Source organism: Vibrio sp. T20 (assembly GCF_007858795.1).
GTDB classification, from domain to species: domain Bacteria; phylum Pseudomonadota; class Gammaproteobacteria; order Enterobacterales; family Vibrionaceae; genus Vibrio; species Vibrio satsumensis.
On record NZ_VFEB01000176.1, the window covers coordinates 115,344 to 173,014 of the forward strand.

The following is a 57,671-nucleotide window of genomic DNA, read 5'->3' on the forward strand; positions in this document are numbered from 1 at the left end:
GGTATATTCCCAATTATTGCTAAGTGGTTGATGGGGAAGTTTCGCTCAACACCAGTGGCTGAATAACGTATATAGCTAAATAACGCATATAGCCAGATAAGGTTCTATTTCAATGAAGATCTTCAGTGCATCGAATCCGACAGAAGCCCACATCATCTGTGGATTACTAGAAAGTGAGAATATTGCGTGTGAAGTCCGTGGGGAGGGTTTGTTTGGTTTGAAAGGTGAAATCCCATTTACAGAAGAAACTGACCCTTACGTATGGTTATATGAGCCAGAATTGGCCAGTAAAGCCCGCACGATTGTTAATGACTACCAAAAACAGCAAGATTCTATTATCTATGAAGAGTGGCGTTGTAGTAAATGTCATGAAGTTAACGAAGCTCAATTTGGTTCATGCTGGCAGTGCGGCGCTGCTTCACCTGAATAGCAGAGTTTCCATTATTACAGAAAATGATTCTGTAAAAGACAACCTCCAAATAAAAACGGGAAGCTAAAATTAGCTTCCCGTTTTTATTTTAATTCTATTCAAACATCGGTTCTGATAAAGAACCTAGATAATCACTGAATTTGCTTTTGAATAAAAGCGATAGATTGTTGATTGAATTCTTCAGGGTTTTCGACATTACATACATGCCCACAGTTAGCGATTTCTACCAACTCACTCGACTCATGCGCTTCCACCATTTCTTTAACAGGCTTGATGAACATATAATCGCGTTCACCCATCAAATACAAAGTTGGAATCGGCAACTCTCTGTCTTTGAAGTACTTCATCAATGGATTTACGTCAGCTGTGAGGATAAACCAACGTTTAAACTCTTTTTGGCACAGCTTTTTAGCTTCGCGGATAAACAAGTGACGTGACTCTTTCTGACTTTTTTGCGGCATCACAACATAAGCAAATAAGCTGTATAACCACATATAAGGAATAATGTGCTTACTCAGGTTTCCTAATTTGATTAAGACTTGAGAGCGAGTGTTAAGTTTAGTAACCGCACCACCAAGCACCATAGAGCGCACTCTGCTCGCAGCCAATTCAGCCACGTTGCGAACGATAATCGTGCCCAAAGACATACCCACGAAGTGCGCAGAGCGGATTTTGAGATGGTCTAACACTTTAAGAATATCAAGCGTCACCGATTTGAACGTATAACGATTCGAAATCAGTTCTTTAAGTATGTTGTCTGATTTACCATGCCCTCTGAGGTCGATGAGAAGCAAATTGAAGTGCTGCTTATACGCTTTGATCTGCTTGAACCAAATGGAGGAACTGCCTCCTGCGCCATGCACAAATACAACCCACTCATCACTCGTAGGGTGAGTAAATGTTTTATGAAATAGTAAACTCTCAGACATACCTATCGCTTTAATTATTGGAGTGGAGCTCTGCCTCATCACGAGGCGATGACCAAGGATATCACGCTATTAAGAACTTTAAGTGATAATAGTGTCAAACCTAACATTAGTCATGTGAATACCTACCCTGCCTTTTCTACATGACTAAAATGAGTTTGCAAGCTTTGTCTTCGCAAACGAGATGTGCTCTGACCAGAAAACAAGAAGGCACTCTGCTATCAGAGTGCCTTCTTCTATTAAGAACTGCAATTGTTCATAAACCAACTTTTTAAGCTAAGTCAGCAAGTTAAAATGCAGAGTGGTACATCACAAGGTATTCTTTTGCCGCATCTTCCCAACTAAAATCTTGCTGCATTGCATAAAGCTGAACACGCTTAATTTCAGATGAATTTTGAGCATAAAGCAGCAATGAACGATGCAATACTGCCAGTAGCGCTTGCGGTGTTGGCTCTTCAAAAGCAAACCCTGTCGCTACCTCAGGATCCTGATCGTAATCATTCACACTGTCTTTTAAGCCGCCTACAGAGCGAACAATAGGCAAAGTACCATAAGCCATACTATAGATTTGATTTAAACCACAAGGTTCAAATTCAGAAGGCATCAAAAAGAAATCAGAGCCAGCTTCAACCAAGTGCGCTAGTTCATTATTGTAGGCCTCTACGAATGAGAACTTGTCTGAGTGAAGTGCTGATAGCTCTTTCAACTGACTCGCCAAAACCGGATCACCTGTACCGACAATCACAATCTGAAGGTCGTTTTTCAAGAACTGATCGATGATAGGCAGTAAGTAGTGAACGCCTTTTTGATTCGTCAGGCGACAAACCATGCCATAAACCGCGCAATCGGCAACGGGTAAACCCACGTCTTGTTGCAGCTTTTGCTTACAAGCTGATTTTCCGCGAGCCATGCTGTGCTTAGTCGCTTTGTATTTACGAGGAAGGAAAGCGTCTGTTTCCGGGTTCCAAGCTCCGTAATCGCAACCATTCAAAATGCCGAACAGATCAGCTGATCTGTGTTGGAATTCTGCAGCCATACCGTGGCTACCTAATTCCGTTTTCAACTCTTCTGCATAGGTAGGACTTACAGCGTTCACTTTATCAGCGCACATCACGCCAGCTCTTAGCATAGTGACATGAGTGTCACTCACTGAAGCTTCTGGCACATGATAACTGTGCATCTCTGGCAGGAATTGTAATTCATCGTATGCGAACACACCTTTGAATACCGCATTGTGAATCGAGATAACACTGCGTGTATTTTCAAAGAAATCGTGTTGTTGGTAACGCGATTTAAGCAAGAAAGGAACGAAACCTGTATGCCAGTCATTTGCATGAATGATATCCGGTTGAAAACCAAGTTTAGGAAGCATATCAAGACAGGCTGCACTAAAGAACGAGAAGCGCTCTCCGTTATCAGCATAAGCTTGATTGTTTTCTGCGTACATTTCCGGGCGGTCGAAATACTTGGCACATTCAATACCAAAAACTGGAACGCCTTCTACGCTCAGTTTTTTCACTTGGTAAGCCGTATGAGGCCAATGATCGAGTTCAGTCGATAAAACAACTTCTGCTGAATCAATGTTTGGAATATTTCTATAGGCGGGGATAGTCACTCGAACGTCCTGTTCGAGTGTTTGCAACGCTTTCGGTAGTGCCTTGGCTACATCAGCCAAGCCACCACTTTTAATCAAGCCTTCAACTTCAGACGCTACAAAAAGTACCGAGAGAGTCTTAGTAACCAACTCGTGCTCCTTTAGAAATCACTACGACACCATCGTCAGATACGTGGTAATGCTTTTTGTCTTCTGTCAGATTTACACCAATCTGTGTACCCGGTGCGATATCTGCATCTTTATCAATGATAACGCGGCGCAGGATACAACCCTCACCCACTTTTACATCACCGAGTAAGATACTTTCGCTAATATCACACGCTGATGCGATATTGCTGCGGAAACCCAGTACACTCTTTTCAATACGCGAACCACGTACGTAACTACCGCTACAAACAAGACTATCAATTATCTGAATTCGACCATTTGCCGAATCAGTAAACGTAGCAGGTGGTAGTGGCGGGTAATAAGTGTGTAGAGGCCATTTACGGTTGTATAGCGAGAATGGCGCATCTTTCTTAAGAAGGTCCATATGCGCTTGCCAGTACGCGTCAATCGTACCTACATCGCGCCAGTAAACTTCTTCTTTCTCACCAGTAATACGATTGGTGCTGAAATCATAAACAAACACATCACCACGTGGGAACATGTTTGGAATAATGTCTTTGCCGAAATCGTGTGTCGAACCTTCTCTATCAGCATCTTCCGTTAGTTCAGCAAAAAGCTCTTTCGCTTCGAACACGTAATTGCCCATTGAAACGAGCGCTGATTCTGGATCGCCCGGGATCGACTTCGGATTTGCAGGTTTCTCTTCAAAGCCAATCATACGGCCATCAGCATCAACCTCAATAACACCGAATTCTGATGCTTCAGCAAGCGGCATGCGCAATGCTGATACTGTTAGAGCCGCTTTCTTCTCTTTATGGAAATCAAGCATCTGTTTGATGTCCATCTTATAGATATGGTCTGAACCAAAAATACAGACTTGATCAGGTTCTTCCAACTCCATAAAGCCCATGTTTTGGTAGATAGCATCTGCTGTGCCTTCATACCAACGCTTTCCTTTACGCATTTGTGCAGGAATTGGGTCGATGAAACGGTCTGTTATACCACTGATATTCCAGCCTTTTTTCATATGGTGGAACAGTGACTGTGACTTAAATTGTGTTAATACGTAGATCTTCATTAGATCAGCATTAACGAAGTTGTTCAAAGCGAAATCAATTAAGCGGTAACTACCACCGAAAGGAACCGAGGGTTTGCTGCGAGATTCAGTTAAAGGTCTTAAGCGAGAGCCTTCACCACCAGCAAGAATCATTCCCAATACACCAGCCATTTTATTCTCCATATATCTATAGCTTGTCGATGTTAGTACTCGTAGAGGTATCTTCCTCTGGGGGATGAGCACCAACACTTATTTCGGTATTTAGCGAATATCCATTCACATACAGTGACAATATCCTAAGCCAAACGTTGTTATGTGTGCACTATTCTTTGCACTTGGTTTTATATACGTTATCGACTTTTCGGCCGAATTCAATTTTTAATACGCCATTCTGTGGTACGTAAGCTGATTGCTTTCCTAAGACTTAAAGCAGCTCACACTACATCGTCCAGACGAAACATTACATTAACACCCGACACACATCAGGTATACAACTAAACGCTGATCTGTGAGTTACAATATTTTAATTAAGTTACATTCTCGTTAAAGTTGCATAAGAAGATGTGATTAATTTCTGTTATTTATTTTTCAGTGTGAATTTAATAAATTCTCGCAGACGAAACACCAAATCAATAAGTTGCATATTTAGTCATATTGAGATCAAAAAAAGCAGCCTAATGGCTGCTTTTTCATCAATAACGTTCAGTTACTTCTCTTTAGGCTTTTTACGCTTATCCGTAACTTCCCACTTACCGTCGATGTACAACGCAGTCCAACCGGACGGTTTTCCATCTACTTCAGTACGAACGTAGTTTTCTTTGGTCTTACGACTAAAACGAACCACTGTCGGCTTACCATCAGGGTCAGCAACTGGCGCTGATGCTAGGTATTGGAACTTAGGTGAGATACGGTCTTTAAAACGAACCAGCTCTTCCACTAATGGTGCACGCGTTTCACGTGATTTAGGGAAGTTGCTCGCAGCCATAAATAGACCAGAAGCACCATCACGAAGAACAAAGTACGCGTCTGAATTTTCACATGGAAGTTCAGGGAAATGCACCGGGTCTTCTTTCGGTGGCGCAACTTCGCCATTTTTCAGAATCTTACGAGTGTTCTTACAGTCTTCACTCGTACAGTCCATGTATTTACCAAAACGACCGTTCTTCAGAACCATGTCAGAACCACACTTGTCACACTCAACAAGTGGACCATCGTAGCCTTTCACTTTAAATTCGCCGTGCTCAACCACATAACCTTCACAGTTCGGGTTGTTACCACATACGTGCATCTTACGCTTATCATCGATTAGATAAGCATCCATTGCCGTTTCACAAATAGGACAACGCTTTTTAGCTCGAAGTGCTGCTGTTTCAACGTCTTCTTCAAGCACGTTGATAATGCCCTCTTCATCACCAAGGTTAATTGTTGTCTTACAACGCTCTTTTGGTGGAAGTGCATAGCCAGAACAACCAAGGAATACGCCTGTCGAAGCAGTACGAATGCCCATTTTACGGCTACAAGTCGGACACTCAATATCGGTTTCCACGATATGATTTGGCTTCATACCACCAGCGTCTTCGTCTAAGTCTGCTTTTTCCAAATCGCCAGTAAAGTCTTCGAAGAAGTTATCTAACACGCCTTTCCAGCTTGCTTCGCCTTCTGCGATTTGGTCCAACTTCTGCTCCATACGAGCAGTGAAGTCGTAGTTCATTAGGTCATTGAAGCTGCCGTCTAGACGGTCAGTAACAATTTCACCCATCTTCTCAGCATAGAAACGACGTTGTTCAACTTTTACATAACCACGATCTTGAATCGTCGAGATGATTGATGCGTATGTTGAAGGACGACCAATACCACGCTTCTCAAGCTCTTTAACTAGCGCCGCTTCAGTGAAACGAGCAGGTGGCTTAGTGAAGTGCTGTTTAGGGTCCAGAGCGATCAAATCAAGCTTATCGCCGATCTGAACTGCTGGAAGGATCGTATCTTCGTTCTTACCCATTGGACGCTGAACACGAGTCCAACCATCAAATTTAAGAATACGCCCTTTCGCTTTTAACGTGTACTCATCTGCTTTAACGCTTACTGTCGTTGAATCGTATTGAGCTGGTGTCATTTGACACGCAACGAACTGATTCCAAATCAGTGAATAAAGCTTGTGTGCGTCTGCGTCTACGCCGTTTAGATCTTCCGACTTAACATCTACACTTGAAGGACGAATCGCTTCGTGTGCCTCTTGAGCGCCCTCTTTGCTGCCGTATACAAGTGCTTTAGGTGGAAGGTATTGCGCGCCGTACTCAGAACCAATGTATTCACGAGCGGCTTCTACAGCTTCTGAACTCAAGTTGGTTGAGTCAGTACGCATATAAGTGATGTAACCCGCTTCATACAGGCGTTGAGCCAACATCATGGTTTTCTTTACGCCATAACCAAGACGCGTACTCGCCGCTTGCTGCAGCGTCGACGTGATGTAAGGTGCAGACGGCTTACTCTTTGTTGGGCGGTCTTCACGTTTACATACTTCATATTGCGCTTTTTCTAAAACGCTAACAGCAGCTTGTGTTTGCGCTTCATTTTCAGGTTTAAACGCAACACCGTCTTTCTGCGCTACTTGCAGTCTAAAGTCGGTTTTCTCTGCTGTTTTAGTATCAGCATGCACATCCCAGAACTCTTCAGGGATAAAGGCGTTGATCTCGCGCTCACGCTCTACCAGTAGTTTTACCGCTACTGATTGAACACGGCCAGCGGACAGGCCTCGTGCTACTTTTTTCCAAAGCAGAGGTGACACCATAAAGCCAACAACACGGTCCATAAAACGTCGTGCTTGTTGTGCGTTTACGCCATCAATGTTTAACTCACCTGGAGTTTCGAAAGCTTGTTGAATAGCATTCTTGGTGATTTCGTTAAAAACCACTCGCTTGTATCGCGTTTCATCGCCACCGATGATCTCACGAAGGTGCCATGCGATAGCTTCTCCTTCGCGGTCCAAATCGGTTGCGAGATAAACATGGTCTGCGTTCTCAGCCAGTTTTTGCAATTCAGCGACGACTTTCTCTTTACCAGGTAGGATTTGGTAGTTCGCTTCCCACTCTTTATACGGGTTGATACCCATCTTTTTGATAAGAGCTTTGCGATCTTTTTCTTTCTTGATACGAGCTTTATCTTCTGGGCTCATACCCTTGGTTGAAACTGCAGCAGCCTTTTGACCAGTACTTTGACCCGCCGTTGGTAAATCACGTACGTGACCTACACTCGACTTAACGACAAAGTCTTTGCCAAGATATTTATTGATAGTTTTAGCCTTGGCTGGCGACTCCACTATAACGAGCGATTTACCCATATTGACTCTAACGTCCTTAATCACGATGCTTCAGCACCAACAATTTAGCTTGTGGGCTTTTACGCATGATATTCTAAATTCATTGCTTCTTTTTTTACTATTGTGCGAGATTACTAGAAGATCAACCGCTTTTTTCAAAATTGGATCTGATCGCTCGACAATTCGACGACTCACAGATAAAAGGGTCACAATATAAAGAAGCTATAAAGTACTCACGAAGAATACTTGCAAGAGCCTATTCATCAGGCATTACGTCTAAACGGGCTCATACTAAGCTTGTCCACGAATCTAACGCGAGCCCCATTCAATTATTTTTGCCGTAAATCACAAAATAAATTGTGGATGTTTGAAAAGACTCTCTTAATCGGTTGTGAAATCATTGAATTTCTAGTTCGACACCATAAACTCAACGTTATATTCAGTTATCAGAGATAAACTCATGACAAAGAAAGTAATAGCAGAATTTGATTTACTGCTTATCGCAAACCAAATTATCCAATCACATGATGACTACATTGAAGGCATGCGCGCAAACAGCGTAGTAGAAAAAGACGATGTACTCGTCTTCAAAGGTGAATACTTCTTAGACAGCAATGGAATGCCGACCGAGAATACAACCGCGGTATTTAACATGTTTAAATACTTAGCGCACCACCTTTCGAAAGAATTTACAATTCAGCAATAATTAAAAAGCTTGCCATTTAGGCAAGCTTTTTCAGTTCCTGAACCTTTACTGGCTCAGCATTTTCAACTTATCGAAGTAATCAGGGAATGTCTTTGACGTACAACCTGGATCGTTAATCGTCACAGGCGTATCGCTCAAAGCAACCAGTGAGAAACACATCGCCATACGGTGATCATCGTAAGTATCAATCGCCGCGTGAGTCAGTTCTGCTACAGGGTTAACAATGATGTAATCTTCGCCCTCTTCCACTTCAGCACCAACTTTGCGTAGCTCTGTAGCCATTGCAGCCAAGCGGTCTGTCTCTTTCACACGCCAGTTGTAGACATTACGGATTGCCGTTGTACCTTTAGCAAACAACGCGGTCGTCGCGATAGTCATCGCAGCATCTGGAATATGGTTATAGTCCATATCAATGCCTTTCAGCTCACCACAACGAGAAATAACATAGTCGTCACCCCATTCGATTTCGGCACCCATTTTCTCAAGCGCATCAGCGAATTGGATATCACCTTGGATACTGTTTTTACCAATACCAGTAACCTTAATCTCACCACCTTTAATCGCAGCCGCAGCAAGGAAATATGACGCAGATGATGCATCACCTTCAACCAAGAAATCACCCGGTGCCGAGTAAGATTGCCCAGTGGGAATAACAAACTCTTGGTAATCATTATTGATCACGTCCACACCAAATTGCTTCATGATGTGCAGCGTAATATCGATGTAAGGTTTAGAAACTAATTCACCTTCAATTTTAATGGTCACTTCACCTTCAGCTAAGGGCGCAGCCATCAAAAATGCCGTCAAAAACTGGCTAGAGATAGAACCGTCGATAGAAACCGTACCGCTCTTCAAACCTGTACCTGTGATCTTCAATGGTGGGTAGTTTTCGTTTTCTAAGTATTCAACGTCGGCACCAGCAGCTCGCAGTGCAGTTACTAAATGGCCAATTGGGCGCTCTTTCATGCGCGGCTCACCAGTAAGAACGTATTCACCGCGACCTAAACATAGTGCAGCCGCCAGAGGACGCATCGCCGTACCCGCGTTACCTAAAAAAAGCTCTAGGGCTTTATCACTTGAGAATACACCACCAACACCCGTTACTTCACAAACAGTTTTGTCTGCAGACAGCTGATAATTAACACCTAGTTGAGTCAAGGCATTCAACATATGGCGAATGTCATCACTGTCTAGCAAGTTTGTTAGGCGAGTGGTTCCCGTTGAAAGTGCAGCCAAAAGAAGTGCACGGTTGGAAACGCTTTTTGAACCAGGTAGGTTAACTTCCCCGTTCACTTTTTGAATTGGTTGTAACGTAAGGCTTTCCATTAAATCTTATAGTCCTTGTACCACCCGAAGTCACTGGCGCGTATTTATTTTCGGGTGATGAATAATTCTTCGTACTTGCAGACTAACGAACTTTTCCAACGAACTCCAGAGCTAATCCCACTCAATCAGGTGATTAATTAGCCAATCAATCGTATTTATATACTAGTACACTAGATCAACTCGAACACCATCTGAAAAATAGAGAATTCGTACATCATCGCCTCGGTTAAACAGCATCGAGTTATCGACATCTTGGATGATGTTGACCAACTTATCGTCTTTAGTTTTGACCAATAACTCGACCAGTTTGTACTCTACTTTATATTGTGTGTTACCGCGGTTACGAGCAATACCCGCACCTGCTACTGCACCGACAGCTGTCGCTACTTCTTTACCGGTGCCGCCGCCAAACTGGTTACCAATCAAGCCACCAATCGCCGCACCTAACAAGGTTTCCCAACCATTCGCTTTCGATTCAACGATCTCTTGCTGAGTGATGTATCTAACCGTATCAATCTCACCATAAACCACCTCGTTTACTGGTCGAGCTTGGTTTCTGTTGTAAGCTGCATTTGCCAACATGGGCAAAACAAGTAAAATCCAAAGCAACTTCTTCATGGTAAAACTCCTAAAGACCTCTTGGTCAGTGATTAATCTGTAATGCGGTACTTATGACTATATACCTAACCGAACTTGATACTACTAGTATAGAGTTTCCTTCGCCTTTCGACGCGCTTGATGAACCCAACGGTCTGCTCGCCTTCGGTGGTGATTTATCACCAATGCGAATTTTAAACGCTTATAGCCAAGGTATATTTCCATGGTATGGCCCAGGTGAGCCTATACTTTGGTGGAGCCCTGCACCGCGAGCGGTATTTAATCCTAAGACATTCGAATCGTCAAAAAGTCTTAAAAAGTTTCAAAGAAAGCACAATTACCGTGTCAGCATCAACCAAGCGACGGACAGAGTAATTGGGTATTGCTCTTCACTAAGACCCGAAGAAGAAACCTGGCTAAACAGTGACATGCAGTCAGCCTACCGCAAACTCGCTTCATTAGGTTTCTGCCACTCGGTTGAGGTTTGGCAAGATGATGAGCTAATCGGCGGACTTTATGGCTTACAAAGAGGCCAAGTCTTTTGCGGTGAATCGATGTTCAGCCTAAAGAGCAATGCCTCTAAAATTGCGCTGTGGTACTTTTGTGAACACTTTACACAATTCGGCGGACAAATGATTGATTGCCAAGTCATGAACCCTCACTTGGAATCCTTAGGCGCTATCGAGGTTGATAGGGATGAATTCCTAGGTTCCCTGCAATTACTCAAAGAATTCTCCGTTAACGATGCATGCTTTAAAACCCAATGGCTAAAGGAAATGCCTTAATGAATCCAGATTTACAACAAATCAGAATTGGATTAACAGACAATCACGCTTGCAGCTACTTATCTCACCTCGAAGAGAGAGTGGCGGTCACGCTTGATGAACACATGCACACCTCAGATAACTATGAAGTTCTGCTTGCGAATGGATTTCGCCGCAGTGGAGCAACCATTTATAAGCCACATTGCGATAATTGCTCAGCATGCCAAGCGATTCGGCTTTCTATTCCTGAGGTAAAGCTTTCCAAAAGCCAACGACGAATCCTTAACAAGGGAAAATCACTGCGTTGGGAACTGAAAGATGAGATGGATGACAACTGGTTTGATTTATACAGTCGGTATATCACCGCTCGTCACCGTTCGGGAACCATGTATCCACCAAAGAAAGAAGAGTTTCTACAGTTCTCTAAAAATGAGTGGCTTACTACAAAGTTCATGCATATCTATGATGAGAACAAGTTGGTTGCTATCGCCGTAACCGACATCATGACTCACTGTACAAGCGCATTTTATACCTTCTTCGATCCTGATATCGACATTTCGATGGGAACACTTGGCGTTCTATTTCAGATCCAGCATGCCCAGAAAGAACAAAAACAATGGTTATATTTGGGTTATCAAATCGATGAATGCCCTGCGATGAACTATAAAGTACGATTTCAACGTCATCAAAGGCTAGTAAATCAGCGGTGGCAAGGGTAGAATACGCGACAACTTTACATATTTTGATTTTAACGGCACAATCAAGCCGTTGAAAACCGCCAAATTTCGAAAGAGGATTAGATGGCTAAAGAAGACGTAATCGAGATGCAAGGCACTGTCCTTGATACTCTACCAAACACAATGTTCCGTGTTGAGCTTGAAAACGGTCACGTAGTGACAGCACACATCTCTGGTAAAATGCGTAAGAACTACATCCGTATTCTTACTGGTGATAAAGTAACTGTTGAGATGACTCCATACGACCTTTCTAAAGGCCGCATCGTCTTCCGTGCTCGTTAATTTTTAATTATCGACTACGATAAGAAGCGGAGCTTAATGCTCCGTTTTTTATCGCCTAAATTTTTTACCACTCCAACATCTCTCGCATCTCTCGCATCTCTCGCATCTCTCGCAAGCATAAAAAAACGCACAACCGGAGTCATGCGTTCTATATTTAAACTTTTGAGTTATCAATCACTTCGTTAGTGCATAACCTCTTCTTTAGCACCGACATAAACAAAGTCTAGGTCGTCTTTCTTCAGGGATACCTTCACAGTACCTCCGTCGACTAAACTACCAAACAATAACTCATTTGCCAGTGGCTTCTTAAGCTTGTCTTGAATAACACGTCCCATCGGACGAGCACCCATGGTCTTATCGTAACCTTTGTCTGCTAACCAATGGCGAGCATCTTCAGAAACCTCTAAAGATACGCCACGAGCATCCAGTTGAACCTGAAGCTCGACAATAAACTTATCAACAACTTGGCTAATCACAGTTGGATCAAGGCTGTTGAACCAAATGATATTATCGAGACGGTTACGGAACTCAGGAGTAAATACCTTCTTGATTTCGCCCATCGCATCTGGCGCATGATCTTGTTGGATCAGGCCAATCGATTTCTTCTCCGTTTCAGCTACACCAGCGTTAGTCGTCATCACTAAGATCACGTTACGGAAATCCGCTTTACGACCATTGTTATCAGTTAGCGTGCCGTTATCCATAACCTGTAGCAACAAGTTAAAGATATCTGGGTGAGCTTTTTCGATCTCATCAAGTAACACAACAGAGTGCGGGTTCTTGATTACGGCGTCAGTTAGCAGACCACCTTGATCGTAACCAACATAACCAGGAGGAGCACCAATCAAGCGGCTCACAGAGTGGCGCTCACCGTACTCAGACATATCAAAGCGTAGAAGCTCAATGCCCATCAATTTAGACAGTTGAACTGTCACCTCGGTTTTACCTACACCAGTAGGACCAGCAAACAAGAATGAACCAACTGGTTTATTGTCTGCGCCCAATCCGGCACGGGTCAGCTTAATCGCTTCACTCAACACATCGATTGCAGGATCTTGTCCGAATACCAACATTTTCATGCGGTCATCCAGTTTCTGTAGCGTATCTTTGTCTGAAGACGATACTGACTTCTCTGGAATACGAGCCATTTTCGCAACCATTGACTCAATGTCCGCCACGCTAACCGTCTTCTTACGACGGCTTGCTGGTGCCAAACGGCTACGAGCGCCCGCTTCATCGATTACGTCAATGGCCTTATCAGGAAGGTGACGTTCATTAATGTATTTAGCTGACAGTTCGACCGCTGCACGCAACGCTTTGTTGGTATAGCGCACTTCGTGGTGAGCTTCGTATTTTGGCTTCAAGCCAATCAGAATCTTGGTAGTGTCGTCTAGCGATGGTTCAATAATATCGATTTTCTGGAAGCGACGAGCTAGCGCACGCTCTTTCTCAAAAATACTGCTGTACTCTTGGTACGTTGTTGAGCCGATGCAACGTAATTTACCACTGCTTAGTAGTGGTTTAATTAAGTTTGCCGCATCAACCTGACCACCAGAGGCAGCGCCAGCACCAATAATGGTGTGGATCTCATCGATGAACAGAATCGCATCTTCTTCTTTCTCTAGTTGCTTAAGAATCGCTTTAAAACGTTTCTCAAAATCACCACGATACTTCGTTCCTGCTAGCAGCGAACCAATATCCAGAGAATAAATCACGCTGCTCTGAATGATTTCAGGCACTTGCCCTTCAACGATACGCCATGCTAAGCCTTCCGCGATGGCAGTTTTACCTACACCCGCTTCACCCACTAACAGAGGGTTGTTCTTACGACGACGACACAGAACTTGGATAGTACGTTCTAGCTCTTTGTCACGACCGATTAGTGGGTCAATATTGCCCTGCTTCGCTACTTCGTTAAGGTTAGTAGCAAAGTTTTCTAAACGGTCTTCGGAATTCGCTTCTTCAGCATTTTCTGCACCACCAAATGAATCAGATGATGAAGGACTGTCTCCTTCGTTGCTGGCTTTGGTAATACCGTGTGAGATGAAGTTAACAATATCTAAGCGGCTAATGTCATTTTTCTTAAGAAGATATGCCGCGTGAGATTCTTGCTCACTAAAAATAGCCACAAGTACGTTAGCACCTGTTACTTCGCTGCGACCTGAAGATTGAACATGAAAAACAGCACGCTGAAGTACTCGTTGAAAACTCAGCGTAGGCTGGGTTTCGCGAGTCTCGTCGCTTTCAGGGATAAGTGGAGTCGTTTGATCGATAAAAATATCGAGCTCATTGCGAAGAGCATCGAGATCAGCCTGACAAGCTTGGAGCGCTTCCTTGGCCGCATCATTTTCTAATAATGCTAGTAGGAGGTGTTCGACAGTCATGAATTCATGTCGCTTGTCTCGCGCACGAGCAAATGCGCCATTTAAACTCGTCTCTAATTCTTTATTTAGCATAAGTACCTCCTAAGGGAACAACAGTGTTGTTCGAGCAATTTATACTTGCTCCATTGTACATAGTAGCGGATGCTCATTTTCCTTTGAGTACATCGTAACCTGCGCTACCTTTGTTTCCGCTATTTCAGCACTGTACGTACCGCATATAGCTTTACCTTCATAATGAACCTTGAGCATCACTTCCGTTGCTTTTTCGATATCTAGTGAGAAGAATCGCTCTAGGATCTCGATTACAAAGTCCATGGGCGTGTAATCATCGTTATTTAATACAACGTTATACATTGCCGGTGGCTTTACTTTTGTCGCTTCTTTCTCCAGTAAATCTGAGCCTGGAGATGCCCATTCAAAGTTTCTGCTCATATCGCTTTGCTAAGGGTTATTTTTCGGAAGTCGTGAGTGTTTACCTAACTTAAATTTACCACATTCACGCTTTACGGTGTACTAAGAAACTGCACCGAGAAACAGTACCAAAAAATATTCCTCTATACTGAGCCTAATCCACCATTTCCATCGCTGCAAATAAAAGATCTCGATTAACAGGATTAACATATGTGATTGATTAAAAAGACACCATAACTATTGATACTGACGATAAGATCACCGCTAAGTTACTATTTAGTTAATAGTTTGCAGTTAATCTCGAATGTGATTTGTTATTAAAATTGATCAATTTTATACCAATTTGCTATTGACTGTGCTCAATCATTAGCTACATTGGAGCTAAAAGGTTTTTTAATACATTTTTGCAACATGATTTAAAACCAGTAACACGCTTTAAAAATTAACAATAAGGAATAATTACGCAGGGTAGCGTTAATTTCCGTAAGCAATGTATGAGATTCAAGCTATCAGCTGAAATTCTTTAGCTGGTAAGAATGATATCAATTGAACTTACAACTATTGATATAACAACGTTAGTAACAAAATGCATGAGGGATGTATAGCATGGCTACAGGTACAGTAAAATGGTTTAACAATGCCAAAGGGTTTGGCTTTATTTGTCCAGAAGGTGAAGACGGCGATATTTTCGCGCACTACTCCACAATACAAATGGAAGGCTATCGAACCCTAAAGGCTGGTCAGCAGGTCGACTATGAAGTAGAAAGTGGTCCTAAAGGCTCGCACGCTAGCTCCGTTGTTCCTGTAGAAGGCAGCGCCGCAAAATAGGCGAAGCCAACTCATGTTAACCTCCATCAGTCGTCATTAACGGCTGACAGGTAAACAGAATATTGAAACCGCTCATTTAATGCCTGTAATACAGGATTACGTGAGCGGTTTTTTCGTTCCGGGATCTCTAAAGTTGCTCACTGGACAATCAGTTCGAGAATCTATTCTATTAAACTAGGTCTTAGGAAGTATTAGAAAGAAAAAAAGATGCTTTAACGTTATCGTTAAAGCATCTTTCATTTTGACTTTATCTATGACTTAGCTGTTAGGCCAAGTAACTCGTTAGCAAATCACGTTCATGGCTGACTAACGATGAGTCCAATCACTATGCATCAATAAATGCGTTTAGTGTTGAGCTTGGACGCATTAGTGTTGAAACCAGTGCATCATCAAGTAGGTAGTAACCACCTAAGTCGCCAGCGACACCTTGAGCGTTGTTTAGCTCTGCAACAATAGCTTCTTCACTTTCAGCCAGTTGACTTGCCACACCTGCGAACTCAGCAGCAAGATCAGCATCAGCCGTTTGCTCAGCAAGCGCCTTAGCCCAGTATGCCGCTAGGTAGTAGTGGCTACCACGGTTATCAAGCTCTCCTACTCGGCGTGAAGGGGACTTGTTGTTGTCTAGGAATTCACCCGTTGCTTTATCAAGCGCGTCCGCTAGAACTTGTGCCTTAGCGTTACCCGTTACTACGCTCAAGTGCTCTAGAGATGCCGCTAGTGCCAAGAATTCACCTAGAGAATCCCAACGTAGGTGGTTTTCTTTCTCTACTTGTTGTACGTGCTTAGGAGCAGAACCGCCAGCACCTGTCTCAAACAGACCGCCACCGTTCATTAGTGGAACAATCGATAGCATCTTAGCTGATGTACCAAGCTCTAGAATCGGGAACAAGTCTGTTAGGTAATCACGTAATACGTTACCTGTAACCGAAATAGTATCGAGGCCTTCTTTGATACGAACCAGTGAGTATTGAGTCGCTTCAAGTGGAGCAAGGATCTTAATTTCAAGACCATCAGTATCGTATTCAGGAAGGTACTCTTCAACTTTCTTAATAAGCTGAGCATCATGCGCGCGTGACGCATCTAGCCAAAATACCGCAGGGACACCCGATGCACGAGCACGAGTTACCGCAAGCTTAACCCAGTCTTGGATTGGTGCATCTTTAACCTGACACATACGGAAGATGTCGCCTTCCTCTACGTCTTGCTCTAGAAGCACAGAGCCTGAAGCGTCAACAACTTGAACCTGACCAGCAGCTTCAAGGATAAAAGTCTTATCGTGAGAACCGTACTCTTCAGCTTTTTGAGCCATCAAGCCAACGTTTGGTACGCTACCCATCGTTGTTGGATCGAACGCGCCGTTCTCTTTACAGAAATCAATAACCGCTTGGTAAATGCTTGCGTAGCTGCGATCTGGGATCATAGCTTTGGTATCTTTTTGCTTACCTTCTGGATCCCACATTTGACCAGAAGAACGCAGCATTGCAGGCATAGAAGCATCAACAATGATATCGCTTGGAACGTGTAGGTTAGTAATACCACGATCCGAGTCAACCATCGCTAGTGGTGGTTGAGTCTCGTATACCGCTTGTAGATCAGCTTCGATTGCCTGTTTTTGCTCTTGAGGAAGCGATGCAATCTTCGCGTATACATCACCGATGCCGTTGTTAACATCCACACCAAGCTCTTCAAATAGCTGACCGTGTTTAGTGAATACGTCTTTATAGTAAACCTTAACCGCATGACCAAAGATCACAGGGTCAGATACTTTCATCATCGTCGCTTTCATATGAAGAGAAAGCAGTACACCTTGCTCTTTAGCCGACGCTATTTCTTTCTCGAAAAACGCAACCAAAGCGGCCTTGTTCATCACTGACGCATCAATGATCTCTTTATCTTGCAGTGCAAAAGCTGGCTTCAATGTTTTCTTCGCGCCATCTTTGCCAACGAATTCAATGCTAACTTCCGTAGCACCTTCAATGGTTACTGATTTTTCGCTACCGAAGAAGTCTTTGTCGTCCATACTTGAAACGTGCGACTTAGAATCTGCAGACCATGCACCCATTGAATGTGGGTTTTTCTTCGCATAGTTTTTTACTGAAAGTGGAGCGCGGCGATCCGAGTTACCTTCACGTAGTACAGGGTTTACTGCACTGCCTTTGATTTTATCGTAAGTCGCTTTAACGGCTTTCTCTTCGTCGGTGTTTGCTTCTTCTGGGTAGTTTGGAAGTGCGTAGCCTTTTGACTGTAGTTCTTTGATTGTTGCTTGCAACTGAGGCACAGATGCAGAGATGTTTGGAAGCTTGATAATGTTTGCTTCTGGTGTCTTAGCCAATTCACCTAGTTCTGCTAATGCATCACCAATGCGTTGCTCTTCGTTCAAATAATCAGGGAAGTTGGCAATAATGCGCCCTGCAAGTGAAATGTCGCGAGTATCAACGTTAATACCAGAAGAAGCTGTAAAAGATTGAATGATTGGCAGCAGAGAGTAAGTTGCTAGCGCCGGAGCTTCGTCTGTAATGGTATAGATGATCGTTGGTTTTTCAGTAGGCATGAAATTTCCCTATAGTTCTTACAAGCTCACTTAAGTAGTGAGAGTGTTATAAATTGACCAGTAAGCCACTCAAAGAGTGAAAGCTGCTTACTCGATAGTCGTACTCTATCTTATTTTTCATGCAATCTTGATGACAGCATGAACCAAATCCGTGAGTGCGTTGTTATAATAAAACACGAAGGTATAATTAAACAAATCAGGCTTAAGAGTCCATCAACTTGTTCTATTTTGTGTCATTTAGGCGCGCAAATGATAGCTCAATTCCGTTTCAGTGAAAACTTTTCAGCACACTTCGTTTACATTTTTGCAAGGTAGTTAACATGTCTACTCGCTCACGCAGCGCATCTCGTTCAGACAAACCGGCTCGTTCTGGTGCAACATTAAAACAAAGCGGTAATAGACAGAGCCGAAGCAGCGATAAAAATAACACTGGCAGTTCGCACATAAAGCCACACTCCAGTAAGCACCGATATAAAGGTAAATCAACCAACACAAAACCTAAGGTGGCAATCGAAGATCGCAAAGTGATTCTGTTCAATAAGCCTTTTGATACTCTCAGCCAGTTCACTGATGGTGAAGGGAGAAAAACGTTAGCGGACTTTATTCCCGTAAAAGATGTTTACGCGGCGGGTCGACTTGATCGCGACAGCGAAGGTTTAATGGTATTGACCAACGATGGCATCTTCCAAGCCAAATTAACTCAACCAAACTCAAAATCCCCAAAGACTTACTGGGTACAGGTTGAAGGCGCACCTTCTGAGGAAGATTTAGATAAATTGAGAAAAGGCGTTGAGCTAAAAGACGGTATGACGCTGCCAGCAAAGGTGGAGTCAATGGCAGAACCTAAGGTGTGGGATAGAAACCCTCCAGTCCGCTTCAGAGCCGCGATACCGACAACATGGCTAGCTATCACAATCATTGAAGGGCGTAACCGCCAAGTAAGACGAATGACAGCCAATATCGGCTTCCCTACCCTGCGTCTTATCCGCTATTCAATGGGCAACATGAATGTGGGTCAGCTACAGCCTGGTGAATGGAAAGAAATCTAAAATCACACAGCCTACAATATCTAAATTGCCGCTAATAGAGCGGCTTTTTTATATCTACTGATAAATCATAGATACAAAAAAGCCAGTCATAAGACTGGCTTTTACAGCGTTACTTAACTAAAAGTTAAACTATTAGAAGTAGTAGTAAGCAGCTGCGAATACGTGAGTTTCTTCATCAACGTTGTCAAAACCAGAGTCTAGCTCTTGTTTGATATCGATACCCATGTCAACACGCTCGCTAAGAGTGTACATAGCAGCAACGTTCATGTAAGACTGATCAATATCAGATGCAACGTTAGACTCAGTTGTGTTAGTTGCGTAACCAGCAGCTAGAGTAAGTTGCTCAGTTAGAGCGTAACCAGCTGAAGCGTAGAAACCAGTTAGTTTAAGATCTGTAGTGTTCTTTTCTACACCAACTTTACCATCATCAATCCAAGCGTTAAGACCTAGCTTTAGTTTATCTAGAGTTACGTTACCAGATAGAGATGTTACTGTGTAGTCAGAGTCTTCACGAGCTTCGTAGCCAGCGTAAATGTTGAACATTTCTTGTTCTACACCAACGTAACCGTTGTAACCCATTTCGCCTTCGTCACGGTCATCGCTAGTATCGAAAACAGAGATACCGTAAGCAATACCAGAAGTAGCGCCTTGGAACTTAGCTACGTTGAAGCCATCAGAAGCATCGCCAGCTGAAGCACCAAATTCGTAAGTCATGTCGCCAGCACCGTCAACTTTGTCAAGTGCTGTATCGTTTTCCCAACCTAGAGAGATAACACCAGCGTCAGTAGTGAAACCTAACCATGCTTTATCTACGTCTGTTGCTGGGCCAGACTGAATGTCTTTCTTCTGCTCGTCAGAGCTGTAGTTAAGCATTAGGTCAGTTTCAAAGTAACCTACCCAACGGTTGTTTTTGTAGCTAATAGCAAGAGTTAGACCTGTAGCCCAATCATCGTAGAATGCTTTAGTACCTGTATCGTAGTAACCACCAACACCCCAAGCACCAGACACAGAGAACTGGTCTTTGTGCATATCTTCAAATTCGAAAACTGGTTTAGAGTTTTGAGAGCTAGTTTCTACTGCGAATGCAGAAGTTGATACTGCTGCGATAGCTAGCGCTAATAGAGTCTTTTTCATAATAAATCCACTGCCTTTTCTAAGAATGGGAGATCCTTGCCCGGTTCCCTTTTATTTATTGTGACTGGTCATTACCACTCTTTGTTGGTTAATCACCGTCACTAAATTTCGAGGTCTAGATTGCAAAAGATTATCCTGCGTGTCAAATAAACTAAAAACAAACCTAAAAAAAACACAAACCAATCAAAATCAAACACTTACATTTTTTTTCATCATTTTACGAGCAGCTTATCCTTAGTTTTATCAGCAAATATAATAATCCAAAAAATGTAACAAATAGAATTAAACTCCAACAATAACTCAAATAACAGCCCATCAGTAGAATTTAACACCTATAGGTCAGTGTTTTTTAAAATTTATATTTCACAACATAAATAAAAACGTTAAGTTCCTGATGGTTCAGTTTTTTTTTGTGAACAAGATCTACCTTTGATTCAAAAGCAAGCTATTTTGCGGTAAATGTACCGACTAGTGATATGTGCTACTATCCTCGCTCCGTTACGTAGGTCACAGTATGCTAACTACTAAAATTCAAAAATCTATTCGCACCAGTTATCAAAACCTCCAAGATCAGTTGGACAACTTTGTACCTCGACGTGCTCAAAATTACCTTGTTGCAGAAATAGCGAAGACACTTTGTGGTCAATACCACAAAAGTAATCGCATGATTGTTGCAGAGGCAGGAACAGGGATTGGAAAATCGCTGGCTTATTTAATGGCTACTATTCCAGTAGCAGTGCTCAATAACCGAAAAATAGTTATTTCAACAGCAACAGTTGCGCTACAAGAACAGCTCGTTAACAAAGATCTCCCTCTATATAGAAGACTGACTGATAGAGAGTTTTCTTTTATATTAGCTAAGGGCAGACAGCGTTATTGTTGTTCCGAAAAGCTAGCTGCGGCTTGTGGAGTTGATGGTGGTCAAATGGCCATGTTCGAATCTAAGCCAAAAAAGAAAGATATCGACCAACTTCAAACTATGTACCGTAGCTTGACTCAAGGTAAATGGGATGGTGACCGCGATTCGTGGCCAAAACCTATCGACAATATGATTTGGCAGATGATCGTCAGTGATAAGCATAGTTGTAACAACAGCATGCCAACTCACAGAGATTGCCCTTTCCAAAAGGCACGTTCAGAGCTAGATAAAGCAGACGTTATCATCGCTAACCACAGTTTGGTGATGGCAGATGCTGATCTAGGCGGCGGTGTAATACTGCCCGAGTCAGAAAATAGCATCTATATATTCGATGAGGCTCACCACTTACCGCATGTCGCGAGAGATCATTCTTCCGCTGCTGCGAGCTTAAAAGGGGCCGCTTCATGGTTAGAGCGTTTGAATCAATCAATCACTAAGCTTTCAGGCCTAGCAGACGAGAAGCGCGTCCATCGATTTAGAAATGAACTGCAAGACTCAGTGCAACAGCTGATCCCTACTCTGACTCAAATGTGCAAACAGTTTGACGCTAACCACTTTGAGGACGGCCTGTACCGCTTCGAACATGGTGACTTACCTGAGTGGCTAGAGAATGAATCTAAAGATCTCAAGCAACTCACACAAAAGGCGAGCCAAGCCGTTGCGAAGATTGCAGACCTAATTGCAGAGCGAGTTAAAGACGGAGAGCTTTCAGCAAAGCTAGCAGAGCCTGCGCTTGCGGAGATTGGCTTCTATATACAAAGAACAGAAAACCTTGCTCAGGTTTGGCGCTTAATGGCCGAACCTAAGCGCGAGAAAGGGGCTCCTTTGGCTCGTTGGCTTGAACTGAATAAAGAAAGCGAAGGCGATTTCGTTGTTAATGTTTCTCCACTAGAGGTGGGTTGGCAACTGGATCAGCAGATCTGGAGCCGCTGTGTTGGTGCAGTGCTCGTTTCGGCAACAATGAGAGCGCTCAACTCTTTCAGCTTTTTCTGCCATCAAGCTGGTATCAGCCAAAAAGCAGAAGATGGCGTACAATTTTTGGCTTTGGCATCACCGTTTGATTACCAGAAGCAAGCTGAGCTGATAGTGCCGGCAATGAAGTACGAACCACAAGCACCTCAGTTTACCGAATATCTTATTGAAATTTTGCCTAAGGTAATTGAAGACAAAAAAGCCAACCTCGTTCTATTCTCTTCTTACTGGCAAATGAACAAAGTTGCAGAGGCTTTAGCAACAGATTTCGTTAAAAAGTCATGGGCATTGCAGGTTCAAGGTGATACTTCACGAACTGAAATCCTAAAAAAACATAAAAAACTCATAGACCAAGGTAAAACCAGCGTTCTTTTTGGAACAGGCAGCTTTTCTGAAGGTCTTGACCTACCGGGAGAGCTTCTAGAAAACCTGGTTATTACCAAGATTCCTTTTGGGGTTCCTACCTCTCCTGTAGAACAAGCACATTCAGAATATATTGAATCACGTGGTGGTAATCCGTTTATGCAGATTACTGTTCCAGAAGCGAGTAAAAAGCTTATTCAATCTGTGGGTAGACTGCTGCGTAAAGAACGAGATTCTGGTAAAGTCACGATCCTTGATAGACGCATAGTAACGAAGCGATATGGAAAGTCCTTACTCGATTCACTACCGCCTTTTAAAAGAACAATAAAATACTAATTTCCCTGCCCTTGAGGTAGTTATGGGCCTGTCATCGCTAGGCCCTTGCATTCACAACCCAACATGACTAATCCATCGATTCTTCATGTGGCTGCCCTATCAGCCGATAACGAGAACACTAGCTATTTATGGAAATGATTGAGCCAACCATGTTGGTCATACTTGCTCTGGTTGCATTTGCAGCAGGCTTTATTGATGCTGTCGCAGGTGGCGGGGGGATGTTAACTGTTCCAGCTTTGCTGTCACTTGGCCTCCCCCCACACATTGCATTAGGCACTAACAAGCTTGCAGCGACTTTCGCTTCATCTACAGCTGCATTCACTTACTACCGTAAGAAGCTGTTCAAACCTGAGTGTTGGATCAATGCATTCATTGCCACATTAATCGGTGCAACCATCGGCACCCTTACTGTTGATGCTATTAGCACGGAGTGGTTAGAGAAGGTATTGCCGTTAGTCATTCTTGCCGCAGCGGTCTATACCATTTTTCATAAGACACCGAATGCCAATCACAACGTGTCACCTAAGCCTTGCCCCGTACTTAAGAGAAAGCAAAAGTATCAAGGGTTCATTCTCGGATTTTATGATGGGGTTGCCGGCCCAGGAACTGGCGCGTTTTGGACGGTAAGCTCTATGGCGCTTTATCGCTTAAATATCTTACTTGCCTCTGGTCTATCCAAAGCCATGAACTTTACCAGTAACTTTACCTCTTTGGTGACCTTTGCAATTCTTGGTCATATTGATTGGGTTCTAGGTTTAACTATGGGTCTTTGTTTGATGGCCGGAGCGTTTGTTGGTGCTCATTCTGCTATTCGTTTTGGTGCTACATTTATACGACCTGTGTTTGTTACTGTAGTAAGCGTACTTGCAATTAAACTGGCATACGAAGCTTGGTTTGTTAACTTATAGGCCGTAGCCAACGGGAAGTGAAATGAATCAATTTTCAAAACTCAAAAGTGTCATTGATACCTTAATTGGCCATTGCTCTCAGGTTGATAAATCCCGAGGTGCTTATCATCAAGCCCTATTCGATAGAGCCTTATTCAAGTGCGGCGCCTCTGTTTTGCTTCCTTATGCACTTGAAACTCAGGCAACGTACCGCACCATTGTACGTGAACAAACCACAAATCAACTGACCGCGTCCAGAGCTAACTACCTGACGGAAAAGCTGACAAATCAGATTGCAGCAATCCAAAGAGAGTTAGCTAACCATGATTTACGCTTAGACCGAAAAAGTAAGTCAGGGAAAACCCTTAACGACCTATACAACGAACTCGCTCAGCACCAAGATTGGCAAAAGCGATTAATCGATTTAGTACGAGTACGAAAGTTAGCGCTTGATTCTGCGCCTCGCCACAGTAAGAAAAAGGCGGAAGAGACTTGGCAGTTAGCAAAAGAACGATTAGAACGCTGTGAAGACTCAATGAAAAATATTGAGAGACTGATTAACTTAGAGAACCCTAAGCGAAATGAACACTGATAACACACCATCACCACTGGATAACGCACCAGAAGAAGTTAAGTTAGCTGTCGACCTGATCTATCTGATCGAAAGTAACGAAATCGATCCAAAAGTCGCGTTAGAAGCAATCAAAATTGTCCAGCAAGATTTACAAGCCAAACTAGCATCTAGCATCTAGCATCTAGCATCTAGCATAAAAATATACAGGATTCACATGTACCAACTTAGCTTTTCTATGCCCGAGTTTCTTGAAAACTACTGGCATAAAAAACCAACCATCTTGAAAGGTGGCTTCCAAAACTTCATCGACCCAATTTCGCCGGAAGAACTTGCTGGTTTATCGATGGAAGAAGAAGTGGATTCTCGCTTTGTCTCTAACCTCGACAATCAGTGGACTGCAGAACACGGTCCATTCTCTGAAGAAAAATTTGGCGAATTAACCGAAACTCACTGGCAGTTGATCGTTCAAGCAGCGAACCACTGGCACCAAGGCGCAAATCAGCTGACTGAGGCGTTCCAAACGTTACCAAACTGGTTATTCGACGATCTCATGATCTGCTACTCAGCACCTGAAGGCGGCGTAGGCCCACATATTGATCAATACGATGTATTCATCATTCAAGGCCAAGGTAAACGTCAATGGAAAGTGGGTGCGAAAGATGTTGGTCAATACAAAGAGACCGTTCAAGCGTCTGCTCTGCGCCAAATAGAAGGCTTTGAGCCAATCATTGATGAAACCTTAGAGCCAGGTGATATCCTTTACATCCCACCAGGTTTCCCACATGAAGGGAACACATTAGAGCCGTCGATGAGCTACTCTATTGGCTACCGTTCCCCTAAAGAACAAGAGCTAATCAGCAACTTTGCCGATTTTGTGCTTGCTCATGATATGGGTGACGTTCATCTGCATGATCCTGAATTCAAAGCGCAAGAAGGCTACGGCAAGATTCGTTCATCGGATTTAAGCAATCTCACTGACATGTTGAAATCTGCACTAGAGCAACCTGAAACCATCAGTGAATTCATGGGTTGTCTGCTAAGCCAATCACGCCACCAGCTTGATATCGTCGCTCCTGAGCCATTATGGACAGAAGAAGAGATTGCTCAACACTTAGAGTCTGAGGGCGAAATCCAACGCGTATCTGGCTTAAAAGCGCTCTACCATGAAAATGAAAGCAACACGGCTTACATTAATGGTGAAGTCGTTAAAGTTGAACAGGCAGATTCATCACTACTCAACATACTTTGCGATGAAACCTTAATTACTTCAGCTACTGCTCTATCTCCTTCGGGCATAACGGTCGTGACTGAATTAGTGAACAAAGGTTACTGGTTCATCGAAGACTAACTTCGCTAATAGGTTTCGTCGGACATAATCAATCCCGAAAATCTAAGAGACTTAGAACTTGAGAAAAATAAAAAAGGACAAATGAAATCTTCATTTGTCCTTTTTTCTATTCAACAGGTAATAAGCTTGAATAACTAAACCTTGAACTGATTAACCAATTTCTGCTGCTGTTGGGATAATTGGTCTATTTCCGTGCCTACTTGTTCAGAAGCGGCAGCTTGCTCTAAGATCCTCGCACTCAAGTCGCGAATGTTAACCACGCTTTGGTTCACTTCACCGGAAACCGATTGTTGCTCTTCGGCTGCTCGAACAATCTGACTGTTCATGTCACTGATCGCCTCAATAGAAGTAAAGATCGAACCCAGATCTTCAACCGCTTTTTGAACATGTAGCGCTGTATCATTGGCAAGAATATTACCTTCTTGGATCGCTTCCACCACGTCTTGCGTACCCGCATGGACCTTATCGATCACCGCTCTGATCTCCCCAACGGATGATTGTGTGCGGCTTGCTAGGTTTCTTACTTCATCAGCAACAACCGCAAAACCTCGACCTTGTTCACCTGCCCTCGCCGCTTCAATCGCCGCGTTCAGTGCCAGTAGATTAGTTTGCTCGGAGATCCCTTCAATAACACTTAAGATTTCAGTGATGTTACCGTTATTTTTAGCCAATTCTTCAACAATAGGTACAGCGCTCGACATACGCTCCACCAGCTTTCTCATTTCACCGGCTGAAAGCTCAATAACTTGTTGCCCTTGCTGAGCTGAACGATTCGCTTCGCACGCTGCATCAACGGCCACTTCTGCATTTTGTACCACTAAGCCCGCAGTTTGAGTCATCTCTTCTGCCGCTGTTGCTACCAGATCGACTTCTTTAAATTGAGACTCACTGCTTTCTCGAGTGCTTGATGCCGATGCTTTAGCCTGGCTTGTCGTACTCGCCACTTGCTCAGTGGTATGAATGACTTCTTTGATCGTGTGTTGTAGCTTATCTAGAAACAGATTAAAGCCTTTCGCTAGCTGGCCGATTTCATCTTGAGATTTCACTTCTAAGCGCTGAGTCAAATCGCCTTCACCAGAAGCGATATCGTTCAGTCGCTCCACTACCTGACGAATCGGTTTCACAATAGACAATGAAGCAAACGCGATAATGGCTAGACCAAAAACGATAAAGACCATACCGGCAATCACTTCTGTTCTGATACCTTCACTTAGCTTGGTGCTAATGATGGAATCCAATTTGTTTGCATCAGCGACGACACTTTCTCTCGGTATCTCAAACAACACACCCCAAGTTTGATTAGCTGCAACAACAGGTGCAAACGCAAGTAACCACTCGCCATTCTCACTCCACTGCGTTGTTACTTCGCCGCCGAAGATAAAATCGGTCATTCGATCGCTATTGGTGTTATCACTTTGGAAGGTAGAACCGACTGCAATACTTGAATCATCAGAAGCGATGACTGAACCATCTAGGCTAACCACATAAACTTTACCAGCACCATCAAATAAGCTCTGATCAGATTGAGTGACCACACTCGTTAAGCCATCGAGTCTTAAGTCAATCCCAAGAAAACCAATTGCAACATCATCAACTAAAATAGGAACTGAAATCGAAGATGTCAGAAGTGCTTTACCACCACTATTAACGACTCTAGGTGTGCTGATACAGGTTTGCCCAGAAGATAAAGGACAGTAAAAGCGTTCGCTATTACTGTTGTCATCCAATGTTGATTCTGAAAGTACGTTCGAAAGTACATTCTCACCATTATCTGCCACCTTCCAGTAAGGTGCGAAACGCCCTCTTTCGTTAGAACCAACATAGTCGGCATCAACATAGTTTGCGTCTTCCCCATCGAGCAAGTCAGGTTTGAAAACTAGATACGCACCTTGAATAGAGTCGAAGTTTAAAACCGAGCGACGGATCATTTCATCCAAGGCAGTACGAAGTTCTTCACTTGGTGTAAAGTTTTCATCCGCATTATTCTTTAAGAACTGAGCGCTAGCCGCAAGCATTTCTGCGCGGTAAATGGCTTCGTCAACATAACGTTGAGTTTCTTGGGCATTAAGCTGAGAAACAGACGCCAACAACTGCTGAGTTTTATTGATAACTGATTCTGAGCTTTGAGATTTGATGACTTGTTGATTGCTCGTCGCGTTGTAGATCGAGAAACCAATAAGAGACAGTGACGTAATGATTAAACAACAACCTGCTAAGAGGGTTATTTTCCACTGTACCGATAGAGAGCGCATTTAATATCCTTATTTAAGCCAAAAGACTTCCATAACCGTAACTATCACACCGACAACAAATTGCTGTACACAATGTAAATGAGTTAGACGAATAGCTTAGCGAATAATTACAGCACAAATCGCTTACATATAAAACGAAAGTTTACATAAATGTTAACAAGCAATGCCTTTTACCTGTTGCTTCTGTGATTTCAAAATAATCTACTCATACAATCATTGCCAATAGGTCTATTGCTCTAACATTTTTGGTATAATCTAGCATCGATATTTCAAAGAAGCTGACTCTCCCTACATCTTTAAAACACAGTAATTTCGAATTACTTTTTCTAATCCAAGTTATAGATTTTTATCTTGATCAACTTCACATTTTTTGATTGCTAAGTCGGCAATCAAGCTCTAATATCTCGCGCCTAGATTCCCTGAATACTTTATTCTTTTGGCACTCCTTAATGGAGCGCTAAGGCTTTTTACGTCTTTAATTTTTGGAGAGATACGCAAATGTCTGCCTCGTTTCCATTAGCGAAACTTACCTTTTTAATCGCTATTCTGACAGCCGTAGGTCAAATGACTCAAACGATGTACGTGCCTTCTATCGGTCATATGGCGGGTGAGTTCTTGGTTTCTGCGTCTTCACTTCAAGCTGTGATGGCGTGCTACTTGATCCCTTATGGTCTGTCGCAATTTGTTTACGGCCCGCTTTCTGATCGCCTAGGTCGTAAACCTATCATCGTTTCAGGTTTGATCATCTACATCATCGGTACTTTGGTGGCATTGTTCGCTCATGAATATCAATGGTTCCTAGTGGGTAGCTTTATCCAAGGTTTAGGCATAGGTTGTGGCGGTGCAATGTCTCGTACATTGACTCGTGACTGTTTTGAAGGAGCAGAGCTGCACCGCGCAAATAGCTTAATCAGCATGTGTGTGATTTTCTCACCACTGATGGCGCCTGTTTTAGGTGGTTACCTAACAGAAGCTTTCGGTTGGCGTTCCAGCTACTTGTTCCTCGCGCTATTTGGTATCGCTGTTGTGATCACCATGATGACGAGCATGATGGAAACTCTGCCAAAAGAGCGACGCAAAAACGAATCAGTTGTAAACAGCTACAAATTCGTTCTGTCTGACAAACGCTTCCAAGGTTTCCTACTAGTACTAGTGGCAACATTCGCGGGCGTCGCAGTATTTGAAGCAGCGGCTGGTGTACTGCTTGGCGGCGTACTTGGATTACCTGCAACCACAGTAAGCTTGTTGTTTGTTTTGCCTATCCCGGGCTACTTAGTGGGTGCAGGCCTGTCTAGCTACATCGCACAACGTCGTTCTGAGCGCCGCGCACTGAATGTAGGCCTGGTGTCGATCTTAGTCGGTTCAGCCGTGGTACTGATACCGGGTCTGTTTGGTCAAACAACAGCACTAACTTTGATTGGCGGTGCAACCATTTACTTCTTGGGTGCTGGTATCTTATTCCCAGCAGCAACAACAGGGGCACTATCGCCATTCCCATACCATGCAGGTACAGGAGGCGCGATCTTAGGTGGTATGCAAAACCTAGGTGCTGGCATCGCAACACTATTGGCATCGTTCTTCCCGGCTCAAGACCAACTGCCACTCGGTTGCCTGATGATTGCTATGTCATTTATCGTGATGCTTGGTTTACGTTGGGTTAATCGCAAGCCTGACCACTCAAACGAAATGCCACTGGTTATCTAAAGTAACACTCGAATCCTACCCAAATACAGAAAAGGGGCATACTGAAAAGTGTGTCCCTTTTTTGTTGCACGCTTTCCCTCACCTCACGTCTACCTCAATTTCATTTAACATTACTTTGATTTTTTGAAAACAATAACAGACACTTACGTTGAAAGTGCATATCCAGAATCCAATTATAAATAATATCACTGGAAGAAAACCAAGATACCTAGGCTCTGATAGAAAAGGATGCTGGCATTAAAACGAGTAAGGTGCACACTAAGGATATACAGATGCGTTTCGCTTTAACCACATTAGCCGTATCGGCCGCGCTTGTCGCCGGATGCAGCAATCAAGGAATAACAACCATGAAACACTACTCTCCATCGCAACTCGTCGCTCAGCAGACACAAGCTCCTGTTGCTAAGAAAGTCCCTCATGCAATGACGATTCATGGTGATACTCGAATCGATAATTACTACTGGATGCGTGATGATGAACGCCAAGATCCAGAGATTTTGCAGCATCTTGAGCAAGAGAACCACTACGCAGAGACCGTGCTGAAGCATACCGAATCAACACAAAGACAGTTATTTGAAGAGATCAAAGGCCGAATCGCGAAGGACGACAATTCGGTACCGGTGCGTAAAGGCAGCTACTACTACTCGAATAAAGTCACAGGTGACAACGAATACCCAGTACACTTGCGAGAAAAAGACTTTTTAGGTATAGACAAGCAAGTCATCTTAGACGTTAATGAACTAGCAAAAGAACATGAATTCTTCAGTATTGGCGGCTTAACGATCAGCCCAGACGAAAACTTGTTGGCCTATGGCGAAGATACCCTGAGTCGCCGCATTTACACCATCAAGATTAAAGACCTCATGACAGGTGAATACCTAAACGACGAAATTGAAGGTGCTTCGAGTGCTATCGCGTGGCAAAACGACAACCAAGCCTTTTACTACATCAAGAAAGATCCACAAACACTGCTAGGTTACCAAGTTTACCGCCACGTTTTAGGCACACCTCAAACAAGCGATGAGTTAATCTACGAAGAAACCGACAGCGCTTACTACACCTCATTGAGTAAAAGCAAAGATGGTGAACAGGTCTATATTTGGCACTCGAGCACAGAAACCAGTGGTGTGTCAGTCATCGATGCCAACAACCCAAAGGCTAAAGCCGAAGCTTTCTACCCAAAAGAGACTGGAATTGAGTACAGCATTGCTAAATTGGGTGATTGGTATTACATCTACACCAACTACCAAGCGGTCAACTTTCGTTTAATGAAAGTCTCAGCTGAAGACATGCATGACCGCTCAAAATGGGTCGATGTCATTGCAGCAGACGATAACACTCAGCTTGTTGATTTCGAGTTGTTTGATGACCATCTTGTTTACGAGCAACGTGCGAATGGCTTGTCGACAGTCAAGGTTCGCCAACTCACAACAGGTAAAGAGTTCCCACTTGAATTTAACGACACCGCTTTCGCCGCTTACCTAACGAGTAACTATGAATTAGATAACTCAAAAGTTCGAGTCTATTACAGCAGCTTAACGACTCCAGGCACTTACTATGATTTTGACCTCAGTACAGGTGAATTCGAAATCATGAAGCAAACGCCTGTATTAGGTGATTTCGACGCGGATAACTACCAATCAGAACGAATCATGATTACGGCTCGCGATGGTAAGCAAGTACCTGTCTCTTTGGTCTATCGCAAAGATTTATTCAAGAAAGACGGCACTAACCCAATTTACCAATACGGCTATGGATCTTACGGTACTACCATTGAGCCGACTTTCAGCTCGACTCGTCTCAGCCTGCTCGATAGAGGCTTCGTTTTTGCGATTACTCACATCCGCGGTTCAGAAATGCAGGGGCGTCCTTGGTATGAAGACGGCAAAAAGCTAACCAAGCAAAACACGTTCAATGACTTTATCGATGTAACTAAGGGCCTAGTTGAAGAAGGCTACGGCGCTAAAGATAAAGTATTCGCGGTGGGCGGTTCAGCTGGTGGTCTACTAATGGGAGCGATCATCAACCAAGCGCCTAATTTGTATAAAGGTATTGGAGCACATGTTCCTTTTGTGGACGTAGTAACAACCATGCTTGACGAGTCGATCCCTCTTACGACTAACGAATACGACGAATGGGGCAACCCTAACAATAAAGCCTACTACGATTACATGCTGAGTTACTCACCGTACGACAACATTAAGGTACAAAACTACCCGAACATGTTGGTGACAACAGGCCTACATGATTCACAAGTACAATACTTTGAACCAATGAAGTGGGTGGCGAAACTGCGTGAAATGAAAACAGATAACAATGTACTGGTGTTCAAAACCGACATGGAAGCTGGTCACGGTGGTGCATCTGGGAGATTTAAACGACTAAAAGAAGACGCACTCGAATACGCGTTCTTTTTAGATTTACTCAAGACTCAATAGATTCAACGTAAGTCGTCACGTCGTTTTATGTCGCCATTTTGTCTCTACAAATGGCGACATACATTATTAAGCATGGTTAAATACGATTAACTATCAAACTCACCAAATCAAATAATCTTTGCTGCACTATAGGCAAAGGTTTACGAGAGGTATAAAAATAAATGAAAGTAATTAGCTTCAACATCAACGGCCTAAGAGCCCGCCTTCACCAACTGCAAGCTATTATCGACAAACACCAACCGGACGTAATTGGTCTGCAAGAGATAAAAGTACACGATGAAGCCTTCCCTATTGCTGATGTTGAGGCGATGGGCTATAAGGTTTACTTTCACGGCCAAAAAGCACACTACGGTGTGGCTATGCTGTGTAAGCAAGAGCCAATCTCTGTTCAGAAAGGTTTTCCAACCGACAATGAAGACCATCAAAAACGTATGATCATGGCAACGTTTGAAGATGAAAACGGTGAAAAGGTTACAGTACTAAATGGTTACTTCCCTCAAGGGGATAACATCAAACATGAAACCAAATACCCTTACAAGCGTGAGTTCTACAAAGACTTGATGACTTACCTAAACGATTACCACAATAAAGATGAACAAGTGATCGTAATGGGCGATATCAATATCAGCCCTATTGATGCTGACATCGGCATTGGTGAACCTAATGCGAAACGTTGGCTGAAAACCGGTAAGTGTTCTTTCCAACCAGAAGAGCGCGAATGGTTGAAAACATTGATGGATTGGGGTTTTGTGGATAGCTTCCGTTTACTGCACCCTGAAGTAAACGATCAATACTCTTGGTTTGATTACCGCTCAAAAGGTTTCGTGGACAACCGTGGCCTTCGTATTGACGTGGTACTAGCAACTCAAAAGCTTGCTGATAAGTGTACTGAAGCAGGCATCGACTACGAACTACGTGGTATCGAAAAACCATCAGACCACGCTCCGATTTGGTCGACGTTTAAATAGTCATTTTTAGGTAACAAAACTTAGCCAGATCAAGTAGCAAGCAAATAGTACTCACAACGCTGATCAGAAGCTAATAACGAAAGAGAGGAGATAATATCACCTCTCTTTTTATTCGTGACTCTATCTGTCATATACCTAGTTAAGCGGCCAAATGGTCGTGCCGTCAACGTCTAACGGCGTCTTAGCAAACTCATCTAAACAATATCCTTGATTAGACGATGCAAAATATGTCAAAGGCATGTTACTTAGACTAAGAGCTGTGACTTGTTGCTTCGCTTTATCACTGAAACTGAATCCCCACATATCTAAGTATTGCGTCATATTCCGTTCTGCAACGTAACTCAATGCGATAAGCAACCAATCATTGTTTGTAATATCTACCGCTTCTTGTCTCGTATAATCTGAAAAACCAATAGAGCCTTTTCGATCGTTCCAAAGTTCATCACCGCCTTTCAAGCGATTAAACTCTCTCTCAATCAAGTGCAAGCGCCCTAATAAATGCCAACCCGAATTCAATACACCCTGCTGCTCTGCAAGCATCATCATTTGAATGTAGATACGAGCTCCCCAACTCCAACCAGTTTGATTTTGAGCCGCCATAAAAGCACTTGGATCAGGTTGAGTCCGACTCTGCTGTAAAAGCTGATACTGCCCTTTAAAATCTAAGCCTTGGCAAGACGATACTTTTCCTGTGTCTTTATAATATTTTGATTTACTAAAATACGAATAGTAGTTCGTTGTAGAGTGCCCATCCCAACCGCTAAACCTAAATCGACCACGCTCTAAGCCATGCCCTAACTCGTGAAGATCACCATGCCCTAATGGATGAAACGACCAGTAGGCATCATACGGGTTTCCTGAACAACCATAGCCACAGTTAGCTTGGTCTGCGTTCATATGCTTTACAATATCAATGGTCGCAATTTCCCAACCTTTTGCCTCTCCGTATTGATGTATTTCAGCAATTTCATCAATACCCGGCCCTTTAAAGCCTGCAAGTGCATGAGGAAAGTTATGTACATAACGCTCTGTGGCGAGAGCCATATCATGAGGCTGAGCCCAGTCAGCAGCACTGATAGATTCCTTCATTTTGTCCAACTTAGAATGAACCTCAAACCCCGGAGTAATGAGCTCAGCCCAATCAAACTTTCCTTCTTCAAGCTGTGCAACAAAGCTTTCGTTGTCTGCTTCACTGCGCCAGACAGGATGCTGAGCGACATTCTCAAAACGCAGCTCCACATCAATATCATTAGTATCAAAATGAACCTGTAATGTCCCACCATAAGCAGACGTGAGATAAATCGTCTCTCCCGGGTTCACAGGATAGGCTACCGAGGTTAAAAACTTTGGTCTAGCATAGCCATCATCGCCCGAAAACTCGTGAGTAGCTCCACTACGTAGCGTATTAAATGCTATCGATGTAGCTACTTCATTGCTGTCCAAACGAGTCACTTTGATCGTCTTACCAGGCAAAGCATACACGCCTGCCGCACGGAAACTTCTCTTAGACTCTAGGGTTATATTTTGGCTTACTAGAGAGGCATCCTCAAAAGTCTTGGTGCTAAAATTACCTAAGTTTGGTTGTGCCGCATTATACAAACGGCTGTTGTATGCGGCGTAATCACTATAGTAAGAACGAAGAAACTCGATTCTCTCCGTTACACCTTTACCCATCGGGTACTGAACATCTTGGCGATAACGATCCGCAAGTAACAGTAACAACTTTTCATATTCGTAATCATCGGTTGCAAACAGGTCTATTTTTTTACTATCAAGAGTCGTTAGGTGTGAACGAATACTGTTCGCCGCAGTATAAAACTCTTCATCCATATTGGAATCGTCAGGGCAAGATTTGTCCTCACACAAATTCAGGTCAACGGTGAAACTGTTGTCTTTCAATCGCTGTAAAAGCGCTTGTTGCTGGACAATATTACCCGGTATTTGATCAATCAGTTGTGTAGAATCCCAGTTCGACAAACCTAGCTTGCGCCAATAGTTATCGCCAACGTACGTCATGTGCATTTCTGCAAATAGTGCGTTACCTAAGTCCGTCATACCGCCATCAAGATGTAGGTATAACACTGGAATATTTTTACTGAACGCCAAGCGTAAACCTGAAATCACATCTTCAATGTCATCGCCATAATTTAACTTTTGAGACAAAACTAGCAAGTCAGGGTTATTGGCTTCAAGACATTGGCTTAATTTACTGCCATCACAAGTATTGTCAGCGTTGATAACCATAGAAGCGTTAACATTGTCGGTTAACCAGTTTCGTGTCGCTTGGTCATCAGGAAAGTAATGAGATTGATCAAGCTGAGCTAACACAACATTTTGTGGCGAGTCATTACTAGAAGCCCACCGAACCAAGTTCTTCAACCAAGTATCCATCTCTTCGTTGACAGAACTTGGAAAGCGCTGCTTAGTTCGAAACGGGTTGCTTGCTAATGCGGCATAGCGGCTGTCGTCTGATGTATAACCCGCAATACCAATGACAAGCTCTTGGTCGGCATAACCATCTTGCATCGCTTTATTGGTTTTCAAGATGATATCGTTAAAACCATAGGTAGGTAAGATAATTGCCGTATCATGTGTTGGATCCCAATGAAGACTACGTAGAGGTTCCCTTTCAGCGTTTAGGGATAAAGCTTGCTTAATATGATTGTAGTCCGAGTTGTATTGAGCGACTAACGCTTGGCTTGCATCAATGAACTCTTTGGAATCAGTCACATAAGAAGCGTCACCTGTGGACAACGCCTTTTGAACAGCAGTTTGTGGAACTGGAGTGATACCAGGCTCACCACTTCCGTCGCCTTCGTTTCCTTCCCCACCAGAACCACCAGAACCACCAGAACCACCAGAACCACCAGAACCACCAGAACCACCAGAACCACCAGAACCACCAGAACCACCAGAACCAGTTTGGGCACTTCCACCGCCGCTGCCACCTCCGCATCCTAAAAGTGATAAGGCAATCGCACAAAGCACCAAATTGGATAGTAACTTACTCTTTTTCATCATTATTCCATACAACAACAAAATTTCGCTGAGTCTATCTATCGCTAAATCTAAAGCAATTAATCTCATGAATATGTGAATGCAATTTGAAGCAAGTTAACTATTTTTAAAAATCCTCAGTTAACGCGCTCTTTCTTCCGCCGAAAAATTAAAGAACAGTAGTTTTGACGATATAAAAAACGGCGCTATGAAAGCGCCGTTTGTTTAACTGAAATTGTTGCTGTGTACTTATTAGCTAAGCGGTCTTAGATAAGCTAGGAAACGTTTCTCTGCGAATTTGAAAATCGCGATGATGATGAACGTTAGCGCCATGTAGAACAGGCCTGCCGTTAAGAAAGACTCAAATGGAGCGTAGTAACGTGAGTTAACCAAACGTGCTGCACCCGTCAGATCCATAATCGTTACGATACCCGCTACCGCTGAACCGTGAAGCATGAAGATGACTTCATTACTGTAAGCTGGTAGTGCGCGACGTAAAGCACTTGGTAAAATGATACGACGGTAAGTCTTCGGTGTACTCATGCCATACGCTTTTGCTGCTTCAACTTCACCTTTCGGTAACCCGTTAATCGCACCGCGAATGATCTCTGCTGTGTATGCTGATGTGTTAAGAATGAATGCCACCAGAGCACAGAACCAAGCGTTTTCCCATAGTGTGTCTTTCACTGGGAAGAATTGATCCATACCGTAATAAATCAGGTACAACTGCACCAATAACGGCGTACCACGGAAGAAATAGATGAACGACCAAGCCGGAGCGTTAATCATCATATTTGGACTGTTACGAGCGATAGCTAATGGTATGGCGACGAATAAGCCAATAATCAAAGCGACGCAAACCATCCAAGCTGTTGTCCATAAACCACCAAGGTAAATCGGCAGGCTTTCAATTATCAATGAAAAGTCCATAACTACCTCGCGTGGATACTGAATTTACGTTCAACCAGCTTAAGTAAGCCTGTCGAAACACTGGTGAAGAATAAGAAGATAAGTGCCACCGTCATATAGAAGGTAAATGGCATTTTGGTTGAACCTGCCGCCAATGCGCTAACACGGACCATGTCTTCTAGGCCGATAATCGAAACCAATGCGGTAGTCTTAAGTAGAACTAACCAGTTGTTACCAAAGCCTGGCAATGCGTGACGAATCATTTGCGGTAATAAAATACGACGGAACGCTAAAACAGGTCCCATGCCATAGGCCTTTGCCGCTTCCATTTCACCGCTATCAACTGCCATGATCGCACCACGGAAGGTTTCAGCCATGTAAGCGCCAAAGATAAAGCCAATGGTTAAGACACCAGCAATAAATGGGCTGACATCAATATAATCAGGTAAGTAAGAGGTCCATTCGTGATTAGGATCACTGGATGAGAACCACTCATTGAGCCACTCATTGATGGAATACAAACTGTTGTTTAAAAGGATTTGTCCACCAAAGAAAATCAGCATCATCAAGACAAGATCAGGAATGCCTCGAATAACAGTTGTATAGAGGGTTGCAATAGCACGAGCCCAGCGATAAGGCGCTAGTTTTGCTAAGGCACCTAGCATACCAAGAACCATAGCTAAAATTAGCGACAGCAAGGCAACTTCGATTGTAAGCACCGCCCCTTTCAGGATCGAAGCTTCATATCCTTGTAAATCAAACATAATGAATTCCAACAGAACTGCGAAAAAGTTGGTAAGACAGGGAGAGGAGAACCTCTCCCTTAAGAAGTGACGCTAGAGATTACTGGCCGTATACGTCGTAGTTAAAGTACTTAGCAGCGATATCTTGGTAGATGCCTTTTTCACGTAGTGAAAGGATTGCAGCATCCAATTGCTTAGTCAGATCTTTATCTTGCTTACGTAGAGCAATACCAAAACCTTCACCGAACCACTTAGGATCTGTTAGTGATGGACCAACAAACTCGTAAGCTTCACCACCAGCTTTGTTTAGTACGCCTTCTTCTAGAGCAGATGCATCACCCAGTACAGCAGCAACACGACCGTTAGCTAGATCAAGGTAAGCTTCATCAAATGAACCGTAACGAACGATCTCTACTGTGTCGCCGTAGTTATCTGTTAGGTACTTATCGTGAGTTGTTGCTCGTTGAACGGCAATTTTTTGACCACTTAGATCATCAAAATTAAGGCCTGCACCTTTTTTAGCGATGAACTTGTTCGGGATAAGTGCGTATTTACCAGTGAAGTCGATCTTTTTCTTACGCTCTTCCGTGATAGACATTGCCGCGATGATCGCATCATATTTACGAGCAAGTAGAGAAGGAATAATGCCATCCCAGTCTTGTGCAACGATCTTACACTTCACCTGCATTTCAGTACAAAGTGCGTTAGCCATATCGACATCGAAGCCTTTCAGTGAACCGTCAGCTTCTGTCCAGCTAAATGGAGGGTAAGCACCTTCAATACCGAAACGTACTGTTTTCCATTCTTTTGCTTGAGCTACGCCCGTTGCAGCAGTTGCAGCAAGTGCCGCGACTAATAACCACTTTTTCATATCCCTACTCCTGTGATTTAGGTTTTTATGTTTTGCTAGTTTTAATATTGTGTTTGTTGTTACTTATTAACTTACTTGTTGTGTTTTATTGTTAACACCGTCACTGTTTACCTTGGCGACGGTATTTCAATTCTGATTAGTAAATCGATGAGATAAATTGCTGTAATCGCTCAGATTCAGGTTCCGTAAACAGTTTAGCTGGATCACCCTGTTCTTCCACTAGACCTTGATGCAAGAACATCACATGGTTAGATACATCACGAGCAAAAGCCATTTCGTGAGTTACCACAAGCATGGTTCTTCCCTCTTCTGCTAGATCGCGCATTACACCAAGCACTTCGCCTACTAACTCAGGGTCTAATGCCGATGTCGGTTCATCAAACAGCATCACTTCAGGATCAACCGCTAGCGCTCGCGCAATCGCAGCACGCTGTTGTTGGCCGCCAGACAAATGACCCGGGTAGTAATCTTTACGCTCATACAGACCTACTTTCTTCAATAGTAGCTCTGCATTTTCAATCGCTTGTGCTTTAGGTACACCTAAGACGTGAACAGGCGCTTCGATAACATTTTCGAGAACGGTCAGGTGAGACCACAGATTGAAACCCTGAAAAACCATCGCCAGACGAGAACGGATTCGCTGTACTTGTTTTTCATTGGCAGGCACAGAAACACCCTGGCGGTTGTTTTTCATTTGAATTAATTCACCATTAACCCAAATCTCGCCTGCGGTAGGTGTCTCTAACAAGTTGATACATCTAAGGAAAGTACTTTTACCCGACCCTGAAGATCCGATAATCGATACTACATCGCCTTTATGCGCAGAAAGTGAAATTCCCTTTAAAACTTCATTTTGACCAAACGTTTTGTGTAGATCCTTTATGTCCAGCGCTGGTACATCTTTCATGCGCTTTCTCTCCCAAGTTTGTGAAAATGCAAGGTACTCCGACCTTTTCATGCGATACAAACTAGCACCACACGGAATAACATGCAACAAATTATTAACCTAATAATTTGGAATAAATAGCGATTCACTCTGACTTATTATGCAAAAGGTAGCGTTTTCACCTCAATTTAATGAATGAGTTCTATCAATAAGCTGTAATTAGCCCCCTTACATTGTTTAAATAAAGTTAATCAAAATGAGATTCTCGTAGCTTGATGTCTCACAAGAAAAACAGGTTTTGTGAACTTAGAAACATTGCAACCGGCAAAACATAGCGCGCACATTCAACACATCACCTCTCTATAAATCACAATTATTTTGAGGTTACTGCATTGTAAGCATTTTAGTCAGAATACAGAGCAAGTGAGTAATAGTGAGATAACTCAGTAAACAAGGAGCATTCAGTTGATGCCAGAGCGGTAAAGGCTCAAAGAAGATAAGAAAACGACAGTTTGTGAAAACTAATTACACGATTCATCAATGGGAAGTTAATGAATCGCTGCGTTTTGTAGCTTTCTTTCACATACACTCATAAAGTGATCAAGATCAATCACCCTAAAGGGTAAGCTTGTTAGACTTCTCAGCAAAGAATAAGGCATTAAAAATGCCAAACATTTCTTTTAACTTAGCTGCATAAAGCACATCAAGACCGTGCAACATAATGTTAATGAGTTATAACTAAGAAATAACGCAATTACGCGAACTTATAGAATTCAATTTTAGAATTACTAACATAAAAATATGAGGAATCTATGTCAGACGTTGTGAACAATGCGAACTCTGAAGTAGAAGAGAAAAGCTATAAAGAGCTACACCGCCCTGCTTCTGAGTTTGAGAGCCGCTCAGATTATCTAGATCATGAGCTTCAGATCATGAAGCCTCGCCGCTTCGGTTTAAACCTTCCTGGTCGTGACTTCCGTTTTGAACTTGAAGACCTTGTTCCTGCACTTGCTGGTACCATTGGTATCATCGCGATGTACTCAGCAGTAATGATGTCTTGGGCTGATGGCCTAACTCAAGCTTGGGATCACGTAAACCTTGGTAAAGAGTTTGCGATTGAAGTCGCTCGTGTAGAAATGCTTATCCCTGCACTGCTGTTCTGTATCCTTGCTTCTGGTTTCTTTAACCCTAAAGCAAACCTTGCCGGTAACCACGGCCCAATGATTCCTCTTATTGGTACCATCGCTCTAGCTGGTGCTCACCCTCTTGCATTGGCAATCCTTATCGGTGTCTTCGGTCTAATCCTAAGTTTCCTAAAAGGCGGCTCCAAGCTGGTTAACCTGACTTCGGAAGGTACCGCTGGTGGCTTGCTTATCTTCTTAGGCCTAACGGGTACCATGAGCCAAATCAACTCGATTCAAACATGGGCGGTTGGTCTTCAATCTTCTACTGTTGAAGCGGGCAGCATGGGTTACGTTGGTTTAATCGTTCTTGCTATTACTATAGCTATCTACGCTTTCCTAGCAAAAGTGAACAAGCGTTGGTTAGCTATCCCAGTTTGTGCATTCACAGGCCTTGCTATTGCATTGGCGTTAGGTGCTGGTTTCGATATCGTGTTCGAAACTGAAATGGGTATTCCGAACCTAAACCCAGTTTACTGGTGGGGTTCTACTTCTGAAGGTTGGATGCTTGGCTTGCCAAACGTTGAACACTTCATCGCTTCTCTACCATTCGCAATTCTTGCAGTAGCAATGTGGTCACCTGACTTCTTAGGTCACCGTATCTTCCAAGAACTGAACTACCCTAAAAAGTCTGAAAAAGTACTTATGGACGTAGATGACACAATGACTATGTGTTCAGTTCGTCAAATGGTTGGTACTGCGGTTGGTGGTGGTAACATCACTTCTTCTTGGGGTACTTACATGATCCCAGCAGCTATCGCGAAACGTCCAATTCCTGGCGGCGCAATCTTGCTTGGCTCTCTATGTATTATTGTTGCGATTCTTGGTTTCCCAATGGACGTTGCAGTATGGCCACCAGTGATGCGTGTTGCGCTACTTGTAGGTGTATCTCTACCTCTACTTGAAGCGGGTATGCAAATGGTTAAGGATTCTAAAGATTCTCAAGCAGCTGGTATCTGTATCTTCGGTTCAGCGGTTGTTAACCCAGTACTAGCATGGGCATTGACTATGCTTCTAGATAACAACGGTCTAATTGGTGATAAAGAGCGTGCTAAGCGTCTATCATTTGTAGACAAGATTGTTATCCCAGTTGGTGTTTTAGTTATCTGTCTAGTAGCAATGCTTGCAGTTGGTATGCTAGAAAGCCAATATGGTCTAAAAGCTTGGCTATAATAGTCCTTACTACACAAAAGTAGTATTAGGATTAAAAAAAAGTTTGGGTGGCAACCCCTGCCACTCAAATTTTTTCAACTTTTTTTGGCATTTATTGATTTAGTTTAAGGTTTGCAGAAATTTTTTAGCGTAGTCTTGAATACATAGAGTAAAGACAACATATAAAAGGTAGTGACAATATATATAACCATATGACGCTTATATGCTCATATATATTGTTATTAATAAGAGTGTACTACCCTTACGAGGGGCGCTGGCTCAACAGTGTTAATGTACGTATTTTTTCTACTAAAAAGGTAGGTATGTCATGGCAGAGCAATTTGCTAAAGCTTGGGAAGATTTTGCTGCAGGTGAGTGGCAAAGCGAAGTAAACGTTCGTGATTTCATTCAAAAGAACTACACGCCGTATGAAGGCGACGAGTCTTTCCTAGTTTCTGAGGGTACTGAAGCAACTAACAAGCTTTGGTCTTCGGTAATGGAAGGTATCAAACAGGAAAACGCAACTAAAGCACCTGTAGATTTCGATACTTCTGTTATCTCTACCATTACTGCTCACGATGCAGGTTACATTGAGAAAGATCTTGAGACTATCGTTGGTCTACAAACTGAGAAGCCACTAAAACGTGCAATCATCCCTAACGGTGGTGTACGTATGGTTGAAGGTTCTTGTAAAGCATACGGTGAAACTCTTGACCCAATGGTTTCAAAAATCTACTCAGAATACCGCAAAACACACAATGCTGGCGTTTTCGATATCTACACTCCTGATATCCTAAAATGTCGTAAGTCTGGTGTTCTGACTGGTCTTCCTGATGCTTACGGCCGTGGTCGTATCATTGGTGACTACCGTCGTGTTGCACTTTACGGTATTGATTTCCTAATGAAAGACAAAGCTGCTCAATTCGCTTCTCTACAAGAGCGTTTCGAGAATGGCGAAGATCTTGCTGCAACAATGCAATTGCGTGAAGAGATCTCTGAGCAACACCGTGCTCTAGGTCAAATCAAGCAAATGGCTGAGAAATACGGTTTCGATATCTCTGAGCCAGCTCAAACTGCTCAAGAAGCTATCCAGTGGACTTACTTTGGCTACCTAGCTGCTGTTAAATCTCAAAACGGTGCTGCAATGTCTCTAGGTCGTACTTCGACTTTCCTAGACATCTACATCGAGCGTGATATCGCTGCTGGCAAAATCACTGAAGAACAAGCACAAGAAATGATCGACCACTTCGTAATGAAGCTGCGTATGGTTCGTTTCCTACGTACTCCTGAGTACGATGAGCTATTCTCTGGCGACCCAATCTGGGCAACAGAATCTATGGGTGGTATGGGTATCGACGGTCGTACGCTAGTAACGCGTTCGAACTTCCGTTTCCTAAACTCTCTATACACTATGGGTCCTTCTCCAGAGCCAAACATCACTGTTCTTTGGTCTGAGCAATTACCTGACGGCTTCAAGCGTTTCTGTGCGAAGGTATCTATCGATACTTCTTCTATCCAGTACGAAAATGATGACCTAATGCGTCCTGACCTTGCGTCTGATGATTACGCTATCGCTTGTTGTGTATCTCCAATGATCGTTGGTAAGCAAATGCAGTTCTTCGGTGCTCGTGCTAACCTTGCGAAAACAATGCTTTACGCAATCAACGGTGGTGTGGACGAAAAACTTAAGATGCAAGTTGGTCCTAAAGAAGCTCCAATGACTGACGCTGTTCTTGATTACGACAAAGTAATGGATCGTCTAGATCACTTCATGGATTGGCTAGCTAAGCAATACGTGACTGCACTAAACAGCATTCACTACATGCACGACAAATACAGCTACGAAGCGTCTCTAATGGCTCTTCATGACCGTGACGTTCGTCGTACTATGGCTTGTGGTATTGCTGGTCTATCTGTTGCTGCTGACTCACTGTCTGCAATCAAATTCGCGACTGTTAAACCAATCCGCGACGAAGATGGCATCGCAACTGACTTCGAAATCGAAGGCGATTACCCTAAATACGGTAACAACGACTCTCGTGTAGATGATATTGCTTGTGAACTAGTTTCTACGTTCATGAACAAAATCCGTAAGCTTAAGACTTACCGTGATTCAATCCCTACACAGTCAGTTCTTACTATCACGTCTAACGTGGTTTACGGTAAGAAAACAGGTAACACTCCAGACGGTCGTCGTGCTGGCGCTCCTTTCGCTCCTGGTGCTAACCCAATGCACGGTCGTGATGAGAAAGGCGCTGTAGCTTCACTAACGTCTGTAGGTAAACTACCGTTTGCTGACGCACAAGATGGTATCTCTTACACGTTCTCTATCGTGCCAAACGCACTAGGTAAAGAACAAGACAGCCAACGTGCTAACCTTGCAGGCCTAATGGATGGTTACTTCCACCACGAAGCTGGCATTGAAGGTGGTCAACACCTTAACGTTAACGTTCTTAACCGTGAAACTCTTGAAGACGCAGTTAAGCACCCTGAGAAATACCCTCAGCTAACAATCCGTGTATCTGGTTACGCTGTTCGCTTTAACTCTCTAACTGCAGAGCAACAAGCTGACGTAATCGCACGTACATTTACTGAGTCTCTATAAGCTCACGCTCAATAGACAGTAAATAATATTAGCCTCGCCAATGTGCGGGGCTTTTTTATATCTGCGGTAAATCACACTGAACTCACCCATCCCGCGAAATGTTAGGTTGAGCAAAAAAGCACCCTATCATTCACTTTTTTTCCACAAAATCACTCAAATTACGGTAATATCGCGGTTCATAATTTAAGAGTAACTGCTCCATGAAATACCTGCGTTGTTTACCCCTGATTCTCCTCTCCTTTTCATCTTTGGCATCTGATCGTTCTACAGTCACTTTTGCTTTAGATAACGATGGTATTTTTGGTGTCGACCAAGACTATACCAACGGCTTATTTCTGGGTTACACATCATCAAGTATTACGCCATATAATTGGGTAAAACCATTGAGTCTTTCCTACTGGGGCGCAAGCTCTCTAGACAAATGGGAAATCACCATTGGCCACAAAATGTATACCCCTTCTGACATAGAGTTAGAAACGCCATCAGCCAATGACCGCCCATATGCCGGTTACCTTCACACTGAATTCAACTACATCAGCTTGAATCCACAACAAGCCCAGCGCTTTAACATAACGTTTGGTACGACTGGTGAGCGTGCACTTTCAGAAGACGCTCAGAAGCTAGTTCACTCGATCACTAAATCGGATGAACCTATGGGTTGGGAATACCAAGTTGATGATGAGTGGGCGGGGAGCGTTGGTTATTTAAGCCATTTCAACCTAATGCGTAATCAAGCTTTAGCGAATACTGACTACGAAATCTCTAACGTTTCTGAAATCAACGTCGGTAACTTTAGAAGTGATATCTCGACTGGTTTTATGTTCCGCTGGGGTACGGACTTGGGTGGTAACTTTGGTGCAGCTAACATCACCACAGAAAACCCATTCAAACCTGGCATGATCGGCGCATCAAACACAGGTTGGTTTACCTATGCAGGCCTTGAAGGTCGCTACCGATTCAACGACCTGACTATCGAAGGCGATCGCTCAGGTGTTGATGAGTACGCTAATAAAAACAACGAAGACCCAGCTATCTACGATGTGACTTTAGAGAACATTCAAGCGACTGCTGTGCTTGGTGTCGCTTGGTATAACCAATACGTTGGTGCCTCTTTCGCATTAACAGCAAAAACACCGGATTACAAAGAAGCAAAAGAGTCAGTGTACACCACTGGCGGTATCACAATGTTTGCTTTCTTCTAGCCACCAGTAAGGGCTGTCGCCCTTTACTTTTCAAGTTTAATAAAGGCAATCATCTTCACAGGTGATTGCCTTTATTTTTAAAGGTCTCGTTACCATTTGACCCTATTTTATGTACCGTTTTTGTAATAAAATAAACGGTATAAATTCCTCTACGAGAATAGCTCATGTCTACAACTGGTCGCATTCACTCATTCGAATCTTGTGGTACTGTCGATGGCCCTGGTATCCGCTTTATTGTGTTTCTTCAAGGCTGCTTAATGCGTTGTATGTACTGTCATAACCGTGATACATGGGATCTTCATGACGGAAAGGAAGTAACGGTCGAAGAGATCATCAACGAAGCAAAATCATACCGTCATTTCATGAAAGCATCAGGCGGTGGTATCACCTGTTCTGGTGGTGAAGCGATGCTACAACCTGAGTTTGTTCGTGATTTTTTCCGCGCAGCTCAAGCCGAAGGCATTCACACTTGTCTTGATACTAATGGCTACATTCGTAAGCACACTGAAGTGGTTGATGAAGTACTAGAAGCCTCTGATCTAGTGATGCTTGATCTTAAGCACATGCGAGATGAGATTCACCACGATTTCATTGGTGTATCAAACAGACGTACTCTGGATTTTGCACGCTACCTACACAAAATCGGTAAGAAGACGTGGATTCGTTATGTAATTGTCCCTGGTTACACGGATACGGCTGAAGATGCTCATCTGCTAGGTGAATTCATCAAAGACATGAATAACATCGAGAAAGTAGAACTGCTTCCATACCATAAGCTTGGTGCACATAAGTGGGAAGCGCTTGGTTTTGACTACCCTCTTGAAGGTACAAACCCACCGAGCAAAGAGAAAATGGACGAGATTGTTGCTGTTCTAAGCCAGTACCATTCAAACGTAAAATACTAATCTAGACTTACGTTCATAGTGATTTCAAACGCCTCAATTTCGATTGGGGCGTTTTCTTTTATGGCCCAAACAATCCTTTCACTTTTCTTTACAACTTTTGTTTATCAATTCAAAAAATCATATTAAATCCGTGTTGAGATCATGTTTCCACTCGTAGAAATGCTGTTACTCTTACTGCAACAAAGAATACAACATTTAGTTTTTTAGTGAGGCTCCTCCCATGGAAATGACCAATGCTCAGCGTCTAATTCTATCAAATCAATACTACCTAATGTCTCAAATGGATCCTGAGAACTCAGCTAAATACCAACGTCTACAAACGATTGTAGAACGAGGTTACGAACTCCAAATGCGTGAGCTTAACAAAGAGTTTGGTTGTTTGACTGAAGCAGAGTGTCGCGAAATTATCGACATCATGGAGATGTACCATGCTATGCAAGAGTCAAACAAAATGCTTGCAGAGCAAGAGCGTGCTGAAGTAGACCAACGTCGTCTGCAGTTCTTAGGTTTTGATATCGCTTCTGAAGCACAGGTCGTACACTACGTGCGTTTCCTTGTTGATTCTGAAGGCCTTTACCCTCAATTCGACAAAGCCGATCACCACTTCAATAGCCAAATGCCAATGCTAGAGAAGTACCGTCGCATGTTAACAACATGGCGCAACTGCCCTCGCCAGTACCACCTATGTGCGACAGAGCTATCTCAAATCTTTAGTGCTTAATGCATGAAAAGATAAGCCTTAGCTTGGCTTAAAAAATTTCAAAAAGGGTTACTCATCACGAGTAACCCTTTTCAATGTCTGCGTATAAAGAAAGAAAACAAGCAACTAGAAACACAAATGATTCCATCAGTTAATCGAGTATTTGACGCCGCATGTAGAGAGTCCACTTTGATAAGTGGGCTTGTTTGTACCTAAGGGCACGTCATTATGTTATCTACGCCTAGAGCTAGTGAGTGATCACCAACAAAAAACGGGAATAATGAAACGATATGGATATGAAGTGGGCTTTACGTACAGAAAATTGGAATAAAACATGACGATAAGATATTAAACATTGAACCGTTTCCCATTAATTTCTCTGATACCGTCCATTGACCAACAAACGTAAATCAAGGATCTATAACCCATTAGATCATTCATCTTTATTAATTTTACTTTGGAGCTTTTAATACAAATTAAAAATCGCCACACCCATTTTGAACGGTGTTTTTTATTTGAAAGAAATCGCTAGAATGCTCACCGAAATTTATTAACCAGAGCGATAAAAATGAGAAAATTCATCCTTGCATCACTAGCTATTCTGTCGACTTCATCTTTCGCAGCTAACGACATGTACGTACTTGGGGGCGTTGGCATTAACCGAGATGACGGAGGTCTACAATTCACTGCTGGCTCACAAATTCTTGATACCCATTTTCATATTGAATCAACAATGAATTACATAGATTCCGACAGCAAAATGGTTACATCGGATGTACACGGTGACCTAACTAAGTACAAAGACAATTTCAAACACTTCAAAATGTCTTTAGCTCCAATGTATAAATATAGCTTCGATGAGTCTTTTGCTATCTACGGAAAAGTTGGTCTTGCTTACTCAAACGTAAATGTTAAATCAACAATTACTAACAAAGATTGGTCAGTGAATAATAAACATTCAAATAGCGAATGGGGCGCAACTTACGGCATCGGTGCTGAGTTTAAGTCTATACAACCAATGTTTGGTAACTCGAAGTTTATGGCTCGTGTTGGTTTCGATTTCTACGACTTCAACTCCGGTAGCATAAGCCTAATCAATGAGGAGACTTTTGGCCTACAAGCCGGTTTCACTTTCTAAGGTATTAAGTAGAAAAGTTTTACAGTCGTTGAACAGATCATCGTAATTACGATTTTTGGTGTCTTGACGTTAACCGCTCTGTACTTCGCATAAATAAAAGGGCTACTCATCACGAGTAACCCTTTTATGTTTTCTTCTTTTTAACTAGAAAACGTAAGCAACACCGACGTTTGCCGCCATATTAATGCCGCTTTCTAAGATTGGACTGTTCTCGATATCGCCCTCTAGGTTGGTGTAACGAACGCCACCAGTTACTCGAACATTCGGCGTTACATGTAAGTAACCACCTAAACCAATAAAGTATTGGCCATCCCAGTCAGCATCGAATTCGTTTAGATTCGTTCTTGCAGCTTCCGCTGAACTCACACCGTACAAGTGGTTATTCAAGCGTTCACTGTTGTAAGCGTAACCAATCGAAGGCGTAAGCGCCCAGCCATTGCGGCGAATAGGTAGGCGCCAAGCCGCTTCAGCGTAAATACCGTTATGCCTAAAACCTAAGTCGGAGCCCGCTGTTGCTTCAAACATACCCACCAGCGTAATCACTTGATAGCTAACGCCACCTAATACCGAAGCTTTACGTTCATCTAGTTTTTGAATGTCCACATTGTCTGAATCACCTGGCTTTAATGTTCTTGGATCATAAACCGCTCGAAACACAATATTCTGAGGTGAGCCGGCTGGTAACAAACGATAGCCTGCGCTAAATCCACGCATGAAAAAGTGTTCGCCTTCGTAACCAATCATAGGAATGACTGCGCGATTTGACGGCGTGTCTTTGTACACCGCAGGAGAATAAGAAGCAGCCACACCCAATGACCATTGTGATATTTTTGCGTGCGTAGCGGTCGCCATGAACATTGTTGTTCCAACAATGGCGATTTTTAACCAAAGACTCTTCACTGTTTCTACCTATTTTTTAAGCGATTTCTGATAACGCCGCGCATTATATGGCACTTCGTACCAAATAATCAATAGAGCTCAGTTATACATCTAATACACATAAATCCAGTGTGAGAATTATTAAGCGACCTAAAATCACAAAACAAACGGCTAGATCTGCTCGAATGTAAAATAATTTGATTCTACACGCCTCAAGTTGCCTATTGCGCTCGCTACGTTTTTCACACGCAAAATTGTAAATAAATACATAATTGTTAAGCAAAATTGTGGAAGCGGGTCTAACCTTAAAATGTAGGGAGAGCCTATTTTTCAATCGCTCGTCAGTTTTAACTGGTTAACAAGGGGAATGTGACTATGAGTATTTTTGACCACTATCAATCACGTTATGAAGCAGCCAAGGAAGAAGAGCTGACATTGCAAGAGTTCTTAGCGCTGTGTAAAGACGATAAAAGTGCTTACGCGAATGCTGCCGAGCGCTTACTACTAGCCATTGGCGAACCGGAGGTCATTGACACTGCTCAAGACCCTCAACTAAGTCGTATTTTCTCTAACCGTGTCATCTCACGCTACAGCGAATTTAAAGATTTCTACGGTATGGAAGATGCGATTGAACAGATTGTTTCTTACTTAAAACATGCTGCGCAAGGTTTAGAAGAACGTAAACAAATCCTTTACTTACTTGGCCCTGTGGGCGGTGGTAAATCATCTCTTGCTGAAAAACTCAAAGCCCTGATGCAGAAATTACCAATCTATGTATTGTCTGCTGACGGCGAACGAAGCCCAGTAAACGATCACCCATTTTGTCTATTCGATGTAAACGAAGACGGCGACTTATTGAAGAACGAATACGGTATTGAGAAACGCTATCTTCGCTCAATTATGTCTCCGTGGGCAGCGAAACGACTGCACGATTTTGGCGGTGATATTTCCAAATTCAAAGTCATCAAACTGCGCCCTTCTATCCTCGATCAAGTTGCGATCGCGAAAACAGAGCCTGGTGATGAAAACAACCAAGATATCTCATCTCTTGTTGGTAAAGTAGATATTCGTAAACTTGAGCACTTCTCTCAAGATGATCCTGATGCCTACAGCTACTCTGGTGCGCTATGTAAAGCTAACCAAGGTGTTATGGAATTCGTGGAGATGTTTAAAGCGCCAATCAAGGTATTACACCCACTACTAACGGCCACACAAGAAGGTAACTTCAACGGTACCGAAGGGCTTTCTGCACTGCCATTTGACGGCATGATTCTGGCTCACTCGAACGAATCCGAGTGGCAGACCTTCCGTAACAACAAAAACAACGAAGCCTTCCTCGACCGTGTGTACATTGTAAAAGTCCCTTACTGTCTGCGCGTCTCTGAAGAAGTTAAGATCTACCAAAAACTGCTTGAGCACAGTGAGCTATCCAAAGCCCCTTGTTCGCCAAGCACACTCGATCTGCTATCGCAATTCAGTATCTTATCTAGACTGAAAGAGCCTGAAAACTCGTCTCTGTTCTCAAAAATGCGGGTTTACGATGGTGAGACTCTAAAAGACACCGATCCAAAAGCGAAGAGCTACCAAGAGTACCGAGATTATGCTGGTGTTGACGAAGGAATGTCTGGGCTATCAACGCGTTTCGCCTTTAAGATTCTGTCTCGAGTATTCAACTTCGACCAAGCCGAAGTGGCCGCAAACCCAGTGCATCTTTTCTACGTGATTGAGCAGCAAATCGAACGAGAGCAATTCCCTCAAGAGACCGCTGAGAAGTACCTAGAGTTCTTGAAAGGATACCTAGTGCCACGCTACGTAGAGTTCATTGGTAAAGAGATTCAGACCGCTTACCTAGAGTCTTACTCTGAGTACGGACAGAATATCTTCGACCGTTACGTAACCTATGCTGATTTCTGGATTCAAGACCAAGAGTACCGCGATCCAGAAACAGGCCAGCTATTTGACCGTGCTTCTCTAAATGGTGAACTCGAGAAAATCGAGAAAACAGCAGGTATCAGTAACCCTAAAGACTTCCGAAATGAGATTGTGAACTTTGTGCTTCGTGCCAAAGCAAACAATAACGGTCAAAATCCAGTTTGGACAAGCTACGAGAAACTGCGCACTGTGATTGAGAAGAAAATGTTCTCTAACACAGAAGAGCTGCTTCCTGTTATTTCGTTCAATGCTAAGACCTCAACGGATGATCAGAAAAAACACGACGACTTCGTTGCTCGTATGATGGAAAAAGGCTACACCGAGAAACAAGTTAGACTGCTATCTGAGTGGTATCTAAGAGTTCGTAAATCCTCATAAACCAAACTGTATTGAGCTGCTCACGTGAGCAGCTCGTACAAACCAATAACTCTTATATCCTAATAACTCTTATACACTAATAAAAAGTAGGATCGTGACATCAGCTGAGAGGGAGTTCTTATGGCACAATTTATCGATCGGAGGCTCAATGGCAAGAATAAGAGTGCTGTAAATAGACAGCGATTCTTACGACGCCATAAAGAGCAAATCAAAGAATCTGTGGCCGATGCAGTCAACCGACGCTCAATCACCAATACTGAAACTGGTGAAGACGTTACTATTCCTCATAAAGACATCAAAGAGCCAAGCTTTCACCAAGGTCAAGGCGGCGTAAGAGAACGTGTTCACCCTGGTAATGATCAGTTCATCACTGGCGACAAAATTGAGCGCCCTAAAGGTGGCGGTCAAGGTGGTGGTTCTGGCCAAGGCGATGCAAGCCCTGATGGCGAAGGCCAAGATGAATTTACCTTCCAAATTTCAAAAGATGAGTATCTTGATATTCTCTTTGAAGATTTAGCTCTGCCTAATCTAGAGAAAAATCAGGTCAACAAAATCACCGAATGGAAAACCCACCGCTCTGGTTACCAAAGTGCGGGGATTCCATCCAACATAGCTATTGTTCGTTCACTGCAGCAATCTCTAGCTCGTAGAACCGCGATGACAGCAGGTAAAAAGCGCGAGCTTAACCTACTGATGGAGCAACTTGACCAAGTTAAAATGACGGAACCGGCACAACCCTTCGAAGAAAGTCGCTTAAAAGAAGAGATTGCCGAGCTACGCAAAAAAATTGAAAACGTGCCATTCATTGATACCTTCGACTTACGTTTTAAAAACTATGAGAAGCGCCCTATTCCATCTAGCCAAGCAGTAATGTTCTGCTTGATGGATGTGTCCGGCTCAATGGACCAAGCTACCAAAGACATCGCAAAACGCTTCTACGTGCTGCTTTACCTGTTCCTAAACCGCACCTACGAAAACGTCGATGTTGTGTTTATTCGTCACCATACTCAAGCCAAAGAAGTCGACGAGCATGAGTTTTTCTACTCCCAAGAAACCGGTGGCACCATCGTTTCTAGTGCATTGAAATTAATGAAAGAGATTGTCGCAGACCGTTACCCTGCAGGTGAGTGGAACATCTATGCGGCACAAGCTTCTGATGGAGATAACTGGGCTGATGACTCTCCTCGTTGTAAAGAGCTGCTGGTGAATACGCTTCTGCCAACTTGCCAATATTACTCTTACATCGAAATAACACGCCGCTCTCATCAAACGCTTTGGCACGAATACGAAAAACTCGAGAGTAGCTTCGACAACTTCGCAATGAAAAACATTAAGACGGTGGATGATATTTTTCCTGTGTTTAGAGAACTGTTCCAGAAAGAGACAGCGTAAGGGGGCTTACCATGACAGCGAAATCAAACGTTGCAGAGAAATCAAACATTGCCGATAGAGACAAGGCTACACAGAAGAAAAACGACAAGATGCTGCCTGATGGTCCAGATTGGACGTTCAACCTATTGGAGAAATATCACGTCGAAATTAAGCGTGTGGCGCAGCATTACCGTTTAGATACTTATCCGAACCAAATTGAAGTGATTACTTCAGAGCAGATGATGGATGCATACTCAAGCATTGGTATGCCTATCAATTACAACCACTGGTCTTTTGGTAAGAAATTCATCCAAACCGAGCAAAACTACAAACACGGCCAAATGGGCTTAGCGTACGAAATCGTGATCAACTCAGATCCGTGTATCGCTTACTTAATGGAAGAGAACACGGTCACCATGCAGGCGCTGGTAATGGCTCACGCTTGTTATGGCCACAACTCTTTCTTTAAAGGCAACTACCTGTTTCAAACCTGGACAGACGCCGGTTCCATCATCGATTACTTGCTGTTCGCTAAGAAGTATATCAGTGGTTGTGAAGAGAAATATGGCGTCGCTGAGGTTGAGCAGCTCCTTGATTCTTGCCATGCATTAATGAATTACGGCGTAGACCGATACAAACGTCCTGAGAAGATTTCCATTGCTGAAGAAACCGCAAGGCAGGAAGAGCGAGAGGCTTACCTACAATCTCAAGTCAATGAGCTGTGGAGAACTGTGCCTAAAAATCAAGACAAGGAAAAAGAGACCAAAATCCGCTTTCCTAGCGAGCCTCAAGAGAACATTCTTTACTTTATCGAGAAGAACGCACCACTGCTTGAACCTTGGCAGCGTGAGTGTGTTCGTATCGTTCGCAAGGTAAGCCAGTACTTCTACCCTCAGAAACAAACTCAAGTCATGAACGAAGGCTGGGCAACCTTCTGGCATTACACCATTCTTAACCATCTTTATGATGAAGGCTTGGTAAGTGATAAGTTCATCTTAGAGTTCCTGCACAGCCATACCAGTGTAGTCGCGCAACCTGCTTACAACAGCCCTTACTTTAGCGGAATAAACCCTTACGCACTTGGCTTCGCGATGTTTAGAGACATTCGACGCATTTGTGAAGAGCCAACAGATGAAGACCGAGAGTGGTTCCCAGAGCTGGCAGGAAGTGATTGGTTAGAAGCAGTGCACTTTGCAATGCACAATTTCAAAGATGAAAGCTTTATTAGCCAATATCTTTCTCCAAAGATCATTCGTGACTTTAAGCTGTTTTCAGTGCTTGATGATGACCGAAAAAACACCATTGAAGTAAGTGCTATACATGATGACCCGGGCTATCGCCTGATTCGTGAGAAGCTTGCGGCGCAATACAACCTAAGTAACCTTGAACCAAACATTCAGGTGTTTAACGTCGATGTTCGTGGTGACCGATCAATGACGCTGCAGTATGTGCCTCATGACCGTATCCCGCTTGATAAAGGCTACGACGAAGTGATGAAGCATCTCTATCGCTTGTGGGGCTTTGATGTAATTTTGGAAGAGCTCAAAGATACGGGTCATAGAGAGATTCTGACGACTTGTCCAAAACGTAATGACTATGGAGCCAAGATTTAATACCCATCGCAGTTCATCGGTGATGGCAATGAAACTCCGCTCCCCCTACACCATAGTGGTCAACCCGCTCGGAAGTGGAGCAATAAAAAAGCGCATAAGTCTGATGACTTATGCGCTTTCTTTTTAAGGCTCAAACGTCTTTAAATAGACGTGAGCCACTAAAGCTAGAGCTAGAGCTAGAGCTAAAACTGAATAAACTTAAACAATTGGCTTTTGGCCGCGTTCAATCAGTTTCATCAGCACGCTGTCTGCAGATTTGCCTGCCACGCCCGCTAGTTTGTCTGAAAGCTTTTTCTTCTGTACGTAGTGAATCGCTAGAACCGTTTTGTTCTTACATGCCGCTACGACTAAATCATCAGAAGTGCAGATCTCATCCACCAGCCCAAGTTCATGTGCTTGCGTGCCAAACCAGTGTTCGCCAGTTGCTACTTTTTCAAGATCTAACGCAGGACGATGGTCACGAATGAAATCTTTGAATAGACCATGTGTCTCTTCTAACTCTTCTTTGAATTTCTCACGAGCTTTATCGCTGTTCTCACCAAACATGGTTAATGTACGTTTGTACTCACCTGCCGTTAGCTGTTCGAACTCGATATCGTGTTTCTTCAGCAGTTTATTGAAGTTTGGCAATTGAGCGATAACGCCAATAGAGCCAACAACAGCAAAAGGTGCAGATACGATTTTGTCTGCGATACATGCCATCATATAACCGCCACTTGCTGCTACTTTGTCTACCGAGATAGTCAGAGGCAAACCTGCTGCTTTGATACGATCAAGTTGAGAAGACGCCAAGCCATAGCCGTGAACCATGCCACCGCCAGATTCAAGTTTCAGCAAGACTTCATCGCCTTCACGAGCCACAGCCAGAACCGCTGTTACCTCTTCACGTAATGAAGCTACTTCTTTTGCATCAATGCTGCCGTTAAAATCAAGAACGAACAGGTGTGGTTCACGCTTGCTATCAAGCTCACCCTCTTTCACTGCTTTCTTCACTTCTTTACCGCGTGATTTTACTTTCTCTTTTTCTGCTTTCTTTTCTGCTTTATCACGGGCTTTGATGAAAGCATCGTCGTGTAGATGGTGCTCTAATTGTTCAATCGTCTGTTTATGGTGTTCAGATAGGTTCGTGATTTCCAGCTCACCTTTAATCGCGCTTGATTTCCCACCCACAGATTTAGCAATCACTAAAATTGCGATGATGGCGATTACAACGGTCGCAATCTTGGCTAAAAACAGGCCGTAGTCCAACAAAAATTCCAATGTCATATCCCCTATTGTATGAATTAGTGTATTGTAACCATCTTGTCACGATTACCAAGAATTTCTCATCATTCCTGCGGTTATCTGTGTGATTAAACATCAATGGAATGACGAACATAATAAAAGAAAGAAGGATAAGCACAGTGGATTACCCAATCTCTACAGATGCCCTCAAAGATAAAGTAATTTTGGTTACAGGTGCCGGTGCTGGCATTGGTCGCCAAGCTGCACTAAGCTTCGCTCAACATGGCGCAACTGTCATTCTGTTAGGCCGCAATGTAAAAAACCTAGAATTCATTTACGATGAAATCGAAAGCGCTGGTTACCCGCAGCCTGCAATTATCCCATTGGATTTAAAAGGCGCGACAAAACAGAACTACGTTGATATGGCTGAAACCATTGAATCGCAGTTCGGTCGTTTAGACGGTCTACTTCATAACGCTGGCGTTTTAGGTACTCTGAGCCCGTTTGAGCAAATTGATGAAGAAACCTTTGATGATGTTATGCAGATCAATCTGAAGTCTGAGTTCTTGATGACTCAAGCACTTTTACCTGCACTTAAGAAAGCGGAAGCGGGTCGTATCGTATTCACCTCTTCTACCGTTGGTCACTCTGGCCGTGCATTCTGGGGCACTTACGCGATTTCTAAGTTTGCTACCGAAGGTATGATGCAGATCTTAGCGGATGAACTTGAAGACACCAACATCCGTGTTAACGCGATCAACCCAGGCGGCACGCAAACACGCATGCGTGCAAAAGCGTACCCAGGTGAAGATGCTAACAAGCTGAAAACGCCACTGGACATTATCCCACTGTACCTACACTTAATGAACCCAAGTGTGACAGACATTAATGGCCAATGTATCGACGCTCAACCTAAGTAGTTGATATTATAACCAATAACAAGAAGCCGCTTTAATCGCGGCTTTTTTTGTATCTAGATCAACCAACTAGCACTGACTCTCATTAATTATCATCATTTTGCTTTGCATCTTTTTCATTGTTAAATATACTGTATAAATATACAGGTATTTAATTATGCATGAACTCATAAAAAACTTACAAGACCGCCAGCTAATCTGGAAAGGGCTACAATCAACAACGCAAGGAACTACCACTTCGACAGGCTATCCGCAATTGGATAAACAGCTTGATGGTGGCTTTCCTACACACGGCGTTATTGAAGTTGAATCACAACAAGGGATTGGCGAACTGCGCCTGCTTACCTCCTATTTAGCTCAGCAAAACTCACAGAAGCTGGCCATATTCATTAACCCGCCAGGGAAGATCTGTGCCGAGTTTTTTAGCAGCCAAGGGATTGAGCTCGATAACATCTTGGTGATCGAGCCTCAACGCGACCTCGATGCATTATGGGCAGCCGAGCAATGCCTCAAGAGTGGTGCTTGTCATTCTGTATTGTTATGGGGAGCCGATCTCGAAATCCACCAAACCAAACGCCTACAAGCCGCAAGTGAAACGGGCAAGTGCCTGCAATTTCACTTTAAAGCCACTAGCCATAATCAATTATCCCTGCCCGTTTCTTTAAGCATGAAGCTCTCTTCTCACGCGCAGGGGTTAAAGGTTGAAGTGACAAAAAGAAAAGGCAGTTGGTCGTATGGCAGCTTTATTCTCGATATGACCCACAATTGGCCGTTACTGACAGAAAAAGTCATCAGCATCGACAGTTCACATCATAATCTGTCAGATAATACTGTGTTGGCCTTCCCTATTGCAAAGCAAGGTTAGCGCATGCTGTGGCTTTATCTGCACTTTCCATCTCTGCAGTTAGATACCTTGTTTAATTCTGAGCTATCTAACTCCGAGAAAGTTCACTCTAATGAAGAGTCACACGAGCAACCTATTATCATCGTGGATGAAAAAGATCACCGTGTGCTGCAAGCTAACCAAGCTGCTCTACAATCGGGAATTTCACTTGGTATGGGGCTAGGGTCTGCGGCGGCGCTTTG

Annotated in this window: 46 protein-coding genes (2 of these 46 cut by a window edge); 28 read left to right on the forward strand and 18 right to left on the reverse strand. The window is 43.2% G+C overall.

The features are described 5' to 3' along the window. On the forward strand, positions 1-66 hold the end of the coding sequence (locus tag FTW16_RS19380; RefSeq protein WP_146492185.1) for a TVP38/TMEM64 family protein. Its footprint begins 615 nt before the window's first position; 66 of the gene's 681 nt are visible here — the last part of the coding sequence; the start codon falls outside the window, past its left edge; the stop codon is at positions 64-66. A 46-nt stretch (positions 67-112) separates the two neighbouring features. Continuing rightward, positions 113-430 (forward strand): DUF2007 domain-containing protein, encoded by a 318-nt coding sequence (locus FTW16_RS19385; protein WP_061018452.1) that lies wholly within the window; start codon positions 113-115, stop codon positions 428-430. A gap of 131 nt (positions 431-561) precedes the next feature. Here the strand turns inward: FTW16_RS19385 and FTW16_RS19390 are convergent, their stop codons facing one another. The 4 genes from FTW16_RS19390 to topA all read right to left on the reverse strand — a co-directional run bounded on the left by FTW16_RS19390 (position 562) and on the right by topA (position 7,473). Further along, positions 562-1,359 (reverse strand): alpha/beta fold hydrolase, encoded by a 798-nt coding sequence (locus tag FTW16_RS19390; RefSeq protein ID WP_146492186.1) that lies wholly within the window; start codon positions 1,357-1,359, stop codon positions 562-564. A gap of 286 nt (positions 1,360-1,645) precedes the next feature. Next, positions 1,646-3,100, reverse strand: coding sequence for a glycogen synthase GlgA (gene glgA / locus FTW16_RS19395; RefSeq protein WP_146492187.1), 1,455 nt, complete (start codon positions 3,098-3,100; stop codon positions 1,646-1,648). After that, the gene (glgC, locus tag FTW16_RS19400) at positions 3,090-4,319 is read right to left on the reverse strand and encodes a glucose-1-phosphate adenylyltransferase (RefSeq protein ID WP_080582251.1); all 1,230 of its coding nucleotides are present in this window, start codon (positions 4,317-4,319) and stop codon (positions 3,090-3,092) included. Before glgC ends, glgA begins: the two co-directional genes overlap by 11 nt. A 523-nt stretch (positions 4,320-4,842) precedes the next feature. Next, positions 4,843-7,473 (reverse strand): type I DNA topoisomerase, encoded by a 2,631-nt coding sequence (gene topA / locus FTW16_RS19405; protein ID WP_017062103.1) that lies wholly within the window; start codon positions 7,471-7,473, stop codon positions 4,843-4,845. Positions 7,474-7,912: 439 nt separating this feature from the next. Between topA and FTW16_RS19410 the strand changes: the two genes are divergently transcribed. Then, the gene (locus FTW16_RS19410; RefSeq protein ID WP_017062104.1) at positions 7,913-8,158 is read left to right on the forward strand and encodes a YciN family protein; all 246 of its coding nucleotides are present in this window, start codon (positions 7,913-7,915) and stop codon (positions 8,156-8,158) included. Positions 8,159-8,203: 45 nt separating this feature from the next. Here FTW16_RS19410 and aroA read toward each other — a convergent pair whose 3' ends face one another. Together aroA and FTW16_RS19420 are read right to left on the reverse strand one after the other, a co-directional pair. Then, entirely contained in the window at positions 8,204-9,484 is a 1,281-nt protein-coding gene (aroA, locus tag FTW16_RS19415; RefSeq protein ID WP_146492188.1) for a 3-phosphoshikimate 1-carboxyvinyltransferase, read from the reverse strand. 162 nt (positions 9,485-9,646) lie between these two features. Beyond that, a complete protein-coding gene (locus FTW16_RS19420) occupies positions 9,647-10,102 on the reverse strand; it encodes a glycine zipper 2TM domain-containing protein (RefSeq protein ID WP_004736438.1) in 456 nt (151 codons plus the stop codon). 53 nt (positions 10,103-10,155) lie between these two features. Between FTW16_RS19420 and aat the strand changes: the two genes are divergently transcribed. The 3 genes from aat to infA all read left to right on the forward strand — a co-directional run bounded on the left by aat (position 10,156) and on the right by infA (position 11,864). After that, the gene (aat, locus tag FTW16_RS19425; protein ID WP_146492189.1) at positions 10,156-10,866 is read left to right on the forward strand and encodes a leucyl/phenylalanyl-tRNA--protein transferase; all 711 of its coding nucleotides are present in this window, start codon (positions 10,156-10,158) and stop codon (positions 10,864-10,866) included. Continuing rightward, positions 10,866-11,564 carry an arginyltransferase gene (locus FTW16_RS19430; RefSeq protein ID WP_029405336.1) on the forward strand — a complete coding sequence of 233 codons (699 nt, stop codon included), beginning with the start codon at positions 10,866-10,868 and terminating at the stop codon, positions 11,562-11,564. The genes aat and FTW16_RS19430 overlap by 1 nt, the downstream gene beginning before the upstream one ends. An 81-nt stretch (positions 11,565-11,645) precedes the next feature. Beyond that, positions 11,646-11,864: a translation initiation factor IF-1 gene (gene infA / locus FTW16_RS19435; RefSeq protein WP_001040192.1), complete on the forward strand. Its 219-nt coding sequence runs from the start codon at positions 11,646-11,648 to the stop codon at positions 11,862-11,864. A 182-nt stretch (positions 11,865-12,046) separates the two neighbouring features. On the opposite strand, the gene clpA is transcribed toward infA, so the two are convergent. Both clpA and clpS read right to left on the reverse strand, forming a co-directional pair. Beyond that, a complete protein-coding gene (clpA, locus tag FTW16_RS19440) occupies positions 12,047-14,320 on the reverse strand; it encodes an ATP-dependent Clp protease ATP-binding subunit ClpA (RefSeq protein ID WP_019824423.1) in 2,274 nt (757 codons plus the stop codon). Positions 14,321-14,359: 39 nt separating this feature from the next. Next, on the reverse strand, positions 14,360-14,680 hold the full coding sequence (gene clpS / locus FTW16_RS19445) for an ATP-dependent Clp protease adapter ClpS (RefSeq protein ID WP_004737430.1): 321 nt from the start codon (positions 14,678-14,680) through the stop codon (positions 14,360-14,362). Positions 14,681-15,265: 585 nt separating this feature from the next. Between clpS and cspD the strand changes: the two genes are divergently transcribed. Then, a complete protein-coding gene (gene cspD, locus FTW16_RS19450; RefSeq protein ID WP_004736548.1) occupies positions 15,266-15,487 on the forward strand; it encodes a cold shock domain-containing protein CspD in 222 nt (73 codons plus the stop codon). 325 nt (positions 15,488-15,812) lie between these two features. On the opposite strand, the gene FTW16_RS19455 is transcribed toward cspD, so the two are convergent. After that, positions 15,813-18,038: an NADP-dependent isocitrate dehydrogenase gene (locus tag FTW16_RS19455; protein WP_146492190.1), complete on the reverse strand. Its 2,226-nt coding sequence runs from the start codon at positions 18,036-18,038 to the stop codon at positions 15,813-15,815. Between the two features lie 320 nt (positions 18,039-18,358). Between FTW16_RS19455 and FTW16_RS19460 the strand changes: the two genes are divergently transcribed. Further along, the gene (locus FTW16_RS19460) at positions 18,359-19,087 is read left to right on the forward strand and encodes a pseudouridine synthase (protein ID WP_146492191.1); all 729 of its coding nucleotides are present in this window, start codon (positions 18,359-18,361) and stop codon (positions 19,085-19,087) included. Between the two features lie 132 nt (positions 19,088-19,219). On the opposite strand, the gene FTW16_RS19465 is transcribed toward FTW16_RS19460, so the two are convergent. Then, positions 19,220-20,221, reverse strand: a complete 1,002-nt coding sequence (locus tag FTW16_RS19465) for a porin (protein ID WP_146492192.1) — start codon at positions 20,219-20,221, stop codon at positions 19,220-19,222. Between the two features lie 514 nt (positions 20,222-20,735). Here FTW16_RS19465 and dinG point away from each other — a divergent pair. The 5 genes from dinG (at position 20,736) to FTW16_RS19490 (ending at position 25,620) form a co-directional block, all read left to right on the forward strand. Further along, positions 20,736-22,811, forward strand: coding sequence for an ATP-dependent DNA helicase DinG (dinG, locus tag FTW16_RS19470; RefSeq protein ID WP_146492193.1), 2,076 nt, complete (start codon positions 20,736-20,738; stop codon positions 22,809-22,811). Positions 22,812-22,939: 128 nt separating this feature from the next. Continuing rightward, complete coding sequence (locus FTW16_RS19475; RefSeq protein ID WP_146492194.1) at positions 22,940-23,719, forward strand: sulfite exporter TauE/SafE family protein; 780 nt, start codon at positions 22,940-22,942, stop codon at positions 23,717-23,719. Positions 23,720-23,741: 22 nt separating this feature from the next. After that, entirely contained in the window at positions 23,742-24,290 is a 549-nt protein-coding gene (locus tag FTW16_RS19480; protein ID WP_146492195.1) for a primosomal replication protein, read from the forward strand. Further along, positions 24,280-24,450 carry a pleiotropic regulatory protein RsmS gene (gene rsmS, locus FTW16_RS19485; RefSeq protein WP_146492196.1) on the forward strand — a complete coding sequence of 57 codons (171 nt, stop codon included), beginning with the start codon at positions 24,280-24,282 and terminating at the stop codon, positions 24,448-24,450. The genes FTW16_RS19480 and rsmS overlap by 11 nt, the downstream gene beginning before the upstream one ends. A gap of 36 nt (positions 24,451-24,486) precedes the next feature. After that, entirely contained in the window at positions 24,487-25,620 is a 1,134-nt protein-coding gene (locus FTW16_RS19490; protein ID WP_146492197.1) for a cupin domain-containing protein, read from the forward strand. A gap of 134 nt (positions 25,621-25,754) precedes the next feature. On the opposite strand, the gene FTW16_RS19495 is transcribed toward FTW16_RS19490, so the two are convergent. Further along, positions 25,755-27,872, reverse strand: coding sequence for a methyl-accepting chemotaxis protein (locus FTW16_RS19495; RefSeq protein ID WP_146492198.1), 2,118 nt, complete (start codon positions 27,870-27,872; stop codon positions 25,755-25,757). 498 nt (positions 27,873-28,370) lie between these two features. Here FTW16_RS19495 and emrD point away from each other — a divergent pair, with 498 nt between their 5' ends. From emrD to xthA, 3 genes are all read left to right on the forward strand, one after another. Continuing rightward, complete coding sequence (gene emrD, locus FTW16_RS19500) at positions 28,371-29,576, forward strand: multidrug efflux MFS transporter EmrD (RefSeq protein WP_146492199.1); 1,206 nt, start codon at positions 28,371-28,373, stop codon at positions 29,574-29,576. 347 nt (positions 29,577-29,923) lie between these two features. After that, positions 29,924-32,014 carry a S9 family peptidase gene (locus FTW16_RS19505; protein WP_186728095.1) on the forward strand — a complete coding sequence of 697 codons (2,091 nt, stop codon included), beginning with the start codon at positions 29,924-29,926 and terminating at the stop codon, positions 32,012-32,014. 161 nt (positions 32,015-32,175) lie between these two features. Then, the gene (xthA, locus tag FTW16_RS19510; RefSeq protein WP_048607429.1) at positions 32,176-32,982 is read left to right on the forward strand and encodes an exodeoxyribonuclease III; all 807 of its coding nucleotides are present in this window, start codon (positions 32,176-32,178) and stop codon (positions 32,980-32,982) included. A gap of 135 nt (positions 32,983-33,117) precedes the next feature. Here xthA and FTW16_RS19515 read toward each other — a convergent pair whose 3' ends face one another. The 5 genes from FTW16_RS19515 to FTW16_RS19535 all read right to left on the reverse strand — a co-directional run bounded on the left by FTW16_RS19515 (position 33,118) and on the right by FTW16_RS19535 (position 39,409). After that, on the reverse strand, positions 33,118-36,000 hold the full coding sequence (locus FTW16_RS19515) for an ImpA family metalloprotease (RefSeq protein ID WP_146492201.1): 2,883 nt from the start codon (positions 35,998-36,000) through the stop codon (positions 33,118-33,120). Positions 36,001-36,231: 231 nt separating this feature from the next. Continuing rightward, complete coding sequence (locus FTW16_RS19520; protein WP_060982332.1) at positions 36,232-36,909, reverse strand: ABC transporter permease; 678 nt, start codon at positions 36,907-36,909, stop codon at positions 36,232-36,234. A gap of 2 nt (positions 36,910-36,911) precedes the next feature. Then, on the reverse strand, positions 36,912-37,652 hold the full coding sequence (locus tag FTW16_RS19525; RefSeq protein ID WP_146492202.1) for an ABC transporter permease: 741 nt from the start codon (positions 37,650-37,652) through the stop codon (positions 36,912-36,914). A gap of 79 nt (positions 37,653-37,731) precedes the next feature. Further along, positions 37,732-38,502, reverse strand: a complete 771-nt coding sequence (locus FTW16_RS19530; protein ID WP_048659693.1) for an ABC transporter substrate-binding protein — start codon at positions 38,500-38,502, stop codon at positions 37,732-37,734. Between the two features lie 136 nt (positions 38,503-38,638). Continuing rightward, on the reverse strand, positions 38,639-39,409 hold the full coding sequence (locus tag FTW16_RS19535; RefSeq protein ID WP_004736532.1) for an ABC transporter ATP-binding protein: 771 nt from the start codon (positions 39,407-39,409) through the stop codon (positions 38,639-38,641). A gap of 791 nt (positions 39,410-40,200) precedes the next feature. Here FTW16_RS19535 and FTW16_RS19540 point away from each other — a divergent pair. The 6 genes from FTW16_RS19540 to FTW16_RS19565 all read left to right on the forward strand — a co-directional run bounded on the left by FTW16_RS19540 (position 40,201) and on the right by FTW16_RS19565 (position 48,271). Then, the gene (locus FTW16_RS19540; protein WP_048664665.1) at positions 40,201-41,742 is read left to right on the forward strand and encodes a DUF3360 family protein; all 1,542 of its coding nucleotides are present in this window, start codon (positions 40,201-40,203) and stop codon (positions 41,740-41,742) included. Positions 41,743-42,049: 307 nt separating this feature from the next. After that, complete coding sequence (gene pflB / locus FTW16_RS19545) at positions 42,050-44,326, forward strand: formate C-acetyltransferase (RefSeq protein WP_146492203.1); 2,277 nt, start codon at positions 42,050-42,052, stop codon at positions 44,324-44,326. Positions 44,327-44,526: 200 nt separating this feature from the next. Further along, entirely contained in the window at positions 44,527-45,528 is a 1,002-nt protein-coding gene (locus tag FTW16_RS19550; protein ID WP_146492204.1) for a lipid A deacylase LpxR family protein, read from the forward strand. Between the two features lie 164 nt (positions 45,529-45,692). Then, the gene (gene pflA, locus FTW16_RS19555; RefSeq protein ID WP_146492205.1) at positions 45,693-46,433 is read left to right on the forward strand and encodes a pyruvate formate lyase 1-activating protein; all 741 of its coding nucleotides are present in this window, start codon (positions 45,693-45,695) and stop codon (positions 46,431-46,433) included. A gap of 220 nt (positions 46,434-46,653) precedes the next feature. Further along, positions 46,654-47,154, forward strand: a complete 501-nt coding sequence (locus tag FTW16_RS19560) for a YfbU family protein (protein WP_146492206.1) — start codon at positions 46,654-46,656, stop codon at positions 47,152-47,154. Positions 47,155-47,701: 547 nt separating this feature from the next. Next, the gene (locus tag FTW16_RS19565) at positions 47,702-48,271 is read left to right on the forward strand and encodes an outer membrane beta-barrel protein (RefSeq protein ID WP_065676847.1); all 570 of its coding nucleotides are present in this window, start codon (positions 47,702-47,704) and stop codon (positions 48,269-48,271) included. 144 nt (positions 48,272-48,415) lie between these two features. Here FTW16_RS19565 and FTW16_RS19570 read toward each other — a convergent pair whose 3' ends face one another. Continuing rightward, positions 48,416-49,129, reverse strand: a complete 714-nt coding sequence (locus tag FTW16_RS19570) for a MipA/OmpV family protein (RefSeq protein ID WP_086738365.1) — start codon at positions 49,127-49,129, stop codon at positions 48,416-48,418. Between the two features lie 396 nt (positions 49,130-49,525). Here FTW16_RS19570 and FTW16_RS19575 point away from each other — a divergent pair, with 396 nt between their 5' ends. From FTW16_RS19575 to FTW16_RS19585, 3 genes are all read left to right on the forward strand, one after another. Continuing rightward, the gene (locus FTW16_RS19575) at positions 49,526-51,460 is read left to right on the forward strand and encodes a PrkA family serine protein kinase (protein WP_065676845.1); all 1,935 of its coding nucleotides are present in this window, start codon (positions 49,526-49,528) and stop codon (positions 51,458-51,460) included. Between the two features lie 120 nt (positions 51,461-51,580). Next, a complete protein-coding gene (locus FTW16_RS19580) occupies positions 51,581-52,852 on the forward strand; it encodes a YeaH/YhbH family protein (protein ID WP_146492207.1) in 1,272 nt (423 codons plus the stop codon). 11 nt (positions 52,853-52,863) lie between these two features. Next, positions 52,864-54,444, forward strand: coding sequence for a SpoVR family protein (locus FTW16_RS19585; protein WP_146492208.1), 1,581 nt, complete (start codon positions 52,864-52,866; stop codon positions 54,442-54,444). A 198-nt stretch (positions 54,445-54,642) separates the two neighbouring features. Here FTW16_RS19585 and sohB read toward each other — a convergent pair whose 3' ends face one another. Then, positions 54,643-55,710 (reverse strand): protease SohB, encoded by a 1,068-nt coding sequence (sohB, locus tag FTW16_RS19590; protein WP_186728094.1) that lies wholly within the window; start codon positions 55,708-55,710, stop codon positions 54,643-54,645. A 137-nt stretch (positions 55,711-55,847) separates the two neighbouring features. On the opposite strand from sohB, the gene FTW16_RS19595 reads away from it, so the two are divergent. From FTW16_RS19595 to FTW16_RS19605, 3 genes are all read left to right on the forward strand, one after another. Next, entirely contained in the window at positions 55,848-56,588 is a 741-nt protein-coding gene (locus FTW16_RS19595; protein ID WP_146492209.1) for a YciK family oxidoreductase, read from the forward strand. 154 nt (positions 56,589-56,742) lie between these two features. Continuing rightward, positions 56,743-57,450 (forward strand): translesion DNA synthesis-associated protein ImuA, encoded by a 708-nt coding sequence (imuA, locus tag FTW16_RS19600; protein WP_146492210.1) that lies wholly within the window; start codon positions 56,743-56,745, stop codon positions 57,448-57,450. 3 nt (positions 57,451-57,453) lie between these two features. After that, on the forward strand, positions 57,454-57,671 hold the beginning of the coding sequence (locus FTW16_RS19605) for a Y-family DNA polymerase (protein WP_146492211.1). The gene runs 1,270 nt beyond the window's last position; the window shows 218 of its 1,488 coding nt (coding positions 1-218); its start codon is at positions 57,454-57,456; its stop codon lies off the right edge, out of view.

Excerpts from the sequence above, each read along its gene's own strand:
- FTW16_RS19385 (WP_061018452.1), top strand. The coding sequence starts at position 113 with ATGAAGATCTTCAGTGCATCGAATCCGACAGAAGCCCACATCATCTGT.
- FTW16_RS19390 (WP_146492186.1), bottom strand. The coding sequence starts at position 1,359 with ATGTCTGAGAGTTTACTATTTCATAAAACATTTACTCACCCTACGAGT.
- glgC (WP_080582251.1), bottom strand. The coding sequence starts at position 4,319 with ATGGAGAATAAAATGGCTGGTGTATTGGGAATGATTCTTGCTGGTGGT.
- topA (WP_017062103.1), bottom strand. The coding sequence starts at position 7,473 with ATGGGTAAATCGCTCGTTATAGTGGAGTCGCCAGCCAAGGCTAAAACT.
- FTW16_RS19410 (WP_017062104.1), top strand. The coding sequence starts at position 7,913 with ATGACAAAGAAAGTAATAGCAGAATTTGATTTACTGCTTATCGCAAAC.
- aroA (WP_146492188.1), bottom strand. The coding sequence starts at position 9,484 with ATGGAAAGCCTTACGTTACAACCAATTCAAAAAGTGAACGGGGAAGTT.
- FTW16_RS19420 (WP_004736438.1), bottom strand. The coding sequence starts at position 10,102 with ATGAAGAAGTTGCTTTGGATTTTACTTGTTTTGCCCATGTTGGCAAAT.
- aat (WP_146492189.1), top strand. The coding sequence starts at position 10,156 with ATGACTATATACCTAACCGAACTTGATACTACTAGTATAGAGTTTCCT.
- FTW16_RS19430 (WP_029405336.1), top strand. The coding sequence starts at position 10,866 with ATGAATCCAGATTTACAACAAATCAGAATTGGATTAACAGACAATCAC.
- infA (WP_001040192.1), top strand. The coding sequence starts at position 11,646 with ATGGCTAAAGAAGACGTAATCGAGATGCAAGGCACTGTCCTTGATACT.
- clpA (WP_019824423.1), bottom strand. The coding sequence starts at position 14,320 with ATGCTAAATAAAGAATTAGAGACGAGTTTAAATGGCGCATTTGCTCGT.
- clpS (WP_004737430.1), bottom strand. The coding sequence starts at position 14,680 with ATGAGCAGAAACTTTGAATGGGCATCTCCAGGCTCAGATTTACTGGAG.
- cspD (WP_004736548.1), top strand. The coding sequence starts at position 15,266 with ATGGCTACAGGTACAGTAAAATGGTTTAACAATGCCAAAGGGTTTGGC.
- FTW16_RS19455 (WP_146492190.1), bottom strand. The coding sequence starts at position 18,038 with ATGCCTACTGAAAAACCAACGATCATCTATACCATTACAGACGAAGCT.
- FTW16_RS19460 (WP_146492191.1), top strand. The coding sequence starts at position 18,359 with ATGTCTACTCGCTCACGCAGCGCATCTCGTTCAGACAAACCGGCTCGT.
- FTW16_RS19465 (WP_146492192.1), bottom strand. The coding sequence starts at position 20,221 with ATGAAAAAGACTCTATTAGCGCTAGCTATCGCAGCAGTATCAACTTCT.
- dinG (WP_146492193.1), top strand. The coding sequence starts at position 20,736 with ATGCTAACTACTAAAATTCAAAAATCTATTCGCACCAGTTATCAAAAC.
- FTW16_RS19475 (WP_146492194.1), top strand. The coding sequence starts at position 22,940 with ATGGAAATGATTGAGCCAACCATGTTGGTCATACTTGCTCTGGTTGCA.
- FTW16_RS19480 (WP_146492195.1), top strand. The coding sequence starts at position 23,742 with ATGAATCAATTTTCAAAACTCAAAAGTGTCATTGATACCTTAATTGGC.
- rsmS (WP_146492196.1), top strand. The coding sequence starts at position 24,280 with ATGAACACTGATAACACACCATCACCACTGGATAACGCACCAGAAGAA.
- FTW16_RS19490 (WP_146492197.1), top strand. The coding sequence starts at position 24,487 with ATGTACCAACTTAGCTTTTCTATGCCCGAGTTTCTTGAAAACTACTGG.
- FTW16_RS19495 (WP_146492198.1), bottom strand. The coding sequence starts at position 27,872 with ATGCGCTCTCTATCGGTACAGTGGAAAATAACCCTCTTAGCAGGTTGT.
- emrD (WP_146492199.1), top strand. The coding sequence starts at position 28,371 with ATGTCTGCCTCGTTTCCATTAGCGAAACTTACCTTTTTAATCGCTATT.
- FTW16_RS19505 (WP_186728095.1), top strand. The coding sequence starts at position 29,924 with ATGAAACACTACTCTCCATCGCAACTCGTCGCTCAGCAGACACAAGCT.
- xthA (WP_048607429.1), top strand. The coding sequence starts at position 32,176 with ATGAAAGTAATTAGCTTCAACATCAACGGCCTAAGAGCCCGCCTTCAC.
- FTW16_RS19515 (WP_146492201.1), bottom strand. The coding sequence starts at position 36,000 with ATGAAAAAGAGTAAGTTACTATCCAATTTGGTGCTTTGTGCGATTGCC.
- FTW16_RS19520 (WP_060982332.1), bottom strand. The coding sequence starts at position 36,909 with ATGGACTTTTCATTGATAATTGAAAGCCTGCCGATTTACCTTGGTGGT.
- FTW16_RS19525 (WP_146492202.1), bottom strand. The coding sequence starts at position 37,652 with ATGTTTGATTTACAAGGATATGAAGCTTCGATCCTGAAAGGGGCGGTG.
- FTW16_RS19530 (WP_048659693.1), bottom strand. The coding sequence starts at position 38,502 with ATGAAAAAGTGGTTATTAGTCGCGGCACTTGCTGCAACTGCTGCAACG.
- FTW16_RS19535 (WP_004736532.1), bottom strand. The coding sequence starts at position 39,409 with ATGAAAGATGTACCAGCGCTGGACATAAAGGATCTACACAAAACGTTT.
- FTW16_RS19540 (WP_048664665.1), top strand. The coding sequence starts at position 40,201 with ATGTCAGACGTTGTGAACAATGCGAACTCTGAAGTAGAAGAGAAAAGC.
- pflB (WP_146492203.1), top strand. The coding sequence starts at position 42,050 with ATGGCAGAGCAATTTGCTAAAGCTTGGGAAGATTTTGCTGCAGGTGAG.
- FTW16_RS19550 (WP_146492204.1), top strand. The coding sequence starts at position 44,527 with ATGAAATACCTGCGTTGTTTACCCCTGATTCTCCTCTCCTTTTCATCT.
- pflA (WP_146492205.1), top strand. The coding sequence starts at position 45,693 with ATGTCTACAACTGGTCGCATTCACTCATTCGAATCTTGTGGTACTGTC.
- FTW16_RS19560 (WP_146492206.1), top strand. The coding sequence starts at position 46,654 with ATGGAAATGACCAATGCTCAGCGTCTAATTCTATCAAATCAATACTAC.
- FTW16_RS19565 (WP_065676847.1), top strand. The coding sequence starts at position 47,702 with ATGAGAAAATTCATCCTTGCATCACTAGCTATTCTGTCGACTTCATCT.
- FTW16_RS19570 (WP_086738365.1), bottom strand. The coding sequence starts at position 49,129 with ATGTTCATGGCGACCGCTACGCACGCAAAAATATCACAATGGTCATTG.
- FTW16_RS19575 (WP_065676845.1), top strand. The coding sequence starts at position 49,526 with ATGAGTATTTTTGACCACTATCAATCACGTTATGAAGCAGCCAAGGAA.
- FTW16_RS19580 (WP_146492207.1), top strand. The coding sequence starts at position 51,581 with ATGGCACAATTTATCGATCGGAGGCTCAATGGCAAGAATAAGAGTGCT.
- FTW16_RS19585 (WP_146492208.1), top strand. The coding sequence starts at position 52,864 with ATGACAGCGAAATCAAACGTTGCAGAGAAATCAAACATTGCCGATAGA.
- sohB (WP_186728094.1), bottom strand. The coding sequence starts at position 55,710 with ATGACATTGGAATTTTTGTTGGACTACGGCCTGTTTTTAGCCAAGATT.
- imuA (WP_146492210.1), top strand. The coding sequence starts at position 56,743 with ATGCATGAACTCATAAAAAACTTACAAGACCGCCAGCTAATCTGGAAA.